Raw genomic sequence first — 54,089 nt, 5'->3', positions numbered from 1 at the left:
GGGCGACCTGACAAAGCTGCAGCTCGTCAGCGACATGGAGTTCCTGGGCCAGCGCTGGCTGATCATCCGGTCGGACATCCGGCCCTGGCGCACCTACGCCAAGATCATCGTCAGCCGCTACGACGCCCAGCCTGCGCAGGCGGTGCCGGACGAGCCGTAACCGGATCCTGAAGATGACGAACCTTGAACTGTACAAGCTGCTGCGCCCGGCGGTGGTCAAGGCCAGCGGCGTGCCCATGGCGATCATGGCCGGGCAGAACAAGGATTCCCCGGCCGGCAGCTACGCATCAATCCACGTGCGCACGGACATCAGAGAGCGCGGCATGGCGTTCAAGCGCAAGCGCCTGCTGCCCGACGGCGAGACCTTCGAGCACACCATCAAGAGCCAGCAGGAGGTGACCTGCGTGGTGGAGTTCTACCGGACCGGCGCCAAGGAATACGCCTCCAACTTGCTGCAGGCGGACAAGCGTGACGACATCATCTGGGACCTGTTCAAGGCCGGCCTGAGCATCATGGAGACCGGCCCTGTGCTGGATCTGACCGCACTGCAATCCGACCAGTATGAGGAGCGTGCCCGCGTGGATATCCGCCTGCGCATGGAGGTGTCGAACACCTACGAAATCAACCGAATCATGGAAGTGAGCGGCATGGTCCAGAGCGAGAGCGGATCGAACCTGCAGTCATTCGATGTCAAGGCATAACCCCATTTTTTGAGGCCAAATCATGAGCTATCCGGCAGACCGAATCATCCAGGTCAATGCGCGCATCAGCCCCGCCGGGCTGGGCTTTGCAAACTTCGGGTCCATCACCGTCTTTGCTGCTGCTGCAGACGTCACTGGCGCCCTGGTGAAGAACACCCGCAAGACGTACCTGGACATCCAGGAGGTCGCCGAGGACTTCCCCGACACCACCGAAACCTACAAGGCCGCCGCCGCGTGGCTGGGCGGCACGCCTAAGGGACGCGAGATCACCATCTGGATGACGGACGGTGACGACACCACGATTGCCGAGACGCTGAACAAGGCGCGTGACGCCTATTGGTGGTACTGGACGGCATTCACCGCGCCTGTGCTGGCCGTGCCCGCAAGCGTGAAAACCATCGCTGCTTGGTGCGAGCAAAACGCCAGCATGATGATCAACAACCAGACCGGCGCGGCTGTCATGAATCACACCGGGGATCGCGGAGGCTGTTTGGTTAAAGTAAAACAGGTTCCACAGTCGGCGCTGCAAGTTGCCGATAGTATCGCGCTTCGGCCTCAGCGGGCGGAATGTCGCCGATGGATTCGAGCAGGCGTTGGTGGTTGAACCACGAGACCCATTCCAGGGTCGCCAATTCCACGGCAGCCTTGGTTTTCCAGGGCGCGCGCCGATGAATCACTTCCGTTTTGTAGAGGCCGTTGATCGTTTCGGCCAGCGCATTGTCATAGGCGCTTCCGGTGCTGCCGACTGATGGATTGATTCCGGCCTCGCTCAATCGGTCGGAGTAGCGGATGGACACGTATTGGGATCCCCTATCGGAATGATGGACGAGCCTATCGGACTGCGTCGGTCTTCGGTCATAGACAGCCTGCTCCAGGGCATCCAAGACAAAGTCTGTCGTCATGCTGCTGGAGGCTCGCCAGCCGACGATACGCTTGGCATAGGCGTCAATGACAAAGGCCACGTATAACCATCCCTGCCAGGTTGAGACGTAGGTGAAATCTGCGACCCACAGTCGATTGGGCCGGTCGGCCTCGAAGCGCCGCTTCACCAGATCTCGTGGACAGGCAGCTGCGCTATCAGGGATCGTGGTGCGAACCCGTTTGCCGCGCCTGATCCCCTCGATGCCAAGGTGTCGCATCAGACGCTCCACGGTGCACCGCGCCACCATCACCCCTTCTCGATTCAACTGCTTCCAGACCTTGCGGGCTCCATAGACCCGAAAGTTCTGTTCCCACACACGCTGGATATTCACCATGAGTTGTTCATCCCTCTTGGCTCGCAGGCTTCGCAGTTCCGGATTCCGGCATCGGGCGGCATATCGCCGGTAGGCTGACGGGGCGACCTGCAACACCTTGCAGATCGGCTCGACCCCATACAGGCCCCGATGCTGGTCGATGTAGGCGTTTATTTCTTCAGTTCGCGGTCGAGCGCCGCCTGAGCGAAAAAAGCGCTGGCCGACTTGAGAATTTCATTGGCCCGGCGCAATTCCTTGACTTCACGTTCCAGAGCCTTGATGCGCTCTTGCTCTGCCTGCGGCACGCCGGCCCGCGTACCGGCCTCCACTTCCTGGATCTGAACCCACTTCAACAGGGTGTATGCCGAGCAGCCGATCTTGGGCGCAATGGACTGCACTGCTACCCACTGCGATGGATACTCGCCACGATGCTCCTGGACCAGCCGTACGGCGCGCTCACGAACTTCGGGGGAAAACTTGTTGTTCTTGCTCATGGCTCCATTCTCTCAAGAATCGAAGCCTCCTGAAAACCCGGTGTGATTCAGTCACGGACATCCGCGACCAGGACAAGGCCGATGACATCGCCAGCGAGCTGACGACACTGGGCTACCGGCATGTCTACACGGCCGCCCACGCAACCAACGCGCAGGCCGGCACCTACCTGGCCAAGCACTTCGCGGTTGTGAATTACAGCGCGGATCGCTCGACCATTACGGGTGAATTCAAGAAGTCCCCGGGCGTGGCCGCCGAAGACCTGAAGGGCTCTGCCATTGTGGCAATGGAGGCCAAGAACGCGACGTTCTACCCCATCGTCGAGTTGCAGGGCAGCCAGGACGTGGGCCGGTGGCTGAACACCAAGACGCACTCGACCTATGGCGAGTTCATCGATGATGTGGTCAACCTGGATGCGTTCATCAACACCTTGACTGTGCGCCTGTACAACGCGCTGGCCAACGTAACGACCAAGTTAGAGCAGACGCCGCGTGGCCAGGCCGTGCTGCTGGCTACGGCCCGCCAGGTGGGCGAGCAGTACATCGCCAACGGCTACCTGGGCCCGCGCAATTACGTCGACCCGGACGATGGCGAGGAAAAATACACCATCGGATTTGAGATCCTGACCAAGCCCGAAGACATCCTCGACCTGATCCCGGAAGACCGCAATAAGCGCTTGGCCGCGCCGATCCGCATGCGGCTGTTCCGGGCGGGGGCTATCCACAAAGCCATCGTCGACCTCGACGTCTACTGATCGGAGACCATGCAATGGCACTCGTCAATATCACCACCGAGAACACCGTCATCACGATCAACGGCCGCCAGATGCAGGACTGGGGCGAGGCGGAAAACCCCGTCATGGAGGAGCCCATCGACGCCAGCACCACGATCCGGCGCGGCATGGGCGGCAATGCCGTGCGCCTGGACCGCAAAAACCCGGGCCGGCGCGTCACGCTGAGCCTGAACCCGGGCGGCGCCGACGCAATGTACATGCAGGCCCTGTACGGCAGCAAGGCGAACATCACGTACACGCGCACCGTCATCGGCACGCTGGAAAACGCGGTGGGCGCGGAGGGCGCCATCGTGAACGACGGCGCAATCGGCCGGGCCGGCGGCGCGTCTATCACGGACGACGTGTTCATCATGGAATTCAACAGCTTCACGACACTGCGGGGCGGCGCATGAGCGAGACCGTCAAATCCTTCACCTTGAAGAGCGGGGCGTACAACGTCGTCCGGGCGTCTGCCGTGGCCCAGGACGAGCTGCTGAGCCTGCTCACGCAACCCCTGGTGCAGCGCCTGTCGGCGGCCGCACCCGGCAAGCCCGTGGACGAGGACGTGATTTTCTTCATGTTCCTGGCCATGCCGCACGCAGCCAAGGTCAAGATCGATGAGCTGATGCTGGATCGCGTGTTCAAGAAGGGCACGCAGCAGCAGGTCACGCTGGCCGACGCTGACGTCATGGACTGGAACCGGCTGCGCGCCCGCGCCCTGATCTGGAATCTCGAAGGTTTTTTTACCTTCTGGGCAGACGCAAGCGCAAGAGACGCGGCCAGCCAAGCACAAGCGCCGTCAACTGGTACCTGATGCGGCCCTGCGCCGGGGTGAACGGTATCTGCCCGCCGTTGTGTACCTGGGCGCAGCTCACCGACGGCACCTACAGCCTGGAAGACGTCGAGCGATTCAACCAGGCCATCGATGAGATGGTGCGGGCCCACCGAGAAGCGATCCGCGCCGCCACGCCGAAGAAGAGATAACCCATGCCCAGCGTCCTGAAAAACTTCCTGATTGGCGTGGGCCTCGACACCGAGGACTACGACAAGGGCGCCAAGCGCGTCGAGTCGAGCCTGGGACGCATGCGCTCTGTTGTCGGGATCACCGGCGCTGCCATCGCAGGCGCCTTCGCGGCGGTTGGTACGGCGGCGGTGGGGGCTGGCCAGCGGGTTGATCGGATGAGCCTGGAATTCGAGAAATTCCGCACGTCGCCGCAGTACATCTACGACTACGGCAACGCGATCCGTGCGCTGGGCGGCAGTGCTGACGAGGCAGCCGCAGCCATCAACGTGGCGGAGTCCTCGCTGGCGTCGTTCCGCCAGACAGGGCAGTTGCCTGGTCTCGATGACCTGGCCATGGCCGGCGTGGACGTCAATGCGCTCACCCAGGCCGACACCGGCCAGGACTTCCTGCGCGAACTGGCGCGCCAGATGCCGAACCTCACCAAGGAACAACAACTGCGTGTCCAGGAGACCTTAGGGCTGTCCAATGCCGTCATGCGCTCCCTGCGCGGCGGCGTGGGTGAGTTGGACCGGGCTGTGGCACGCGCCCACGACTTGGCCAGAAATTTCGAGAGCGCCACCGAGGCGGCCCGGGATTTCAACAAGGAACTGGCCGAATTCAACACGCGCATGGAGGGCATCGGCAATACGCTGGCCGAGAAAATCCTTCCCGGTTTTACCGGCGTGCTGCAGTCCATGGGCGGCTTCATAGACGAGCACAAGGAGCAGATCAACGCCGCATTGGGCGTCGCCGCTGACAACCCAGGGGCTACTACCTTGATGGCCGGCGGCGGAGCGGTCGCCACGGGCGGCGTGTTGGTGCGCGGGCTGATCCCTGGCGGCATTGGCGCCGTCGGCGCCCGCATCGCCAGACTGGGCGGATGGGGTGCAGCCGCCGGGGCCGGGCTGATCGCCGGCGACATGGCGATCAACGGCATGACAGACGAGCAGCGTGCCCGACTTTCCGAAGGCGGCCCGCTTGTCCCGTTCGGCCCGCAAGACGAGCCGTTCTTTCCTCTTGGAAACCCCAGCGCAACACCGGTCTACTCGGGCGGCGAAGTCAGCAATGCCGAGGCGGCGGCCATCAGCCCCAGCGTCGTGATGATTCGCGACCAGCGCGCGCAGGCTCAGAAGTCGGCTGCGCCGCAGCGTGTGGATGTGCAGAACCACATCGACATGAAGCTGGAGATCGAGGGCAGGGCTTTGGATAGCCGCATCACCGAGGTCGTGGAGCGCCGCGAGCGCAACACGGCCGACGACCTTTTGTCATCCGTAGACCGATGAGCATACTCAACATCCTGACGCGCCAGGCCCCGAAACTGGCGGGCTATCAGTTCGATGCCGTGCTAGAGGACTCGTTCGAGGCGTCCGTCGAACTGACCCGCTACCCGGTGGAATCCGGGGTCAAGGTGGCCGATCACAGGATCATTCAACCGGTCCAGTACTACATGGTCGGCTCCATCAGCAACAACCCGCTGAAGGTGTTCGACCTGGTTGGGCTGGCGGCCGGCGGCCTGTCGAATCTGGCCGGCAACAATCCCTACGTGGCGGCCGTCGCGGGCCTGTCGGCCGGCTTTCTGGCTGGCAGCCAGGACACCAGGGCATCCAGCACGCTGGAGTTCCTGCTGGAATTGCTGGCGGCCGGCCTGCCGTTCGATGTGGATGCTGTGGACATCCAGCTCAAGGATATGGTGATCACCCGCGTGTCGCGCGACCGCGACCCGGAGACCGAGGGCGGCCTGATCTTCGTGGCTGAGCTGCGGGAACTGATCCAACTGGACCGCCTGGCCGACAAGACGCAGCCCGGCCAGGACCAATTGGCCGACGGAGACCCGGCGAAGTCTGGCGCCGCCGCAGACGCAAACAGCGGGCAGCAGGTCGGCGAGGCGCCCAGCCCCGCCACGACTCACGCTGTCAACGTGACCGACGGTATTACCGAGGTACCGATGTGATCGAGATTGCACTGAGGGCGGGCAGCGCCAACGCGCACCAGCGGTTCACGCAGCGCCTGGGCGAGAACCTGTTGGAGTTCCGCGTCAATTTCCTGGCGTACCAAGAGGTGTCGCTGTGGACGCTGGACATCTACCGCGACGGCGCGCCTGTGGCGCTGGGCATGGGGCTGAACGCCGGCGCCGTGCTGACGGAAGGCTATAACCTGCCGGCCGACATCGGCCGCCTGATCTTCGTGGGCGCCGAGGCAACCCTGGATAACCTGGGCAAGGACAATCATCTGGTATGGCTACCGGCATAAGACAATACCTACGCTCATGGTCGATGTTGCTGAATGGCGAGCGCTTCATTGACGACCGAGAGGATCGGCAGTTTCGGGTCGTGTTCGACATCGTCGTGAACCCTGGCAACACGCTGGCTCTTGCCGACATTCAGCTCTATAACCTGGCGAAAACCACGGCGATACAGCAGCGCGACGACATCGTGTTCAGTGCCGGCTACCAGGACAAATACGATACGATTTTCACTGGGGTGATCACCAACACATTCAGGGAGCGCCACGGGCCAGACGTGGTGACGCGGCTCTTGTGCCGCTCCGGCATTGCCGCCACGGATCGCGGCACGATGTCGTCGAGCTATGGCCCAGGCGCCCGCGTCACGGATGTGTTGCGGGACGCTGCGCGGACATGGCCGCTCTACCTTGAGCTCGATCCGGCCCAGTTCACGGACAAGGACGTTTTCCCGACCGGCTACGAGGCTTATGGGGACGTTCAGGACATCCTCAACAAGCTGGCTGTCGCGTTCGATTTCCAGTGGGTGCAGGATCGAGGATCCCTGGTCATCACTCGGGGCGACAAGGCGCGCACCACGACGGTGTTCGACGTCAACCAGCACACCGGCATGGTCGGCATGCCGGAGGTCAACCGGGGGCCGCAGGGTATCGGCGTCAATGTCACGGCCCGGATCAACCCCTACATCCGCACGACCAGCAGGATCAAGGTGCAGTCGGAGTTCTCGACCTACAACACCGGAAACCTCTACATCGCGGAAATGGCAGGCGACGCCTCGGCCAACGGCGAGTACAACGTGTTTGCCATCCAGTACGTGGGCGACTCGCACGGCGAAGCCTGGGACATGCGCATCGACGCCATCCAGGCCGGAACGCGGGAGATCGCGCGCGCCAGTACGGGCGCCGGCCTGATCTGGGGCGCCAGGGTTTCGCAAGAGTTTCGCGCGAAGGTGCGTGAGATTGCCAGCCGCCAAGGCCTCGACCCGAACTGGTACATGGCGGTCATGGCGTTCGAAACCGGCCGCACATTCAGCCCGTCAGAGCCGAACAAGGCCGGCAGCGGCGCCGTCGGCCTGCTGCAATTCATGCCGGCCACTGCGAAGGGCTTGGGAACATCCACCCAGGCCTTGGTCAACATGAGCGCGGTCGAGCAGTTGGATTATGTCGAGGCTTATTTCAAGCCGTACGTTGGCCGGATCCGCAACCTGGGCGACATGTACATGGCCGTGCTGTGGCCAGATGGAATAGGGCGGTCAGATAGCTGGGTGATGTGGACGTCGCCCAGCATCTACTACACACAGAACGCTGGGCTGGATACGAACCACAATGGCACGATCACGCGCGGCGAGGCCGCCGGTCGCGTGCACACGGAATTCAAGATGGGCGAGGCGCACAAGGGTTAGCGCGCATCACAGTCATGAACTATTTTCATGTCGACCATGCCAAAACCTCGGCCCTCGTGCCCCGCATTAGAAATGATTGTTTTTCCTGGTGGCATGAGTCGCCATTCCCCAATTGCAGCTTCCGATATTTTTTTATCGTCTGAAAAAGAATATACCTTGTACCAATTCCTCGGCCTTTTCTGTGACAGATGGGGACTGAATAGATAATTTCTCACCCCGACGGTGGCGCACCTGTAGTGCGGGTCATCCGCGCTGCGCACTAAGTCATTGAAACTTTTTGCGTAGGTTATAGCCCTCAGGTCGGCCGCAGCATACATAGCGTCGAGGAAGACCTGCTTTTCCGTTATTCCGACGCACAGCTCATTTGAAATTAAATGAGAGTTTCCGTTTGGTCCCTGCACATATTTGACGGTGCAGGGTGCGCCGGTCTCGTCGCGATAGCTCGTTTGGTATCCGACGATGGCGGTCTTGTCTATGTTCGGATTGTTGGTGATGTCTACATCGATGGCTGCCGCAGGCGCAGCAAAAGACATCAACACGGCGATAAACACAAGCTTCATTTCCATATCATCACTCGATTATCGGGTTTACGGATGAACACAGGCCTATTCCGCACCGCCTTCCGCGAAATGATGAAAGGCGTGTGCACCAGTGTACCGGGCCACGTCCTGACGTTCGACCCCGGCCAGCAGCGCGCCCAGGTGCGGATTGGCGTGCAGACCGTGACCGCCGGCGGCGCCACGATCCAGCCGCCGCCCATCATCGACGTGCCGGTGCTGTTCCCGGGCGGCACGCAGTTTGCCGTCATCCACCAGATCGACCCCGGCGACGAAGGCCTGATCCTGTTTTCCCAGCGCTGCGTGGACGCCTGGAAGCAGACTGGCGGTGTCGCGCAGAACCCGCTGGCGCGCTTCCATGACACGCACGACGCCTTTTTCATCCCCGGCTTTCGGCCGCTGCCCACGCGCATCAGCGGGTTTGCGAATGACGGCATCCGCATGCAGTCGCGCGACGGCAGCCGGCACGTCTGGATCAAATCCAGCGGCGAGATCGTCGCGGACAACGGCGCGGCGCACGTGCAGATCACGCCGGCCGGGGCGGTCAACATCGAGAACAGCGCCGGCCACATCAGACTGCAGGCCGACGGCAAAGTCGTCATCAACGGCGCATGCGTCATCAATCCGGACGGCACCATCGAGGCGCCGAATATCACCTACGGCGGAATCAGCGCCAAGGACCACAAGCACGACGGCGTAGAGCCCGGCGGCGGCTCCACGGGAGGGCCTACAAATTGATGCAAGCACGACGACTGGACGAGTCTGGCGACCTGGTGACGCGCGGCACGATGTTCCTGGCCGGCCGCGAGGCTATCGCGCAGACCATCGTGACGCGGCTCAAGCTGTTCCTGGGCGAGTATTTCCGCGACGTGACCGACGGCACGCCCTGGTTTCAGCAGATCCTCGGCAAGCCCGAGAACTTGAACGCGGTCGAGGCCATCCTGCGCAACCGTATCGCCCGCACGCAGGGCGTCGTGCGCCTGCTGTCCTTTGCAATGCAGTACGACCTGGATGCGCGGGCGCTGTCCGTGCAGTCGCGGGTGCTGACGACCTACGGCGAGGCCGATGTGCAATTTTCGAGTTTGATGGTGTGACATGGCAGAACTGACCCCCGGCGGCTACAAACTCAAGACCCAGAATGTTTGGTTCGAGGAAGAGCGTGCCCTGTACCTGAATATCGATTCGGAATGGATGCTCGACCCGTCCACGCCGGACGGCCTGAAGATCGCGCACGACGCGGAAATTTTCTCGGCCCTTGATGAGGCGCTATATCGCGCCTGGGCCAGCAAGGATCCGGCCAAGGCGGTGGGCATAGACCTGGATGCCATCTCGTCGATCACCGGCACGTTCCGCAAGGCCGGCACGCCCTCGAATGTCGATCTGACGTTCACCGGCGTGCCGGGCTCCGTGATCCTGGCCGACAGCATCGTCGAGTCCGCCGACACCGGCCAACGCTGGTTGGTCGACCAGACGTTCACCGTCGGCCCCGGTGGCACGGCCGTCGTGCCGGCGCGCAGCGAAAAGACGGGCGCGATCCAGGCCGACCCCGGGACGATCACCAAGATCATCACGACCATTGCGGGTGTGTCGGCCGTCACGAACGCCGGGCCCGCCACGCCGGGCACCGAGATGGAGCGCGACTCCAACCTGCGCATCCGTCGTCGGCTGGCCGTGGGGCGCCCCGGGAACAACCAGGTCGATTCGCTGTACGGAGAACTGTCGAACACGCCGGGCGTGCGCCGCGTCAAGGTCTATGAGAACCCCACCGGCAGCGCGTCCGTCGATCCCGATCTGAACCCGCACGGACTGCCGGCGCACTCGCTGACGATCCTGGTGGACGGCGGCGTGGCTGCCGATGTGGCGATGGCGATTTACACGAAAAAGAACCCGGGGGTGCTGCTGAACGGCGACGGCACACCCGTGCAGGAGTGGGTAACATCGCCCACCATCGCCACGCATCGGCAGCTCATCACCTTCGGGCGGCCCGACTACGTGGATATCGTGGTGGCCGTGGACATCAAGGACGACGGCACGCTGCCCGATGACCTGGAAAGCCAGATCAAGGATGCCATCCTGGCGTTCGCCGCCGGCGAGTCGCCGTCCGGAGAAGATGGCTTCAAGACGACGGGCTTTGACATCGGCGAATCCGTGCCGATCTCGACGATGTACACGCCCATCAACCAGGTGATCGGCCGGTACGGAAATTCCTATGTCACCAGCCTGACGCTCGACGGCGCGGCCGCGAACAAGGCCATCGCCTACAACGAATTGTCGCGCTGGCTCGATTCGAACATCACGGTGACGACATCATGATCGAGCATGTCCCGCAGCGGGCCTATTCCCAGTACCGCAACCAGCCCAAATTCATGGACTGGCTGGCGATTGCCAGGCGCCTGGGCGGCTCGATCTATGACGCCGCCGTGGCCGTGCGCCAGTCCTACGACATCGACAGCGCCGAGGGCGAGCAGCTCGACGTGATCGGCCGCATCGTGGTGTTCCCGCGCGACTTCATCGGGCAGTTGACGATGACGACCGCCGAATTCGACCTGACGGACGGCGCCGAGTGCGGCGACGACAGCGCGATATTTTCCGAGGCTCGCGTCTCCGACGACAGGGCGATGGCCGACGGCCTGTACCGCTTGGCGATCAAAGCCAAGATCATGAAAAACACGGGCGACGCGACCATCGAAAGCATTATCGAGGAAATGGCGTTCCTGGTTGGGCCGAAGTTCCTGCGGATCAATGACCCCGGAGACATGCGGTTCTCCATCGAATTCGCGGGCGACCTGACTGAGCTTGAGCGGTGGGCGCTGTTCAACGCCAGCCTCGTGCAAATCCCCCAGGGCGTCCTGTTCATGGGGTTCCAGGAATTAACCAATCTCGCCGAATTCGATGACCAGGAAATGGAATTCGGCAATGACCAAGCGCAGTTTGCAGACCTTATAGGTGGATGACACATGGCACTCAATCTCGACGACCGCTACCCCGGCCGCGCCGGCGGAAAGACCCTCGATTACCCGCAGGGGAGTTTCAAGAATCGAACATCCCCGAACGCGCAAGACGGGACGTTTCTCGAACAAGACTGGGCCAACGATATGTTGGCCTTTTTTCAGGCCCTGATGTCCGATGCGGGAATGGTCGCGAACAACGTGGTGGATACCGCGCGGGCCTCGCAGTATTTCGATGCGCTGGTGAAGACGATCAGGGGCCAGGCCATCCCGGGCGCCACCTTCGCCGAGCTCGACGCCGCGACATCCGATCAGGGCCCCGCGATCTGCACGGACATGGGCGGCTACCTGTACAAGTGGGTCGAGACGGCGTATTTCTCGGGCTACCGGAATGTCCGTATCGGTGAGATGCCGGATAGCTTCGCAACGATCACCGAACCCTGGTGGATGCCAATGACGGGCGGGGTTTGGTCTGAGGCCGATCCGAAGCAACGGCGCTTGATTGCATGGTTTCGCGAACAGGGCCAGGTCATGGCCGCAATCGACTGGGCGAAAGGCTGGGGGCGCATTGCCGACCTGGGTGGGGGGGACTGGAAGGCGGTGGATGCGCAGGACGGTTTCAAACGCTGGGCCGGGACTGACCGCGACACTGCGAATCCGGCGGGTGAGTAAAAACAGCCTGAATTTCAGCGCCAAGGGCGTTATCACCTTGAGGCCACTCCGATGTGCTTTGGGCGGTGGGGGCGCGCGTTCCAGGGACGTGGCAAAAGGGGTCGCTTGCGGCATTCGATCCGAGCCGCGCAGACCTCCAGGCCGTGGGCTTGATTCCGGCCACGAGCGCATACGACAACACACCATCAGTCTTCGGGCTGGAGCCCGCCGACGCGGCGCTATACGCAAATGCTGCGCGCACGGCTGCGGCTGCAATTGCTGGTGCATCAGGAGTGGGCCAAGGGACTGTCCGGCCGCCGAACACCGCTACCGCCCCGCTGATCCTTGTTTGACCGTACGCCTGCGAATCCGGCGCCGACCGGCGCGTACAAGGGAGACACAATCAAATCGCACAGTCACATCGTCTACGGGCGGAATTTCTCGGCGTCCGGAGGCGCTACCAGGGAGTTGCAATCCGCTCCGCTCGGATCCGATGTCAATACGGCGCCGACAGGAACCGCTGAGACCGCTCCGGTACACACCCGCGTCTTGCCGGTCGTCCTGGTCTAGACGAGGATCACTGGCTGTGTGGCAACACTGGCTGCGCGCGTTTCCGAGCCGCCGATCATGACAGTTGATTCGACGTCTCCGATATTGCCCCCAAGCCCAAAGTAACTGTCCGCAGAGGACGACGGATAGCCTGCGGACAGTGCGGTTTTCGACGCCCAGGAATATGCGTTCCACGGGGCCGCATCGTTCTTCATGCGGACGCCGCGCGGATACGAGCAGGCGTCAGATAGATGATTTGATTGTTTTACTGATTATCATCGGTTGGCCATCATGTGAGGTTGTTTCCATAATTGTGGCCTTGTACGTGCCAGGCCCCGCCGGATTCGCAGTCACGCAGTCACTTTCATTTTTCAAACCCTTTTGCCCCGCACTGATGGGGCTGGAGTCGTTATGCAAACCGTCTATCAACTCGATGATCAGGGCCTGCTGCTGCACGAGCGCGAGGCGCCCACGAAGGGGCACCTACAGGTCATGGTCGCGCCGCCGGCGGTCCCGGCCGGGCACGTCGCGCGCTGGGTGACCGCGCTGCATCCGGTCGTCGATACCAAGACCTACGGTGACCAGGGTACGGGGTCCTGGGAGGTCATCGAGGACCACCGTAAAGACAAGTTGTGGCTGGCGCACGGCCGGCCCTATGTCCTGGACACCGACGCGGACGGCCAGTCCTACGACGGCCTGGGGCCGCTGCCCGAGTGGCTGCACACGGAAGAGCCGCCGGCGCCCGAGCCGACGCTCGAAGATGCGCAGGCTGCGCAGTTGCTGGTGATCAATGCCAGTTTCGAGACGGCCGCGCAGGCCCTGACCGCAGGCTACCCCGAGGCGGAACGCCTGACGTGGCCGATTCAGCAGTCCGAGGCCCTGGCCTGGGCAGCGGACAATGCCTCGCCCACGCCCTACCTGGACGGCCTGGCCGCCGCGCGCGGCATCACGCCTGAAGACATGCGGGCGCTGACGCTGGCCCAGGTCCAGGCGTTCCAAGCAGCGAGCCAGCAGCTGGTCGGCACGCGCCAGCGGCTGCGCGACGAGATCAATGCGGCCGCCACGGTCGCGGCTGTGCGTGCTGTTGTGTGGCCGTCAGGCGGCCAGGCGTAACTGCTCGGACTGCCAGCGGCCCAGCTTGCTGCGCATCAGTTCCTGCGCGAGGTCTCGGCCGCGCGGATGATAGTACCGGCCCAGCATCCGGGAATCCCGGTGCCCGGTCACCTTTTGCAGCTTGTGTGCTGGGAAAACCTCAGCCAATACGGACGTGGCTTCGTGCCGTAGGTCGTGCAGGCGCAGGCCGGCGAAGTAGGCCCGCACCGGCCGGCGTCCGTGATGTTTGCACAGGGCTTCGTACTGCCGGCGGGCTCGATCGCGGGCCCGGGCGAAGGCGCGGGTCATAGCACCGGCCGTCACACTGAAAATGCGACCACGCATGGGTCGACCGGCCAGCCAGCGGCGCAGGGCGTCCCGGGCAAAAGGGGAGAGCGGCACGTAGCGCGTGTCCCCGTTTTTGGTGTCCGTCAGCGTCACCACACCGTGCGTGAGGTCGATTTGCTCGCGGCGCAGCATCACGATCTCGGACCTGCGCATGCCGGTCTCCACGGCCAGGCGCAGGATTGTGGGCAGGGTTTCGGATCGGGTTGCTTTGATGATCCACTCCAGCTCCGACCGCGGGCATTCCGCCGGCGACAGGCCGTTGAGCCGGATCCGCGTGAATAGCCTGCGGTCCCGGGCGTCGTCCACGACCGGCCTGGTCACAAGTTGCACAGGGTTGGCCAGCCAGTGCAGGCCCCATTCTTTACGGGCCACGGTGTACAGGTGCGAGATGAGCGCCAGCCGGCGGTTCACAGTGCCCGGCTTTCGATCTTGCAGCCACTCGTCGCGCAGGCGCTGCAGGTCCAGCGCGGTGACCCGCGCCAGGTTGCGATTCGCCAGGCCCGTCTGCAGCCAGATGCGGGCGACGGACTGCTCTTGCGAGTGGCTTTTCTTCCGGGCCGACACTTCGGCCAGGTAGCGCTCCAGGGCCTGGGCGAGGGTAGGGAGGTTGCGCACCAAGCGCAAGCGGCGACGATCAGACATGGCAGTGACAAAAAGTCCGGTTGTAGGCCGGACGTCAGCATTTATCAACCACCCGCCCTGCGCGGGCATTTTTTCGTCCAAGGAACGACATGCAAATACCGGACATTCAAGAATCAACGATCTGGGCGGCTATCGCGGGGTTTGTCGGGGCGGCTTTTTCGCTCGGGGCTATCAAGGGTCTGACGCGGGGGCAAAAGGCCAAGTTGCTGGTTGCTGGCCCTGTAGTCGCCGGACTGTTTTCTGGCCCGATCATTGAGTGGATGAAGCTGCCGGTCGGGTGGGGCTGGGCGGTCGCGTTTCTCGTCGGGTTGCTGGGCTGGTCAGCGCTTGAGCAAATCCTGCTCGGGATCAGAAACGCGGACTGGTGGGCGCTGCTGTCCGATCTGATTCGTCGCCGCTTTGGAGGGTAGTGATTATGTGGGCATACATCTACGCAGGCGCGCAGCTGGTGATTGCTGTGGCTTGCTGCTGGGCGGTACTGTCGCCGCGCATCAATGACGGCGTCTGGGGCAAAGCGGCGCTGATCCTGATGCTGTTCGCCAGTCTGGGCTGCATCGCCTGGGCGATCCGCTGGCCCTGGGAAATACAGCGCCCCAGTGCACTGTTTTCCGTCGCCGTCGCTGGCATGTCCATCCGCTGCTACTGGCTCAAGACCTGGGCGCCGTCCGTGCGCCGGCACATCAAGCGGAGGATCGGCAAATGCAACTGACGCAGCACTTCACCCTGGCCGAATTCACGCGCTCGGACACCGCGCGCCGTCTGGGCATCGACAACACCCCGACGCGCCACCACCTGGCCAATCTGCACGTCCTGGCTGCGAAGCTTGAGGAGGTGAGGGCGCTATTCGGCAAGCCGATCATCATCACGTCCGGCTACCGGTCGTCGGCGCTGAACAAAGCTGTGGACGGCTCGGCCACGTCGTCGCATTGCGAGGGCTTGGCCGCCGACTTCCATGTGCCGGGCTTCGGCCCGGATCAGGCTGTGGCCCAGGCCATCGCGGATAGCGCGCTGGAGTTCGATCAGCTGATCTTTGAGCAGGCGCGAACGCACTGGATCCATCTGGGCGTCGGCGACCGCATGCGCCGTGAGGTGCTGTCCTGGCGCTCGGGCCGTGGGTATCAGCGCGGTATCGTGAGGATCGCATGATCGCCGAGCTCAAGGCTCTGGCCGGCTGGCGGGGCTACGCGGCGGCCGTGCTGGTGGGCGCACTGATTGCTGGGCCTGCGGCCTGGACGGTCCAGGGCTGGCGCCACGACGCCAAGGTCGCCGGCATGGAGCGCGACTGGGCGCAGCAAATCGCAGACGCCCAGGCGCTGGCCAGGGCCACGGAACAGGCCCGATGGGCCAAAAGGGAAGGGGTTATCAATGATGCCAAAACGCAGGCCGCCGTCGCGGCTGCTGATGCTGATCGTGCCCGTGCTGCTTCTGAGCGCCTGCGCCAGCAAGTCGCCCAGCTACAACGTCGCGCCCGAGACCCCGCCGCTGCCGGCGGAGGCCAGGACCAGTCAGGTGTCGATACCCTCGATCTGCTCGTCAGGTTGCTCAGCGGGATGGACGAAGCTGGTCGAGACGTCAGTGGATACGCTGACCGGCTCCGAGTGAGCGGGCTGGCGTGCGAGAGGGCCTACGAGTCGCTGCGCAAATGAAAACCGGCCTACGCTACGTAGGGCCGGTTGCCGAGGGAGATTTTGGTAGCAGAGGATCTTGGATAGAGATTGGATTAGCCTTCTGGCTCCGATTTAGGTGGTGGGGTCAGGAGTTGATCGGTAAGCTGACAACTCAATTTCGAATGTTCTCGCATGCTTTCCATCATGTCTTCCATGCTGGAAATAGGAGCACGCAAAACATCTTGGTTTCCAGGACCTGTTAGCAAGTTCTTTATCTCTGGTGGTATAGGCAAACTGCTGATGAGGTTCTCTGCAGTTTCGCTTCGCTCTTGCAGTTGCAGCATGGTTCTGTGCATTTGATCGAATACGGGAAGTATTTTATTGAGCTCTTTGTCTCGTACGTTAGATGCCTCTAGTCTTAAGTTCTCTCGACGGATTTGCTCTCTGCTTAGATCAAGAATTTCTTCGAGGATATCTTCGGTTGTTCGCGGATGACTAGTTGACTCATCATTATTTTTTGGAATTTGGTTGAGCTTTTCTTCCAGCCTAGGCCACCAAACCTCAAATGTTTCGTTCAAATCATGATCGGATAACTTATCATCGCCTAAGGCTTGATTTAGATTCTGGAGAGTGCGGAACATTCCAGGCCTGTCCAGGCAAAGAGACTGAAACTGAGCCAGAGGTCCACTAAGTTGGCTTGGAGCCATTTGATACAGCAAAGGACATACAAATGTCTGTTCCAGCGTCTTGGAGAGCGCCCCAGCCTCAAATACTAGCCAAGGATTTGACCAGTTATCGGGTGTGACGCAGATAACCCCAACCTTGGCATCGTTTAGCTGATTGGCGACATCTGGCAACCAGCGCGATCCTGGGGCGATGTCTTCGTCTGACATCCACGGCTTTAATGATTGGATAACACGCGGAAGCCAAGTGCGCAGTGCCTCAGCAATTTGTCGACTAGGCTGTCCCGACCAACTGATGAATACTTTCATTGCTTTCCCTTAGTACTTTTGTAGGGAAGAATAAATCATGTTTTCATTTCGTCGCAACTGAATTTTCTTGGCGGCCAGAGTTGGACCCTGACCCTCTATAGCTTCTTCCATGTGCGAAGTGAGCCTCACCCCTTTCGGACGTGAACATAGAGGAATTTTTACTAAAACCCTGTCCAAAACTCCAATCGCGCACACACAAAATCAAGTAGTTAGCAGCACCCGTGACCACTAAATCATTGGACATTTCTGTCCTCTGATTTCCTTATAAATCAATCCGATACATCACTTTTCCGACCAATTGGTCGAGTACGTGATTGTCGTTGCTCTGGTGGCCGTGGCCGCCATCGCGGTCTATCAGTTGTTCGGTCAGGTGATTCGCGCCCAGACGGCAGCCATGGCGCGCGAAATCGCGGGCGAAGACGGCTCCGAGCAATCCCGCATCGCCCAGACGGCCGCTGAAGCCGCCGCCGCCCAGACCGCCGCCAAATCCCTGAAGTCCTTCACCGGCAACGCGGCGGCGGGGCAGTGACATGGCCAGGGGAATCGTCCGGCGGCTTTCCGGAAATCAGCGTGGGCAAGTCCTGGTGCTGGGCATGGTGCTGGCCGCGGTGCTGAGCCTGGCCTGGATGCGGTATTTCGCGACCGGCCAGGTGCTGGCGGCCAAAGTCCGGCTGGTGCATGGCTTGGATGCCGCCGCCTACAGCGGCGCGCTGGCGCAGGCCCGGACCTTGAATTTCCTGGCCTATCTCAATCGCGCCCGCATGGCGCACCAGTTGGCCATGGCGCACCTGGTGACTCTGGGCAGTTGGGCGCATTACGCCGGCATGGAAGCGCGCCGCCTTGCCCAGGGCAATCCGCCCGCCCACCTGATCGGCCTGCTGTTCGGCGCCGATCATGGCCGCGCCTACCTGGCGGCGGCTGGCGCCGCGGGCCTGGAAGCCCAGGCGCGGGGGCAAGGAGCATTGGGCCGGGCTTATGCCACGCACGAACGCTTCGTGCATGAACTGTCGGCCGATCTGTCCGGCGCGCTGGCCCGGGATCTGCCCCGGGTGCGTCTGGAAACGATGCGGGCCGTGCTGGCCGCACACTATCCCGAGTACGGGCCTGACGAACTGCAGCCGGTCGTGACGGACGATGCCTGGCCCCGCCTGTTGCGCCGCCAGGCCCCGGATGCCGCTTTATTCGATTGGGCCCGGCGCCTGGCCGAACTCTACCCGTTTCTTGGCTCCCGGGATCATACGGCGCGCAATCCCTGGCCAGTCAGCGGCCGCTGTCCGCACTTGCGCCATGAACTGCGGCGGCGCGGGGGGACGGCGCTGGATGCCTCCGGCCGCTGGCGGGCGGGCGATACACAGTCTTTTCATGCGCTGCGCTCCAATCGTTGGATCGGTTGCTACCACCGCGAGTACGCCATGGGCTGGGCCTGGATGCCGGCGCGGTCCGGCCAGGCGATGGAGGCTGCGCACGTCGAGGATGCGCCGGAAGATTTCGCCGAACAGGATTTCTGGCGCTGGGTGCGGGCGGCGGCGCAATGGGATCTGGTGGGCGGCCGGGATAACCCCCTGGCCAATTCCTATGCCTTGCGGGATCGCCAGGCCTGGGATTCCCGTGGGCTGGGGGCTTATCTGGACGTTGCCGCCGATGCCGCGCCTGGCGCGGCTGCGAAGTTTGCCGTGCGCATGCGCTTGCCGGATGCCTCCGGGCGGCCAATTCATGCCCGCAGCGCCGCGGAAAGCCGGTTCGCCCGGCCCGGGCGGCGCGCGGATGGGCTGGATGAAACCCCCAGCCTGTTTCATCCCTATTGGCATGCGCGCCTGACCGACGGTTTGTCGGATGCGCCTGGAGCGCCCGATGGCCATTGACCGGAAACAAACCGGCCAGGCCCTTGCCGAAGCCCTGGCCGTATTGGGGGTGCTGGGCAGTTTGTGGGTGGGCATCGCATGGCTGGGACGCCTGCAGGATGTCGGCATGCAGTTGGCCCATGCCAGCCGCCGCGCCGCTTTTGCGCATGCTCACCAGGGCATGGCACCGGAAGCGCTGGGCTCTGGCGGGGACGGTCATCTCGATGCGCCTGGGCACCGCTGGAAAAGCCGTCGTGGAGCGGATTTTCTGGCGGATGGCACGCATTTGACGCTCGAATCGACGGGGTTTCCGGTTGGACCGCAGCCTGGCGATCCCGTAGCCGGCGCGGCGGCGCTGCGCAGGGAGTGGCGGTTGGGCGATCCCGCCGTCTGGCGGGCGGTTGCACAGGCTGCGACGGCCACAGGCTCGGCCGCGACGGGCGCAGTGCATGGTTTCGACCGCCTGGGTCTGAGCCTGCGTCGCCACACCGCCATCCTGAGCGGCGACGGCGCGGCAGCGGGCGATGCCGACGCTCAATTCATCCTGGCCGACAGCCCCCGAGGCTGGGGCAATGCCGCTGCGGCATCCCGGGCGGCGGGCCAGGCAGTTGCAAGCCGCCTTCGGGGGATCGATGCCGCCTGGGGCCGCGCCTTGCCCGATTGGGATTGGATTGGCCCATGGACGGGCAGCGTGCCGCGCCCGCATCTGCAAGCCTGGAGAAAGCCATGAGTCCGTTTCTGACGCCCACGCATCCGTCTTCAATGCTGCTGGCGGTTTTTCTGACGTGCGCCAGCCCGGCGTGTGGCGCCTCGGCGGCCTGGAATCCCGCCGGGGCCGAGATCTTGGCGGAATGGGCCTGGACCGGACCTCAGGTTTTCGATCTGCCAGGCGCACAGGTGCGGATGCATCGTTTCCAGGCTCCGGTGACGCCGGCCGACGCCGCCCGGAGCTTGACGCGCGCCGGCAACGACCGATTCAGCCGGTTGCAATTCTCGGGTTCCGTGCTGACGCTGTCGGGTGTTCACGAGGGACGGCACTGGCTGGCGCAGTTGCGGCCCGTGGGTCGCGGTGGCGCGGGCACGGTCGGGCTGTTGTCCAGCCTGGAGCCTGCGGCCCGGCAGAAGGCCGGCTTCGATCCGGCTCAATTCGCCCCGCCGGGCGCCCGGCCCATACTGCGCGCGTCCAGCCGCCTTGCCGAAGGCGCCGGCTTGCTGGCCAGTTATCTGTGTCCAGGCTCGTATCCGCGCGTGGCTGCCGCCGTGCGCGCCGCCTTGCAGGCTCGGCACTGGCAACCGGCGGCCGCCGTGGCCGGCGGTTTCGCTCACGGAGGGCAGGAGGACCCGTCGCGCGTGGTCTTCACGGCGGCCGGTGAGTGGGCGCAGCCTGGTGGGGACCGCCTGTCGGTCCATCTTCATCCTCGCGCCGATACCGTCGTGCTGACGTTCTGGCACCGCTCCAAGGAGCCCGCATGAGCTTCCCGTTTCCCCGGATTCCCCGTTCCGCCGTTCTGGCCGCGTTGGCCCTGGGGGCGGGCCTGCTGGCGGCAGGCGCCCTGGCCATGCATGTGCGCGAACGCGAACGGCAGATCGAGGCCCGGTCCCATCTGGAGATGGTCGAACGCATCGTGGCGGCCCGGGATCTTCCGGCCGGCACCCGGTTGACGCCGGATGCGCTGGCCGTGCGCCGGTTTCCAGCCCGTTGGGTGAACGGCGATACTTTGCCGCTCGATCGCCTGGGAGAACTCGATGGGCGGGTACTGGGTGCCGCCGTGCGCGCGGGCGACGCGCTGGCATTGGCGCATACCGTCCGTCCGCAGCCAGCCTTCTCGGCCCACCTGGCCCCGGGCCGGCGCGCCATTACGCTGCCGGTCGATCAGGTCAATGCGCTGTCCGGCCTGCTGCAGCCGGGCGACCTGATCGACCTGTATGTTTCTTTCGATCACAGGCGCAAGCGCTTGACGGCTCCTCTGCTCCAGGGGGTGCTGGTGCTGGCGACTGGCCGCGAAACCCGATCCACCGAAGCCGGTGCCGGGGAAACTTCCTATTCCACGGTGACGCTCGATGCCGCGCCTGAAGACGTCGTCAAGCTGGTTGCCGCCCGGCAGGCGGGCACGCTGACCGCAATTCTGCGTCATCCCGGGGATGCGCAGGCCGACCGTCGAGCCGCGCGGGGCGACCTGGCGTCCTTGTTGGGCGTGGGCGATCCGCCCCGGGCTCCGGCCCGCCGCGCCGTGATTCTGTATGGCAGCGCGGGTGCCCGCGCCTTGCCAGCCTGGGCCAGGTCTTCGGGACAGCCGCTTCCGTCCGGCAACGGCTGGTTCGATCTGCCAGGCGCCCAGGCCTTGGCCAGCGCCTGGATGCATGCCTTGGCGGAGCAGGCGGCCCCCCCGCAGGCCGAGGGAGAGGACAGCCCCGGTGCCGGGGTGCCGCCTGGGCCGGCCGTATGGCCGGATTGGGCGATTGCGGCGGGCGAAGGAGACGGCGGCGGAGAGATCGATCCTGCACAGCGCAGCGAGCGCCTGGAAGGAGAAACCCCATGAGCGCGCGCTGCCGCTTTGCCTTTGCCGGCCGTTGCGCCATGGCCGTCTGGGCCTCGGGCCTGATGGTTTCATCGGCCTTCGCCGTCCCTGGAACTGCTGAAACGCCGTTGGCGCTCCAGGCGGGTGAAGTCCGGGTCCTGGGCATTCCCGGCGTGGCACGGGTCGCCGTGGGCGACGGCAAGATCCTGAATGCCGTCAGCACCGATGATCGCGAAGTCATCGTGTTCGCCCGCAAGCCCGGCTTCAGTACGCTGCATGTCTGGACGGCGGATGGGCAGGCCTACCGTTATGCGGTGGAAGTCGCTCCCGAAGGCGCGCGCCAGCTCCAGGATGAATTGCGCGGCTTGCTGGAACGCATCCCGGGCGTGCGGGTGACGACTCTGGGCGACAAGCTGCTGGTCGAGGGCGATGACTTGTCCGATGCCGACCGTCAGCGCCTGACGGAATTGGGGCGCCGTTACCCGCAATTGCTGGATTTCACCGGCACCGTCGGTTGGGACCAGATGGTGCTGTTGGATGTGCAAGTCGTCGAAGTGCCCCGATCCCTGCTGCGCGAAGTCGGCCTGCGTTGGGCGGCTCAGGGAGCAGGTGGCGTCAATGCCGGCCTGGGTTGGGACGCAGGCTCCCGCCGTTATGCCGACCGGCCGGGGGAGACCGTGCTGCCCCTGGCATTCCCGTCGCCGCAGGCGGCGGGCTATTTCGGTATCAATGCGCTCTTGTCGGCGCAGATCAATCTGCTGGCCCAGGACGGGCGGGCCGCCGTGCTGGCCCAGCCCCAGCTTCTGGCGCGCAGCGGTGCGACCGCCGAGTTCCTGGCCGGAGGCGAAGTGCCCTACAGTACGGTGGACGGCAATGGAAACACCCAAACAGCCTTCAAGCCTTACGGCGTGTCGCTGCGCATCACGCCGTCCATCGAGCGCAGCGGTGCGGTGCGTTCGCGTCTCGAAGTCGAGGTCAGCGCCATCGATCCGTCGTTGTCGGTGCCGGGCGGCCCTTCCTTGAAGACCCGGCGCACGGCCACCGAGTTCAACGTGCGCGCCGGCCAGACCCTGGTGCTGGCCGGTTTCCTGTCGCGGGATACGGCCCGCAATGTGGACCGTCTGCCGGGTTTGGGCGATCTGCCGGTTCTAGGGGCGTTGTTCCGCTCCACGCGTTTCCAGCGCAACGAAACCGAGCTGGCTATCCTGGTGACACCGCAACTGGTGACGGCGGAGCATCCCGATCTGCGCCTGCGCGTGCGACGTGCGGGCGCCATCCTGGATCGGTCGTTTCCGGCCGCCCCTGTGCTGATGACCCCCGTTCGCCCGGGGCTTGAGCCGGCTGGGCGCGCGGTCCGGCCGGGCTGGGACCCGCGGGTGATCGGCCCGGATTCACAGTGGCAGGGCAGCATCGCCACGCCGGATCATCGCCCGGAAGGAGCCCGTCCGTGAACGCCGTCGATCTCGACTTGCATTTCGAGGACGGCCGCCGTCGGCACGAGCGGCACGCCTTGCCGTTGCTGATTGGCCGCGATGCCGCGTGCGGCCTGGCCTTGCGCGCCTGGCGGGTCGGGCGCCGGCATGCGCGCCTGCTGCAGCGCCAGGACGAAATCTGGATCGAAGACCTGGGATCCCTGTTCGGAACCACCGTCAACGGTGCGCGGATCGCCGTCCACGGCCCGATCGGGGCGCAGGACGAAATCGTGATCGGCCCGTGCCTGTTGCGCGTCCTGCCGGTCGAAGAAGCGGATGCCCCTCCTGATGGCGGGCCTCTGCTGCCGCAGGGCGGGGCGCAAAAGAGTGTCCCTGAACGGGGCGAAGAAGCGCGGGAGGAAGCAGGGGGCGGGGATGAGCCCTCCGGGCCTCCGGCGATGCCGCCCGCCCCGCCGGCGGAAGAGGCGGGCGTGGCGTGGGCCGATGGGCCGTCGCCCGACAACCAGGTTCTGCGGCGCCGCCTGCACGAGGGCCTGATCGCCGCGTTGCAACTGCGCCGCAGGGACATTGGCGCAATGAGCGATACCGCCTTGCGGACCGAGGCCGCCGACGTGCTGTCGAGGCTGATTGCCGCTGATGCGACGCTGCCTGCGGAGCAGGATCGGGAGGCATTGCTCCAGGAACTGGTGGACGAGGCCGTGGGCCTCGGGCCGCTTGAGCCGTTGCTGGCCGATCCGGGCATCACAGAGATCATGGTCAACCGCTATGATGAAATTTTCGTCGAGCGCGGGGGGCGCCTGGCGCGTGCCTCCGCCAGCTTCAGCGGCGAGCAGGCGGTGCTCGGCATCATCGACCGGATCGTCGCGCCGCTGGGACGGCGGATCGACGAAAGCGCGCCCATGGTCGATGCCCGCCTGCGGGACGGCTCGCGGGTGAATGCGGTGATCTCGCCGGTCGCCTTGCGCGGAGCCAGCCTGACGATCCGCAAGTTTCCCGCGCGGTGCCTGGATATGCCCGATCTGCTGGACGTCGGCGCCTTGGACGACGCCATGGCGCGGTTCCTGGTGCATTGTGTGCGCCATCGCAAGAATCTGATCGTCTCCGGAGGCACGGGTTCGGGCAAGACCAGCCTGCTGAACGTCCTGTCCAATGCCATCCCGGCCGGCGAACGCATCATCACGATCGAGGATGCCGCCGAACTGCGATTGAATCATGCCCATTTGGTCAACCTGGAGGCTCGTCCGCCCAATGCCGAGGGCCGGGGCCGCATCGAGATCCGCGATCTGGTGCGCAACGCCTTGCGCATGCGCCCGGATCGGATCGTGGTCGGTGAATGCCGGGGCGCAGAGGCCTTCGACATGCTGGCGGCCATGAACACCGGGCACGAAGGTTCGCTGACCACATTGCATGCCAATAGCCCGCGCGATGCCTTGGGGCGCCTGGAAACCATGATTCTGATGGCGGGCATGGATTTGCCGCTGGCTGCGATCCGCGAGCATATCGCCTCCAGCATCGATTTCATTGTCCAACTGATGCGCGCGGCCGACGGCCGGCGCCTGGTCAGCGCCATCGTCCAGGTGACAGGCCAGGAAAGCGGCCGCATCCAATTGCAGGATCTGTTTTTGGGCAAGGCGGGGCCGCCTGCCGAGTTCGTCGGCTGCGGCTTGCCGCCCGAAGGGTTCGAGGGAACGGCGGCTCCGGATCTTTCATGGTTCTCGGGGCGCACGATCCTTCAGGGCGGGGCGGCACTGGACGGGGATGCGGCCTGGCCGCCTCGCAATCCGCGGCGGGCGGCGCGCAGGCACGATACGCTTGCAGGAGACGCGTCATGATGATCCTGATTTTCGTATTGTTTGCCGGCAGCGTCTCGCTGATCGCCTGGTGGCTGCTCGAGCGCGCCCAAGGTGCCTGGATGCGCTACGAGGATCGGCTGCGCGACGAAACCCGGCGCACGCTGGATGCCTCTTTTCTGTTCCTGGATATGGCCCAGTTGCAGCCGGCCGCCGCCTGCCTCGGCCTGGTGGCGATGCTGGCCGCCGCCTGGCTGGCGGGCCGCTGGTGGGGCGTGTTGCCGGTGCTGGCGGGCCTGCTGTGCGCGCCGCCTTTGATCCTGCGCCATGTGCGTCTGCGCCGCGCGCGGCGCTTCGATTCCCAATTGCCCGAACTGGTCCAGGCCTTGGCCGGCGCTTTGCGCGCCGGGGCGGGGGTGCAGCCCGCCTTGCGGCACCTGGTGGCCCAGTCCAGTCCGCCGCTGTCCCAGGAATTCGGGCTGCTGCTGCGTGAACAGCGCCTGGGCCTGAGTTTTCAGGATGCCTTGCAGCAATTGCATGCCCGGGTGCAGACCGAATCCTGCGGCCTGGTCGTGTCCGCCTTGGGCGTTTCCGCACGGACGGGCGGCGGCCTGGCCGACACGCTGGAAAACATCGCCGGAACCTTAAGGGCGCGGCAGCACTGGCTGGGCCGGGTCGAGGCGTTGACTGCTCAAGGCCGGATGCAAAGCCGCATCATGGCCGGGTTGCCGGTGCTGCTGGCGCTGGTGCTTGCCCGGCTGGAGCCTGAAGCCATGGCCCTGCTGTGGCAGACCTGGTATGGCTGGTCCGTCATGATGGCGGTCCTGGTGCTGGAAGGCCTGGGCATTCTATGGATCCAGCGAGTGGTTGCCATCGAGGTGTAGCCCGTCTGCAGGAGTGAACACATCATGAACTGGTTCTGGATCGGCCTGTGTCTGGCCGCTTTGGCAGCTTGCCTGGGCTTGTGGGTGGTGGGCGGCCCCTGGGTTGCCGCGCGTGGCGAGGCGGGAATCCGGCCGCCGGCGTTCTGGTGGCCCTGGGTGCTGGCACTGGCGCCCTGGTGCGCGCCTTTCGTGACCTGGCGCATGCGCCGGGCGCTCCAGGTATGGGGGCCGCGTGCCGGTCTGGCCTCGCATTGGGAGGTCGAGCGTTGGCTGGCGGCCTGCGTGCTGGCGGGCGGCTGCGGCGCCGCATTGGCCGGCGCCGCGGCCTTGATGGGCAATGTTCCGGCACGGATCGGCATTGTGTCGGCGCTGGCGGGCGCCGGCCTGGGGTTCATCTGGCCGGATCGGATCCTGCGGCGCCGCGCCGCCGGCCGGCGGCTGCGGATGATGCGCGAATTGCCGTTCATGCTGGATTTGCTGACCTTGTGCGTGGAGGCCGGGCTCAGCCTGCCGGCAGCCTTGCATCAGGTCGCCGGCCATGCGCCTGAAGGTCCGCTGCGTCAGAGCCTGCGGGAAGCCGCCGCGCTGGAACGCACCGGCATGGAGCGGTCGCGCTGGTTGCAGCGCTGGGCCGAGCAGGCGGATGTGCCCGGCGTGCGCAACTTGGTGTCGGCGCTGGCGCAGGCCGATCGCCTGGGCATGAGCCTGGGGCCCTTGTTGCGGGCCCAGGCGGAGCGCCAGCGCAGCGAACGGTTTCTGCGCGCCGAGAAACTGGCGCTGGAGGCGCCCGTGCGGATGCTGTTTCCCATGGTGCTGTGCATCTTTCCTTGCACGTTCCTGGTCATCGGCTTTCCCGTGGCGGTCAAGCTGCTGGATGCGGGATTCTGATGCGGGCCGGCCCCTGTCGGCGCCTGGCCTGGCGCGGTCCCCGGGCGCCAGCGCCGTGGCTGGGCCTGGATCGGCCTTTGCGTTTGTATTGCGCGCGCTCTTTCGCCGCGCGGCTGCTTGGGCTGCGCCTGTGGCCGGATTGGGGGGTTCGCCCCAGGGGGCTGCTGCTGCCGGAGTGCCGCGCCGTGCACACACTGGGCCTGGCGCAATCCGTGGATTTGGTATTCCTGGATGCCGCCGGCCGTATCGTGGCGGCACGACGGCAGGCGGGCCCTGGCGGCTATGTGTTTTGCCGGCGCGCGCGGGCCGTGGTCGAATTGCCCGCCGGCTATTGCGCCCGGCCGGATTGGCGCGCTCAGGTCGAGGCGGCCGGGCGGGCCCGGAAGATTGTCGTGTAAATGGGGTAGAAGCTGCAATACAGCAGGGCGGTGACCACGACGTCCAGCGGCAGAGAGAGCCAGGCCAGCAGGCCGGTGGACGCCCCGGCGGCCGCCAGGCCGTCCAGCAGGCCGTGCAGGCCGAAGAACACGGCGGCCCAACTGGCGACATAGACGATGATCGCGTATTTGTTGCGCCAGCAGGCAACCATGGAATAGAACAGTGCCCGGCGCATCGGCAGGCCGTGCCAGCCGACCAGGGCCGGCGTATGCCAGAACAGGGCCGACAGCAGCACGTAAAACAGGCCGAAGACGATCATGGGGCCTTGTATGGCCTGGCTCAAGGCCGCGAAGTCGGGCTGCTCGGCGGTGCCCAGGGCATCGAGCATCGACGACAGGAAGGGCAGTACGGCGGCGAGGGCGGCGATGAAGGAGCACCCCAGGTAGGCCAGGCCCAGCCTCAATTGCGCGCCCGTGGCGCCCGGAGTCTGCAGCGGTTGCAGCCACAGGCCGGGCACGATGCGTACGCCTTCTTCCAGTTTGCGGCAGGCGCATAGGGTCAGGAAGGTCAACAGCGGCGTCAGCAGCACCAGCACCGTTTGTCCCAGCACCGGGATGAGGGCGCCGACGTTGATGAAGAAACTGGTGACGATGCTCCAGAACAGCATGGCCATGGGCTGGCGGCGAAACAGGAAATAACCCTGGAGGATCCAGGACCAGCCGGCGCTGGGAGGCAGGATGGCGGCTTGCAAAGGAGTCATGGGCGGGGCAGTGCGGGCGCGGGCTGTTCGGTTCGCAATCGCAGGATGCGCTCGAAGTGGCGCGGATCGTGCGGCTTGAGCGTTTGCGCCGGCCGGGGCAGATGGTAATCGTACAGGCGCGAGATCCAGAACCGCAGTGCCGCCGCGCGCAGCATGACCGGCCAGGCGGCACGCTCTTGCTCGGTAAAGGGGCGTACGGCGTGGTAGGCCTGCAGCCAGGCCTCCAGGCGCCGGCGCACGAAGGCGCCCGTTGCCCGGTGTATGCACCAGTCGTTGACGCTGACCGCGACGTCGAACAGCCAGGTATCGCAGCCCGCGAAGTAGAAATCGATGAAGCCGCCCATGTGGGGCGACTCGAAGGTGCCGTCGAACAGCACGTTGTCGCGAAAGAGATCGCAATGCGCGGGCCCGAAAGGCAGGCGCGCGGGCGTTCCCGCGGCGGCAAAGGCGATCTGTTCGTCCAGCGTGCCGCGCAGCAGGACAGACTGATCCGCATCCAGGAAGGGCGCCAGCGCGGGGGCGGTGGCTTGCCACCAGTCCAGGCCGCGCAGATTGGGCTGATGGATGGAAAAGTCCTGTGCGGCCAGATGGGCCCGGGCCAGGGTCTGGCCGGCCAGCGCGCAATGGGCCGGACCGGGCTCGGGCTCGTAGCCGCCCGACAGGCGCGTGACGATGGCGGCCGGCTTGCCGTTCAACTCGGTCAGGCGGGTGCCGTCGAGCAGGGTCTGGGGTTCGGGCACGGGGACGCCTCGTCCAGCCAGATGGTGCATTAGTTCGATATAGAACGGCAGTTGGGCCGCCGTCAGAACCTCGAACAGGGTCAGCACATAGGCGCCCCGCGTGGTGTCGAGGAAATAGTTGGTGTTTTCGATGCCGGCGGTGATGCCGCGCAGGGCGACGAGCTCGCCCAACTGGTAGCGTTGCAGTAGCGCGCGGGCGTCGTCTTCGGTGACAGGGGTGAATACGGCCATGGAAATACGCATGCGGCCGCAGAAGGCCGGGGTTCGGGTCGAGGATCGGTCAGCCGCGATTTTAGACGAAAAGCCGCATGCCCCTGCGGTCGGGCCGTGCGGCGCCGGCTAAAATGAAGGATTGCCCTGGAATGTCTTGCATGCCTCACCTTGCCCCCTGGCGCCTGTGCGTGGCGCCGATGATCGACGTCACGGACCGGCATTGCCGGTATTTTCATCGTCTGCTCTCGCCACGCGCTCGTCTGTACACCGAAATGATCACGACCGGCGCCCTGTTGCACGGCGACGTGGGCCGGCATCTGGATTTCGATCCGGCCGAGCACCCGGTCGCCCTGCAATTGGGCGGCAGCGAGCCGGAGGCCCTCGCACAAAGCGCCCGGCTGGGCGAACGCTGGGGCTACGACGAGATCAACCTGAATTGCGGCTGCCCGTCGGAACGGGTCCAGCGCGGCGCCTTCGGCGCCTGCCTGATGGCCGAACCGCGCCTGGTCGCCGATTGCGTTCGCGCCATGCAGGATGCCGTGTCGGTGCCGGTGACGGTCAAGCACCGCCTGGGCCTGGACTACGATGAATCCTATGACTTCGTGCGCGATTTCGTCGGCACTCTGCATGAGGCCGGTTGCAGGGTGTTCATTGTCCATGCGCGCAATGCGGTCCTGAAGGGGCTGTCGCCCAAGGACAACCGGGAAAAACCGCCGCTGCGCTATGCGGAGGCATTGCGTCTGAAGCAGGATTTTCCGGATGCGACGTTCGTATTGAACGGCGGGCTGGCCGAGGTCGAGCGCTGCCTGGACTGGATGGAACGCCTGGACGGCATCATGCTGGGCCGGGCCGCCTGGCATCATCCCGACATTCTGGCCGAACTGCATCGCCGCATGGCGCCGGACGAAGCGCTGCCCGAGCCCGGCGCCGTCCTGGATGCATGGATGGAGTATGTGAGCGTGCAGCATGCGCGCGGCGTGCCGCTGCATATCCTGGTGCGCGGCGCGCTGGGCTGGCGTACCGGCCGGCCCGGGGCGCGGCAATGGCGTCGCATGTTGTCGGACCCCGCCTTGCTGCGGGCCGAAGGCCCCGCAGTCTTGCGCCGCGCCTGGCAAGCGCTGGCCTGAGCGGCGGTTCGTCGTCTCTGGCGCAGGCGTGCCGGCGAAGCCTCAGGCCTTGCGGGCCGAATCGCCCGAGGGGTCGGAGGGCCAGTCGCGGATGTAGGCCTTGAGCATGTCGTTCTCGAATTGCTGTGCCTCGACGATGGCGCGCGCCATGTCGTAGAACGAGATCACGCCCATCAGGGTGGGGCCGTCCATCACTGGGATGTAGCGCGCGTGTTTGTCCAGCATCAGGCGCTGCACTTCATCGGCGTCGGTATTGGGCGTGACGCTGACCGGCGCGTCGTCCATGATGCTGCGCACCGTGTAATCACCGGCTTGGCCATCGTGGGTGTTCAGGTGATTGATGATCTCGCGGAAGGTCAGCATGCCGACGAGCTGGCCATGGTCCATGATGACCAGCGACCCGATGTCGAGCTGGCTCATGGTGGCGATGGCTTCGCGCACCAGCATGTCGGGCGTCCCGGTGTACAGCGTGTCCCCTTTCACGCGCAGGATTTCATTGACTTTCAGCATGTCGATTCCCAGTGGCGCCGTGGTCCGGCTCTTTGTTCAGTATTGTGCATCATCGTTCCGGTTTTCGGTAGCATCGCCTGCGAATAACGCATCCAGGACGGGGGGGTTCCCTTGCAGGGTGAGCGACAGGGCTTCAAGCGTGCCGGCCCGCAGTTCTGTTTGAGCGCGATCGATCAGCAGGCGGTCCACCAGCGGGCCGATATCGGCCCGGGCGGGATCGCAGGCCAGCACCCATTGATCGCCATCGGCCACCGGCACGGCGTAGCCCAGCTCGCGCAGGGCGCCGAGCATGTCGCGCAGGGCGTCGGGGTGGACCCGCAAGTGTTTTTCCAGGTAGCCCAGGCTGCGCCCCGGCGGCAGCGTGCTGCGCGCGCGCCACAGGATGCGCAGGATTTCCAGCGCGTCGACGGCCTGGGCGCCAATCTGGCGCTGCAGCGCCCAGCGATGCAGCCGCAGCGCCGGCAGCAGCGAGGCCACCGTGGCGCCCATCAGGACGACCAGCCAGGACAGGTAGATCCACAGCAAAAAGATCGGCAGGGTGGCAAAGGCCCCGTAGATCACCGTGTAAGAGGGAAAGCGCGTCAGGTAGGCGGTGAAACCGGCCTTCATGACTGTCAGCACCACGGCCGTGCCCAGGCCGCCGAGCGCGGCGTCGCGCCACAGCACGCGGCAATTGGGCACGAACATGAACAAGGCGGTGAAGCCCAGTACGGACATCAGGAAAGGCACTAGGTTGAGCAGCAGGCTCAGCCCTTCAGGCAGGTTGCCGATATAGCCGAGCGATTCGCGCGCGAGCACCGAACTGGCCCACAGGCTGGCGCCCACGAGGATCGGTCCCAGGGAAATGATCGCCCAGTACACCAGCAGCCGCTGGCGCATGGGGCGCTGGCGGGCGACGTTCCAGATTTCGTTGAAGGCCTCGTCGATGGTCATGATGAGCAGGATCGACGTCACGACCAGGAAGGCGCCCCCCACCGCCGTCAGTCCCGAAGCCTGGGCGGCGAACTGGTTCAGATAGCGCATGATGGTGTCTGACACCGAAGGCGGCAGCAGGCTTTCGCCGAGGAAGGTTTCCAGGGCCTTGTGGAATTCTGCGAACAGCGGGAAGGCGGTGAACAGCGCCAGCACCACGGCGAGCATCGGCACGATCGCCAGCACCGTGGTGAAGGTCAGGCTGGAGGCCACCCGCGTCAGTTTTCGGTGGCCGGCGAAGTCCAGCGTGAATCGCAGGATGTCCAGGATGCGAGTGCGGCGTTCGGCCAGAGACGGAGCAGGATTCTGAGAGATCGTCATGAGGCGGGCAGGAGGTTTCGAGTGATAATACCAGTATGGAAAGCATGGAAATCAAATTCAACCCGGGCCTGCACGGCCTGGCGTGCGTCTGCCTGTTCGGCCTGATCGTCCTGTGCGTGGGTTGGGAGCTTTGGTGGGCACCCCTGCGTCCGGGCGGCACGCTGATGGCCCTGAAGGCCGTGCCGTTGCTGTTCGCCGTCAGCGGCGTGCTGCGGCGCAGTCTCTATACCCTGCAGTGGGTGTCGATGCTCAGTCTGCTTTATCTGATGGAAGGCGCCGTGCGCGCCTGGTCCGACACGACGCCGGTGTCGGTCGCCTTGGCGGGCCTGGAAATCCTCCTGTCGCTGGGTCTGTATCTGGGGGCCATCCTGTATGTCCGCCCCGCCAAACGGGCGGCGCGCCGTGGTTGAGCACGCGTCCGTTCCTTCGGCGCTCGACGCTCTGGCGGCGGGCTGTTCGTTCGCGTCCCTGCCGCGCGGATTCTATGCCCAGGTGGCCCCCCGTCCTCTGCGTGCGCCCCGCCTGCTGCATGTCGGCGCGGATGCGGCGGCGCGGGTTGGTCTGGACGCCGCCGCGCTCGATTCGCCCGGTTTTCTCGCTTTGTGTTCCGGCAGCGGCCGGCTGGCCGGCATTGCGCCTCTGGCCACGGTCTACAGCGGCCATCAGTTCGGCGTCTGGGCAGGGCAATTGGGCGATGGGCGCGCGCATCTGCTGGGCGATGTCCAGACGCCGGACGGCACCCTGGAGATCCAGCTCAAGGGCTCGGGCCGCACGCCTTATTCGCGGATGGGCGACGGTTGGGCCGTGCTGCGTTCCAGTGTGCGCGAGTACCTGGCCAGCGAAGCCATGGCGAGCCTGGGCATTCCGACGACCCGGGCGCTGGCCCTGGTCGCATCCGACGATCCGGTGGTGCGCGAGACCGTCGAGACCGCTGCCATCGTCACCCGCCTGGCCCCCAGTTTCGTGCGTTTCGGCCATTTCGAACATTGGGGCCATTCGCACCATGAGCAGAAGGCTTTGCTGGATTATGTCGTCGGGCGCTGGTATCCCGAATGCCGGGTGGACGGCGGCGACGGGATGGACGCGCCGGCCACAGCCTGCCGGTTGCTGGCCGAAGTCACGCGCCGCACGGCGCGCCTGATCGCCCAGTGGCAGCTTGTGGGTTTTTGCCACGGCGTGATGAATACCGACAACATGTCCATCCTGGGCTTGACGCTGGATTACGGGCCGTACGGGTTCATGGATGCTTTCGAGGCCGATCACGTCTGCAATCACAGCGACACGGCAGGCCGCTACGCCTGGAACGCTCAGCCTGCGGTGGCGCGCTGGAATCTGTATCGCCTGGCGGGCAGCCTGCTGGTGCTGGGCTGCGAGGCGTCCGCTCTGGAGGCCTGCCTGGCGCCCTTCGAGGCCGAGTTCCTGGCGGCTTACCGAGCCGGTCTGGGGCGCAAGCTGGGGCTGTCCGAATGGCGGCCGGATGACGCGGCGCTCGAAGACGACTGGTGGGCCTTGCTGCAAACGCAGCGGGCCGACTTTACCTTGGCGTTCCGCCGCCTGTCGGATGCCGACCGCGATGCGGGGCCCTGGCTGTCCCTGTTCGCCGCCCCCGGCGCGGCGCGCGCCTGGCTGGACCGCTATCTGGCCCGGCGGGCCATGCAGGGCGGGGATGAGGCCGCACGCCGGGCGGGTATGGACCGGGCCAACCCCGTCTATGTTCTGCGCAATCATCTGGCGCAACGCGCCATCGAAGCTGCGCAGCAGGGTGATGCCTCGGAAATCGACCGTCTCTCGAATCTGTTGCGGGATCCGTATGCGGAGCGCCCCGGCTTCGAGTTCTACGCCCGCCCACCCGCCGCCGATGCGCCGGCGGTGGCGGTCAGTTGTTCGTCTTGATGGCGGGCCGCAGGGCGGGATAGTCCTCGACGAAGCGGGGTTGGCCGAACAACCAGCCTTGCGCGCGATGGATGCCCAGGACCGACAACCATCGCGCCTGGGTCTCGGTTTCGACGCCTTCGGCCGTGATCGAGAAACCCAGCGTGCCGGCCATCCGGCCGAGATGCCGGACGATTTCCCGGGCGGCGCGGGAATCGTCGAGGCATCGGGTCAGGCGGTGGTCGATCTTGATGCCATCCAGCGCCAGTTCGACCAGAGACTGGAGGTTGGCGTAGCCGGTGCCGAAATCGTCCAGATGCACCTGAATGCCCAGGGCGCGGATTGCCCGGATGACAGGATCGCAGCGTTCGGGTGCCAGCAGGCAGCGTTCGGTCAATTCCACGTTCAGGAGGGCGCCCCCCAGCGCCCGGGACAGATTCGAAAGCAGCTCGACGGACTCCGGGGTTTCCGCATGCGCCGCCGACAGATTGATAGAAAGGCGGACGGATCCCGGGATTCGTCGCGTGATGCAATCCTCGGCGGCCAGGAGGCAGACTTGTTTTGTAATGTCCCGGATCAGACCGATTTTCTCGGCCATGGGAATGAAGACGTCCGGCCCGACGAGTGTCCGGGGCCACCGGATCAGCGCTTCGACGCCGACGGTCCGACGATTGCGCAAGTCGACGATTGGTTGATAGGCCAGGCGGAATTCGCTCTGTGCCAGGGCTTGCCGCAAAGCGGTTTGTAGCGCTGGGCTAGGCGCTTGCGCGATGGCGTTCGGGTCGCAGCCTGTGCCTGGATCGTATGGGAAACCTCCGATTTCCTGTCCTGGTGCAATGTCTTCCATAGGGCATGGCCTTTGATTTTTCGATTCTAGTCAAATCGTTTTGTTACGGATAACATAGTCATTCGTTGAAAGAGATGGGAACGCAGCCGATCTGCATGGGTGGCATTTCGGTTCGCGGCATTCATGAATTCCTGTTTGCCTTAGGCAATCTAATGTCCGTACTTAAGTACGGAGTCAAGGAGTTCATGAGGTGATGCATTGAACATCGGTCGTGCCGCGAAACTCGCCGGCGTGAACGTGGAGACCATCCGCTACTACCAGCGTCGCGGCCTTGTCGCGGTTCCGGTAAAGCCCCTGGGGTCCCATCGACACTATTCTCAGGATGTCGTCGAAAGGATCCGCTTCATCAAGCAGGCTCAGGCCTGGGGCTTCTCGCTCGACGAAATCATCTTGTTGCTGCAGCCGCCGCAGGTCGTGCAGTGCGTGCAGGTGCAGGAATTGGTCCAGGAGAAAATCCAGGTTCTGCGCAGCCGGATGCGGGACTTGAGCAGAATGGTCCGGGGGCTGGAATCCCTGCTGGAGGAATGCCGGGGGCAGCCGAGCTGCGCTCAATGCCCGTTGAGGGCCTATGCGTGCTGCCGGACATTGAATATCCTGGTGCCGCCGGCCTAGGCCTGCCGGGTGCACCCGCCCGGTGGTGAAAGCGCCGGAAGACGGGGGCCGGGTCCCGGTCAAAGGATGCGATAATCAGCCCTCGGGAGGCTCGTTTTGTGCGTTCACCCCACCGTGCGGGCGGAACCGATGGTGCGTACTGTCGGTCAAGCTTCGATGGCCTAATTTCATAGAATTCCTCATGTCCGGAAACACCCTCGGTACCCTGTTTCGTGTCACCAATTTCGGCGAATCGCACGGCCCGGCCATCGGCGCCGTGGTTGACGGCTGCCCGCCGGGAATGGCGCTGTCCGAGGCCGACATCCAGGCCGAACTCGACCGGCGCCGCCCGGGCACTTCGCGCCATGTCACCCAGCGCCGCGAGCCCGACACGGTGGAGATCCTCTCGGGCGTGTTCGAAGGCGTGACCACCGGCACGCCCATCGGCCTGCTGATCCGCAACACCGATGCGCGCAGCAAGGACTACAGCAACATTGCCGATACCTTTCGCCCCGGCCATGCCGACTACGCCTACTGGAAGAAATACGGCGTGCGCGATCCCCGGGGCGGCGGACGCTCTTCGGCCCGCCTGACGGCCCCCACTGTGGCGGCCGGCGCAGTGGCGCGCAAATGGCTGATGCAGGAGTTCGGCGTGCGCATCCGCGGCTACATGAGCCAACTGGGCCCGATCCCGATTCCCTTCGAATCCTGGGACGCCGTGCCGGACAACCCCTTTTACGCGCCCAATGCCGGCATCGTCCCGGAACTCGAGGCCTTCATGGATCGCCTGCGTCATGACGGAGACTCCATCGGCGCGCGCATCGAGGTCACGGCCGATGGGTTGCCCGCCGGTTGGGGCGAACCCATCTATGACCGGCTGGACGCGGACATCGCCCATGCCATGATGGGGCTGAATGCCGTCAAGGGCGTATCGATCGGCTCGGGCTTCGATTGCGTTGCCATGCGCGGCTCGGAACACGGCGACGAACTCGGCCCCGACGGTTTCATGGGCAATCACGCGGGCGGCGTGCTGGGCGGGATTTCCTCCGGACAACCGCTGCGGGTGTCCCTGGCCATCAAGCCCACTTCCAGCATCCGTATCGAGCGCCGTTCCGTGAACCGGGCCAACGAGCCGGTCATGGTGCAGACGCTCGGACGCCACGATCCGTGCGTGGCGATCCGTGCCACGCCCATCGCCGAAGCCCTGCTGGCCATCGTGCTGATGGACCACGCCCTGCGCCACCGGGGGCAATGCGCCTGAGGCAGGCTATGAGGAAATGACCATGAACCGACTCGTCCGAAACCTGTGCGCGATGGGCATGGCCGTACTGCTGGCGGCCTGCGCCCAGGTGCAGACGACCCAATCCGGGCTGGTGGGAGTGAACCGCACCCAGACGATGTCCAGCCTGGTATCAGAAGCCGAGTTGAACCAGGAGGCCGCGGCCCAGTACCGCCAGATCCTGGCGCAGGCCAAGGCCCAGGGTGCCCTGGATCCCTCGGCGGCGCAGACGAAACGCGTCCAGGCGATTTCCCGCAAGCTCATCAATCAGGTCGGCGTCTTCCGCCCCGATGCGCTCAATTGGTCCTGGGAAATCCATGTGTTGAAATCCGGCGAAATCAATGCCTGGTGCATGCCGGGCGGCAAGATCGCGGTCTACACCGGGTTTCTCGACAAGATCCAGCCCACCGATGCCGAGTTGGCCGCCGTGCTGGGGCATGAAATCTCGCATGCCCTGCGAGAGCACGCCCGCGAACAGGTATCGCGCCAGATGGCGACCGGTATCGGGCTGTCGATCCTGTCGGCCGTCACCGGCAGCCAGGCCGTGGCCGATCTGGGTTCCTCGCTGACGCAGGTCATGTTCACCTTGCCCAACAGCCGCTCCAATGAGACCGAGGCCGACCGCATGGGGGTCGAACTGGCCGCCCGCGCCGGCTACGACCCGCGCGCCGCCATCACGTTGTGGCAGAAGATGGAGCGCGCCGGCGGCGGGGGCACGCCCGAGATCCTCTCCACCCATCCTTCGTCGCAAAGCCGGATCGCCGATCTGCGGCAGGCCGCCGCCATCGTGCTGCCGCTGTACCAGGGCAAGCGATAAATAAACCGTCGGGCGCGGCGCTTGCGCCGGCCTTTCGTTATGTCGCTCAGGCTGGTATCTGGTACCTCGGATACCAGGATAAGCATTGGCCTTGTCCGGCGAAATCACGCTGGCATAATGGGTTCATTGCGTCCGTTGAATGGCGGCGCCCATTCCATGATTTCGATTTTCGAGGCCAAGACCATGCCCCAAACCCTGTACGACAAGCTCTGGGACGCCCATGTGGTGCATCAGGGGCCTGACGGCACCTGTCTGCTGTACATCGACCGCCATCTCGTCCATGAAGTCACCAGTCCTCAGGCCTTCGAGGGCCTGGAGCTGGCCGGCCGGCGGCCCTGGCGGATTTCCGCCAACCTGGCCGTGGCCGACCATAACGTGCCCACCACGGCGCGCAACGAGGGGATCCAGGATCCGGTTTCTCGCCTGCAGGTCGAGACCCTGGACAAAAACTGCGAGGCCTGGGGCATCACCGAATTCCGCATGAACGACCACCGTCAGGGCATCGTCCACGTCATCGGGCCGGAACAGGGCGCGACCCTGCCGGGGATGACGGTGGTCTGCGGCGATTCGCATACCAGCACCCATGGCGCCATGGGTGCGCTGGCCTTTGGTATCGGCACCTCCGAAGTCGAGCACGTGCTGGCGACCCAGACGCTGCTGATGAAAAAGAGCCGCAGCATGCTGGTGCGCGTGGAAGGCGAACTGCCTTTCGGCTGCACGGCCAAAGACCTGATCCTGTATGTGATCGGGCGCATCGGCACGGCGGGCGGCACCGGCTACGCCATCGAATTCGGCGGCAGCGCCGTGCGCGCGCTGTCCATGGAAGGGCGCATGACCGTCTGCAACATGGCCATCGAGGCCGGCGCGCGTTCCGGCATGATCGCCGTGGATCAGACCACCATCGATTATTTCAAGGGCCGCCCCTACGCGCCGGAAGGCGCGCAATGGGACCAGGCCGTGGCTTACTGGCGCACGCTGCATTCCGACCCGGATGCGACCTTCGACCGTGTGGTCGAGATCGATGCGGCCGATATCGAGCCCCAGGTCAGTTGGGGCACCTCGCCTGAAATGGTGGCCGCGGTCGGCGCCCAGGTGCCGGACCCAGCGGCCGAGGCCGATACCGTGCGCCGCAAGGGCATGGAGCGGGCGCTGCAGTATATGGATCTGAAGGCGGGCACGCCGCTGGCCGAGATCGCCATCGATAAAGTCTTCATCGGTTCCTGCACCAATGCGCGCATCGAGGATCTGCGCGCCGCTGCGGCCGTGGCCAAAGGCCGCCGCGTGGCGCCCAACGTGCGCCTGGCCATGGTGGTGCCGGGCTCGGGGCTGGTCAAGGCCCAGGCCGAACACGAAGGCCTGGACCGTATCTTCCTGGATGCCGGCTTCGAATGGCGCGAACCGGGCTGTTCGATGTGCCTGGCCATGAACGCGGATCGGCTGGAACCCGGCGAACGCTGCGCTTCGACCTCGAACCGGAACTTCGAAGGCCGCCAGGGGCAGGGCGGACGCACCCATCTGGTCAGTCCCGCCATGGCCGCCGCCGCCGCCGTGGCCGGGCATTTCGTCGACGTACGCACTTTCCAATAGGATCCATCATGCAAGCCTTCTCCACGCACCGGGGCCTGGTCGCCCCCCTGGACCGGGAAAACGTCGATACCGACCTGATCATTCCCAAACAGTTTCTGAAATCCATCAAGCGCACCGGCTTCGGCCCGAACCTGTTCGATGAACTGCGCTATCTGGACCACGGCGAGCCCGGCATGGACAACAGCAAACGGCCGGTGAACCCGGACTTCGTGCTGAACAAGGCGCGCTACCAGGGCGCGTCGATTCTGCTGTGCCGCAAGAACTTCGGCTGCGGTTCCAGCCGGGAGCACGCGCCCTGGGCCTTGCAGCAGTTCGGTTTCCGGGCGCTCATCGCCCCGTCCTATGCGGACATCTTCTTCAACAATAGTTTCAAGAACGGCCTGCTGCCGATCACATTGCCCGAAGCGGTCGTGGCGCGCCTGTTCCAGGCCGTCGAAGCCGCCCCGGGCTACGCGCTGACCGTGGATCTGGCGGAGCAGCGGGTGACCGCGCCCGATGGCGAAACCTGGTCTTTCGAGGTCGATGCCTACCGCAAGGAATCCCTGCTCAAGGGCCTGGACGAGATCGGCCAGACCTTGCTTCACGCGGACCGGATCCGCGCTTTCGAGGCGCAACGCCTGGCGCAGCATCCCTGGCTGGTCCGCCAGAATCCCGGAAGCCTTTAGGCGGGTCTTTTCTTCAACCCGGGCGCCGTCTGTCGGCGGCGCCTTTTGCCTGGCCATGGGCGTGCGTAAGAACCCACGCACTCATGGCCGGGCTTTTGCCCATCGGAAATTTTCATGACTTCTCGCATTGCAGTCCTGCCGGGCGACGGCATCGGTCCGGAAATCGTTGAGCAGGCGGTGCGCGTATTGCGCGCGCTGGACCTGGACCTGGAACTGACCGAGGCGCCCGTGGGCGGCGCCGCCTATGCGGCCAAGGGCCATCCCTTGCCCGAAGACACTCTGGCGCTGGCCAAGCGCGCCGATGCCATTCTGTTCGGCGCCGTGGGCGACTGGAAATACGACAGCCTGGAACGCGCCCTGCGCCCGGAGCAGGCCGTGCTGGGCTTGCGCAAGGCGCTGGGGCTGTTCGCCAATCTGCGCCCGGCGATCCTGTATCCCGAGCTTGCCAACGCCTCGTCGCTCAAGCCCGAGGTGGTCGCCGGCCTGGACATCCTGATCGTGCGCGAGCTGACCGGCGACATCTATTTCGGCCAGCCGCGCGGGGTCCGCACGCTGGCCGACGGCCCGTTCGCCGGTGATCGCCAGGGCTATGACACCATGCACTACGCTGAAACGGAAATCCGCCGCATCGCCCATGTGGCCTTCCAGGCCGCCGCCAAGCGCCGGGGCCGGCTGTGCAGCGTGGACAAGGCCAACGTGCTGGAAACCTCGCAGTTCTGGCGCGACGTCATGATAGACGTGGCCCGCGAATATCCCCAGGTGGAACTGTCCCATATGTACGTGGACAATGCGGCCATGCAGTTGGTCAGAGAACCCAAGGCTTTCGACGTCGTGGTGACCGGCAATCTGTTTGGCGACATCCTGTCGGACGAGGCCGCCATGCTGACGGGCTCGATCGGCATGCTGCCGTCGGCCTCGCTGAATGCCAGCCGGCAGGGCTTGTACGAGCCCAGCCACGGCTCGGCGCCGGACATCGCCGGGCAGAACGTCGCCAATCCTTTGGCCACCATCCTGTCGGCCGCCATGATGTTGCGCTATTCCCTGGATTCAGCCTCTGCGGCCGACCGGATCGAGGCTGCCGTGCAATCCGTGCTGGCGCAGGGCCTGCGCACGGCCGACATCCATGAGGCCGGCACCACACGGGTTTCGACTTCGGAAATGGGCGATGCGGTGCTGAAGGCATTAAACTGAAGCATTAAACTAAGCATCCAATACTCACACTCACTACGGTTCAGGCAGGGATTTATGGCTCAGGCAGTTGGTTTGGTCGGTTGGCGCGGAATGGTCGGCTCGGTGCTCATGCAGCGCATGCGCGACGAAAAGGACTTCGATTTGTTCGAGCCGGTCTTCTTTTCCACCAGCAACGCAGGCGGCGCGGCGCCGTCCTGGGCGGCCGGCGCCGGCCCCCTGCAGGATGCGCACGACATCGACGCGTTGCGCAAGCTGCCGATCATCCTGACGGCGCAGGGCGGCGACTACACCTCGGCCGTCTATCCGAAGCTGCGCGCCGCCGGCTGGACGGGGCTGTGGATCGATGCCGCCAGCACGCTGCGCATGAAGGACGACGCCATCATCGTCCTGGATCCGGTCAACCGCCCGGTGATCGACGCCGCCCTGCAGCGCGGCGTGCGCGACTTCATCGGCGGCAATTGCACCGTCAGTTGCATGCTGATGGGCCTGGCGGGCCTGTTCAAGGCCGACATGGTCGAGTGGATGACCTCCATGACCTATCAGGCCGCTTCGGGCGGCGGCGCGCGTCACATGCGCGAATTGCTGATCCAGTTCGGCATCCTCAACCAGGCCGTGAGCGCGCAGCTTGCCGATCCCGCTTCGGCCATTCTCGACATCGACCGGGGCGTCCTGCAGGCCCAGCAGAACCCCGGCCTGCCGCGGGAAAACTTCGGCGTGCCCCTGGGCGGCAGCCTGATTCCCTGGATCGACAAAGATTTGGGCGATGGCATGTCGCGCGAGGAATGGAAGGGCGGCGCGGAAACCAACAAGATCCTGGGCCGGGGGCCGGGGTTCGGCACCGACCCCGTGCCGGTCGACGGCCTGTGCGTGCGGATCGGCGCCATGCGTTGCCACAGCCAGGCGCTGACCATCAAGCTGCGGCGCGACATTCCTCTGGATGAAATCAATGAGGCGGTGCGCACCGGCACCGAGTGGGCCCGCCTGGTGCCCAACGACCGCGACTCCTCCATGCAGGCATTGACACCCGTGGCCGTGACCGGCACGCTGGACATTCCCGTCGGCCGCCTGCGCAAGATGTCGATGGGGCCTCAATACCTGAGTGCTTTCACGGTGGGCGACCAGTTGCTGTGGGGCGCCGCCGAACCTCTGCGCCGCATGCTGCGCATCGCCCTGGGTGAACTCTGAATGAAAAAACACGCTGCCGTCCGCCGGATCCGAGACCTTTCAACCTCGATGCGGGTGACGCGCCGCAGACCGATGGGCCGCCTGGCCGCTGGCGTTGTGGCGCTGGCGTTCCTGGCGGGCGCGGCTGCCCAGGCTGCCACCTTCGGCCATGCGCGCCTGGCCTCTGGTGCCGGCGAGCCGCTGTTGATCCTGGTACCGGTATCCGGCCTGACCGAGGCCGACGTGCAGGCCCTGTCGGCCAAGCCTGCGCCGGCCGCCGACTGGGCCCGGGCGGGCCTGACGCCGCCTGTGCCGCTCGACAGCCTGTCGGTTTCCGTGGGCGCGGATGTCCGGCCCGATGGGCGCCGCATTCTGCGCGTCGGCTCGGGGCAGGCCTTTGCCGGCCCGTTGGCCGATCTGCTGCTCGATGTGCGCACGGCAACCGGTGAACAACGCTATCAGGTTTCCCTGATCGCGCCGGGGCCGTCGCGCGCCGCCGCTTCGCCCGCCGCGCAGTCCGCTGGCCAGGGCGGCGCCTCGGCAACCGCCGTCGGCGCGGCGCCCCACACCAGCGTCCGGCGCGTGCCCGCCGGCGCCATTTCCGTGCGTCCAGGCGATACGATGTTTGCCATCGGCCGCCGCCATGCGGTCGATGGCGTGTCCATCTATCAATTGATGCTGGCGCTGCAACGCGCCAACCCCCAGGCCTTCATCCACGACAACGTCAATCTGGTCCGCGCGGGCGCGTCTCTGGCCGTGCCGGACATCAACGACATGCTGTCGATCTCCGACGCCGAGGCGCGCCGCCAGTTCCAGGTGCAGGCCGCCGCCTTTGCGCAGATGCGCGGCCGCCTGGCGGGCGGCGCGTCCGCCGCCGACGCGCGTCCGGCCTCGGCGGGCGGAATCTCGCAAGACGACTCGCAGGCGGCCGCCTCGTCGGCGGGCGCGGCGGGCGACCGCCTGCGTCTGACTGAATCCGGTCGCGCTAGCGACGACGCGGCTGCCGACGCCCGCACCGCACGCGGCCATGCCCTCAAGGACGCCGAGGCCCGAGTCGATCAGCTCCAGGGCAATGTCCAGAATCTGAACCAGGCCCTGCAATCCCAGGGAGAGGCGGCGCGCAGCGCCGTGGTGCAAGGGGTCGAGGCCATCGGCGACTCGGTCCAGCAGATTGCCAGCGCCATCAGCGAAGCCAGCCAGGAAGCCGCCGCTCAGGCCGGCGATACGGGCGCGGCAGGCACGGCATCCGGATCCGCCGCGGCGGCCGGCGCCCATGGCGCCGGCAACACATCCGGCTCAGCCGGCGCCGCTGCCGCAAACGCGCCGGGGGGGCAGGCTTCCCGCGCGGGGGCGGCTGCCGCGTCCCCGGGCGCTTCCGCAGCCGCGGCAGGGGCTGGCACAGCGGCCCTTACCGGGGCGGCCGCCGCGCCGGCAGCCCAGGCGGCCGAACTGCAGCCTTCCGAGCACGCCCAGGAGCGGGTCTCGTGGCTTCAAGACCATTTGTTGGGCGTGATGACGGGGCTTCTGGCCCTGATCGTGCTCATCATCGCCTGGCTGTTGCGGCGAGCCAATGCCGCCCGGGACGAGGCCGACGCGGATCCCGGCGTGACGGAGTCCATGGTGCGCGAACGGCTCCAGGACATCGACCTGGATCTCGAACCGGGCGAATCCCGTCCGCCGCAGCGTTGAAGCGGTATAGGCGGGCGGCCATGCCGGCCCGGTGTCCGCATCGCTGCAACGCCATGCCTATCGGAAGCCGATCTTCATGGGACGTATCGCGCTTGGCCTGAGCTACGACGGCCGGGGCTGGCAAGGCTGGCAGACTCAGCCCGGCGGCCGCACGCTGCAGGATACGCTGGAGGCTGCGCTGCGCCGCTTCCTGGCGGCACCCGCCGTGGCCACAATCTGCGCCGGCCGTACCGACGCCGGCGTGCATGCGCTCCAGCAAGTCGTGCACCTGGACACCGCCGCCGCGCGGCGGGACGAATCCTGGGTGAGGGGGGTGAATGCCCTGCTGCCCGAAAGCGTGGCCGTGCAGTGGGCCTGCGCTGTTCCGGATGGATTTCATGCGCGGTTCGATGCCCGGACCCGCACGTATTTCTACGTCCTGCGCAGCGCTCCGATCCGTTCTCCCGTCCTGCACGGCCGGGTCGGCTGGGTGCACGATCCGCTTGACGAATCGGCCATGCGCGCCGCCGCCGCCCTGCTGACAGGCGAACACGATTTCAGCGCTTTTCGTTCATCCGGGTGCCAGGCGGCCAGTCCGGTGCGCACGCTGCAGGCCCTGGATATCCACCGGAGCGGGGGTTTTCTGATTTTCGAGTTTCGCGCCAACGCCTTTTTGCATCATATGGTGCGCAACCTCATGGGCGTGCTGGTCATGGTGGGTCGGGGCAGACGCGCGCCCGAGTGGGCGGCCGAATTGCTGCGCGACCGCGACCGGAAACGGGCCGCGCCCACGTTCATGCCCGACGGCCTGTACCTGGCCCATGCCGACTATCCGGGGGCGCAGTTGCCGCAGCGCACGGCCCGGGAAGCCTTGCGTCATCACCTGGGCATGCTTTGAATCATGCGTGGCGCCGGGCCTGCGCCCATGTGCACGGAACGCATGAATTCGCCGTCTATCCGGGCGATTCCCGAGGCGGTGCGCTTGACGCTTCGTATAGAATTGAGCGATTTGATTGCGAACGGGGCACACGTGCCGTTCCCCTTCATGGAAGCACGATGAAACCTCTCTTGACGATAGCCCGGTGGATCGACCAGTGGAACACCCTGGTGGGCCAGGCGGTGACCTGGCTGGTGCTGGTGGTGGCCCTGGTCAGTGCCGGCAATGCCGTGATGCGCAAGCTGTTCAGCCTCAGCTCCAACACGTGGCTTGAATTGCAGTGGTATCTGTTCGGGGCCATTTTCCTGCTGGCGGCGGGCTATACCTTTTTGCGCAACGAGCACGTGCGGGTGGACGTCCTGGCGCAAAAGCTTCCTGAGCGCGCCCAGGTCGGGATCGAAATCTTCGGCGTGCTGTTCTTCCTGATGCCGGCGGCCTGCCTGGTGTTCTGGCTGTCGATTCCGTTCTTCTGGGAATCCTGGATCACGCACGAGCTGTCCTCGAATACCGACGGCCTGATCCGCTGGCCGGCCAAGCTCCTGATCCCGGTCGGCTTCGCCTTCCTGATCCTGGCCGGGCTGTCGCATTTGATCAAGTGCGTCGGATTCCTGCGTGGCTTGTGTCCCAATCCGATGCGGGTTTCCAGCGGCAAGAGCGACGAAGAGGCATTGGTGGAAGACATCCTGGCCCAGCAGCGGCAGGCCGGCATCGAAGCAGGGCAGGGGCGCTGAGCATGGAATTTCTGATCGACAATCTCGCACCGATCATGTTCTTCAACCTGATCGTGTTCCTGCTGCTGGGCTTTCCGGTCGCTTTTTCCCTGGCCGCCACGGGGGTGCTCTACGGCCTGGTCGCCATCGAATTCAACCTGATGAGCCCGCTGCTGTTCCAGGCGCTGCCCCAGCGGATATTCGGCATTGTGGGCAACGATACCTTGCTGGCCGTGCCTTTCTTCACGTTCATGGGCCTCATCCTGGAGCGCTCGGGCATGGCCGAGGATCTCCTCGATACGGTCGGCCAGCTCTTCGGCCCGCTGCGCGGCGGGCTGGCCATTGCGGTGGTGTTCGTCGGCGCATTGCTGGCGGCGACCACCGGCGTGGTGTCGGCCTCGGTCATTTCCATGGGGCTGATTTCGCTGCCCATCATGCTGCGCTACGGCTATGACCGGCGCCTGGCCTCCGGTGTGATCGCCGCTTCGGGCACGCTGTCCCAGATCATCCCTCCGTCCCTGGTGCTGATCATCCTGGCCGACCAGCTCGGCCGCTCCATCGGCGACATGTACCGCGGCGCCATGCTGCCGGGCCTGCTGCTGGCCGGGACCTACATGGCGTACATCTTCCTGGTGGCCGTCGTGCGGCCCAGCCGCGTGCCGGCCTTGCCGCCCGAAGCGCGCGGCTTCGTCGATGAGCGCGGCCGGCGGGGCCTGAGGTCTCTGGCCATCCTGACCGCGATCGCGGCGGCGGCCGCCTACTGGGGATCGGATCATTATTTCCGCGCGCATACCGAAGTGCCGGTGGACGAGCGCGTCGTCATCGTCCTCCTGATCTGGGGCCTGGCCGCCCTGGTGATGGCGTTGGCCAACAAGTTCCTGCGCCTGAAACTGCTGTCGCCCCTGGCCGAGCGGGTCGTCTTCGTGATGATCCCGCCGCTGGCGCTGATCTTCCTGGTGTTGGGCACCATTTTCATCGGCGTGGCCACGCCCACCGAGGGCGGCGCGATGGGGGCCGTCGGCGCGCTGGTGATGGCGGTGTCGCGCGGCCGCTTCACCATGAAGCAATTGCGTCAGGCCATGGAAAGCACGGCCCGGCTGTCCTGCTTCGTGATCTTCATCCTGGTGGGCTCGACGATCTTCAGCCTCAGCTTTCGGGGCATCAACGGCGACATCTGGGTGGAGCAGTTGCTGCTGCACGTGCCGGGCGGCGAATTGGGCTTCCTGGTCGTGGTCAGCGTGATGACCTTCTTCCTGGCCTTTTTCCTGGATTTCTTCGAACTGGCCTTCATCATCGTGCCGCTGCTGGGGCCTGTGGCCGAGAAAATGGGTATCGACCTGATCTGGTTCGGGGTGCTCTTGGCGGTCAACATGCAGACCTCCTTCATCCATCCGCCGTTCGGTTTCGCCTTGTTCTACCTGCGGTCGGTCGCCCCCAAAGAGGACTACCACGACCGGGTCACGGGCGCCTTGATCCCCAAAGTGACCACGGCCCAGATCTACTGGGGCTCGATTCCCTTCATCGTCATCCAGATCCTGATGGTGGCGACAGTGCTGGCCTTCCCGGGCCTGGTGACCCACTACAAGAACGATGCGCCCACGGTCGATCCGGCCAGCATCACGTTCGGCCAGGACAGCGTTTATGGCCAGGACGGCTACGGCGCAAGCGACGCCGGCGCCGCTTTCCAATGAGCGCGCCGGACGCCGTCCCCGGTGCGCGCCGCACGCGCATCAAGATCTGCGGGCTGACCCGCCCGCAGGATATCGACGCAGCCGTGACGGCCGGCGTCGATGCGATCGGCCTGGTCTTTTATCCGCCCAGTCGCCGTCGCCTGGCCCTCGACCAGGCCGCCGCGCTGCGCGCCCGGGTGCCGGCCTTTGTCGGCGTCACGGCGCTGTTCGTCAATCCGGATGTCCAGTTGGTGCGCAGCGTGATCGACGCCGTGCATCCCGATCTGCTGCAATTTCACGGCGAGGAGCCGCCAGACTTCTGCGCGGGATTCGGCGTGCGCCACATGAAGGCTTTCCGGGTCGGCGCGCCGGGGCTCGATACGGCGGCCGGGCTGGCCCGTGCCTGCGTGAGCCATGGCCGGGCGGCCGGATGGCTGTTCGACAGCTACAGCGCCGGATACGGCGGCAGCGGCAGCAGCTTCGATACGGCCTTGCTGGCCGACGTGCCGCGCGGCGCCGGTGTGCCGGCCCTGGTCCTTTCCGGCGGCTTGACGGCGGAAACGGTGGGCGGGCAGATCGCCGCCCTGGAGCCGTTCGCCGTCGACGTCAGCAGCGGGGTGGAGTCGGCGCCGGGGATCAAGGATCCAGCCCGCATCCGGGCGTTCGTGCAAGCGGTGCGGGCCGCCGATGCGGCCCCGGGCGAATTTTCAGGCGGTGCGCCGGCGGGCTGAGTGGTTGGCGGCCAGGGCTGCTAGAGTGCAGGCTGCGCCGGACAGCAGATACACGCTGATTCCGCCCAGGCCATAGCGGTCCGAAACCCCCAGCGCGACCAGCGGCGCGAAAGCCGCGCCTACAAGCCAGGCCAGATCGGCGGTCAATGCGGCGCCCGTGTAGCGGCAAGCCGGCAGGAAATGGGCCGTGGCCGTGCCCGAAGACTGTCCGTAGGACAGGCCCAGCAGGACGAAACCGAGCAGGATGAAGACGTCCTGGCGCATCGCGCCGCCGCTCAGCAGCCAAGGCGAGGCGAGGGCAAAGGCGCCGATCAGCACGGCCACCAGACCGAGCGTATGGCGCCGGCCGATGCGATTGGCGAGATGTCCGGAATACAGCATGGCTCCCAGGGCGATCGCTGCGCCCACGAGCTGGATCGACAGCACTTGGGACACCGTTCTTTGGTGCTGCAGGACGAGCCAGGATAGCGGGAACAAGGTGACCAGGTGGAACAAGGCGTAGCTCGCCAGCGAGGCGAAGGCGCCGGTGACGATATGCCTGCCCTGGGTGCGGACCATCTCCAGCGTGCCGATCGGGCGCAGTTCGCGTTCTTCCAGCAGGCGCGAGAACTCATTGTCCATCACCAGCCGCAGGCGGGCGAACAGGCCCACGACGTTGATGGCGAAGGCCACGAAGAACGGGAAGCGCCAGCCCCAGCCGAGGAAATCAGCAGGCTCCAGACGGGTGTACAGGTACAGGAACAGGGCGCCGGCCGCGAAGAAGCCGATGGGCGCCGACAGTTGCCCCAGCATGGCATACCAGCCGCGCCGCCGGACGGGCGCATTCAAGGCCAGCAGCGAAGGCAAGCCATCCCAGGAGCCGCCCCAGGCGATGCCTTGCAGGCAGCGAAAAAGCGCCAGCAGGATGATGGCGTGTGCGCCCAGCGTTTCGTGGACAGGCAGGAAGGCGATGCCCGCCGTTGCCGTGCCCAGCAGAAACAGCGCCGCCGTCAGTTTTGCGCACCGCCCCCAGTGCTTCTGCACGCGCATGAAGAGCGCCGTGCCGAAGGGCCGGACGATGAAGGCCAGAGCGAAGATGGCAAAGGCGTACAGCGTGCCGGTCAGGGGATCCGCGAATGGAAAGAACACCTGGGGAAACACGATCGCCGATGCGATCCCGTAGGTGAAGAAGTCGAAGTGTTCCGACGTGCGGCCGATGATCACGCCAACGGCGATGTCGCCCGGGGAGACGGAAGGGTGGCCCTCGGCCTGGCGCGCGGCTCTGGCCTGGTCATCTTCCCGTGCGCGCGCTCCGGGCAAGCGGGTGCTGAGGGTATCTGCTGTCATCGAGTTCTCCTGGTGTGCGATGCGGGCCGCCGCGCGCAGCGGCCTCGCACATAGGATTCCATGCCGGCGAGGGGGTTCGCCATTGGACATTACCCGCAGTAACCATGTTGCTTGAAGGGGCATGAGTCAAAATGTCCAATTTTCACCTTGACCTTTCATATCTATAGTATCGGCCTCCGCTTGAATACACCTGAAATCGGCGCATAAGGCAATGAGGCACAACAAGGTTCTGAAAATAATGCTGGGCGTCGGCCCGGCTCTGCTGCTGGGCGGCTGTGACGCCGTGCTGCTGAATCCGTCGGGCGATGTGGCGCTGCAGCAGCGCAACCTGATCTACGCCGCGACCGGCCTGATGCTGATCGTCATTCTGCCGGTGATCGTCGCCACGATCCTGTTCGCCTGGCGTTACCGGGCGGCCAACCGCAAAGCGCGCTATGACGCCGATTGGGACCATTCCACTCGCCTGGAGCTGATGATCTGGTCGGTGCCGCTGCTGATCATCATCGTCCTGGGCAGCATCACCTGGGTCAGCACCCATCTGCTCGATCCCTATCGCCCGCTGAGCCGGATTTCGGCCGACAAGCCCCTGGCCGCCTCCATCGAACCGCTCACCGTCGAAGTCGTGGCGCTGGATTGGAAGTGGCTGTTCATCTATCCGGAATACGGCTTTGCCACCGTCAATGAACTGGCGGCGCCGGTGGACCGCCCGATCCGTTTCAAGATCACGGCGTCTTCGGTCATGAATTCCTTTTTCATCCCCGCCCTGGCCGGCCAGATCTACGCCATGCCCGGCATGCAGACGATGCTGCACGCGGTGATCAACGCGCCCGGCGAATATGGCGGCATGTCCGCGAACTATAGCGGCGCGGGCTTTTCCGGCATGCATTTCCGCTTTCATGGCCTGGATCAGTCCGGATTCGAGGCCTGGGTGGAGAAGAATCGCGCCGCTGCGGGCGTTCTGGACCGCGCGGCTTATCTTGAACTGGAGAAACCCAGCGAGAACGATCCAGTGCGCCGCTGGGGGGGTATTGATCCCGACTTGTACCGCCTGATCCTGAATCGCTGCGTGCGGCCCGGCTCGACCTGCATGAGCGATCTCATGCCGCCTATGGAGAAGTAAAGATGGATTTGCGAACCTGGATCCTGGGCAGGCTCAGCCTGGAAGCCATTCCCTACCACGAGCCCATCCTGGTGGCCACTTTCATCGGGGTGGCCGTGACCGGACTGGCCGTCCTGGCCCTGATGACACGCTACCGTCTCTGGGGGCCTTTGTGGCGCGACTGGATCGTCAGCATCGATCACAAGAAAATCGGCATCATGTACATGGTGCTGGGGGTCGTGATGCTGCTGCGCGGTTTCGCCGACGCCGCCATGATGCGCCTGCAGCAGGCGGTGTCTTTCGGCGACGCGCTGGGCTACCTGCCGCCGCATCACTACGACCAGATATTCACGGCGCATGGCGTGATCATGATTTTCTTCGTGGCCATGCCGTTCATCACCGGTCTGATGAACTACATTGTGCCGCTGCAGATCGGCGCGCGCGACGTCGCCTTCCCGTTCCTGAACAACTTCAGCTTCTGGATGACCACGGGCGGCGCCGTCCTGGTGATGATGTCCTTGTTCGTGGGCGAGTTCGCCCGCACCGGCTGGCTGGCCTACCCGCCGCTCTCGGGCCTGGACTTCAGCCCCGACGTGGGGGTGGACTACTACATCTGGGCCTTGCAGGTTGCGGGGGTGGGCACGCTGCTGTCGGGGATCAACCTGGCGGTCACCATCATCAAGATGCGCGCGCCGGGCATGAAGCTCATGAAGATGCCGGTCTTCACCTGGACCGCCCTGTGCACCAACATCCTGATCATCATCACTTTCCCGGTGTTGACGGCCACGCTTGCACTGCTCGGCATGGACCGTTACCTGGGAACCCAGTTCTTCACGAACGACCTGGGCGGCAACCCGATGATGTACGTGAACCTGATCTGGATATGGGGCCACCCCGAAGTCTATATCCTGATCCTGCCGCTTTTCGGCGTGTTCTCGGAGATCACTTCCACGTACTGCGGCAAACGCCTGTTCGGCTATACCTCCATGGTGTATGCGACCATCGTGATCACGGTCCTGTCCTACCTGGTCTGGCTGCATCATTTCTTTACCATGGGATCGGGCGCCAGCGTGAATTCCTTCTTTGGCATCACGACGATGATCATCTCGATCCCCACGGGGGCGAAGATCTTCAACTGGCTGTTCACCATGTACCGGGGCCGCATCCGCTTCGAGCTGCCGATGATGTGGACGGTGGCTTTCATGATCACTTTTGTGATCGGCGGCATGACGGGCGTGCTGCTGGCCGTGCCGCCGGCCGATTTCGTGCTGCACAACAGCCTGTTCCTGATCGCGCACTTCCATAACGTCATCATCGGCGGAGTGGTGTTCGGTCTGTTCGCCGCGATCAATTACTGGTTTCCGAAGGCCTTCGGCTTCCGCCTGAATGTGTTCTGGGGGAAGTGTTCGTTCTGGTGCTGGGTCGTGGGCTTCTGGGTCGCCTTCATGCCGCTCTACATCCTGGGCCTGATGGGCGTGACCCGCCGCCTGAGCCATTTCGAGGATCCCTCGCTGCAGATCTGGTTCCAGATCGCTGCCGTCGGGGCCTTCCTGATCGCGCTGGGCATTGCCTTCTTCCTGGTGCAGCTCTATGTCAGTTGGCGCGATCGCGAAACCTTGCGCGACCATACCGGCGATCCCTGGGACGGCCGCACGCTGGAATGGTCGACCTCGTCCCCGCCGCCGGATTACAACTTCGCCTTCACGCCGCGCATCCATGAGCGCGATGCCTGGTGGCACATGAAGCAGGCGGGCTACCGCCGGCCCGAAAGCGGCTTCGTCGACATCCACATGCCGAAGAACACTGCCGCCGGCTTTACGCTGGCCGTGCTGAGCTCGATCCTTGGCTTCGCCCTGATCTGGCACATGTGGGCGTTGACGATCGCTTCTTTCGCCCTCCTGATCGCCGCCGCCATAGGCCACACCTTCAACTACCGCCGCGATACCCACGTCAGCGCTTCGGACGTGGCGCACGCGGAGGAAGCCCGTACTCTGCAGTTGGCCCGCCATGTCTGATACCTCCATCCTGCACGCCCCCGCCGCCGACGATGCCCGCTTCATCGTCCGGGAACCCCTTCATCCGGAAAACGGCACGCTGCTCGGCTTCTGGATCTATCTGATGAGCGATTGCCTGATCTTCGCCTGCCTGTTCGCCGTGTACGGCGTGCAGGGCAGGGCGTATGCGGGCGGCCCGACCGGCGCCGATCTGTTCGATCTGCCGCTGGTGGCGGTGAATACGGCCATGCTGCTGTTCTCGTCGATCACCTATGGCTTCGCGATGCTGGAGTCGCAGCGAGGCCGGCTGCGGGGGACGCTGGCCTGGCTGGTCGTGACCGGGCTGTTCGGGCTGGCCTTTCTGGGGCTGGAACTGTATGAATTCCACCACCTGATCGAGCACGGGGCAGGCCCCTGGCGCAGCGCCTTCCTGTCGTCCTTCTTCGCGCTGGTCGGCACCCACGGCCTGCACGTGACCTTCGGAGTCGTGTGGCTGGTCACGCTGCTGTGTCAGCTTGGCCGCCACGGCCTGATTCCCGAGAACCGCCGCCGGCTGATGTGCCTGTCGATGTTCTGGCACTTTCTGGACGTGATCTGGATCGGCGTCTTCACCTTTGTCTACCTGATGGGAGTGCTGCCATGAGCCACGATCACGCCACGCCCGGGCACCAAGCGGACCTCGCCGGGGAGGGCGGCCATGCCCCCGGCACGTTCAAGGGCTACATGACCGGCTTCATCCTGTCGGTGATCCTGACCGTGATCCCGTTCTGGCTGGTCATGGACGGCGTGCTGGCGAGTTCCAGCGCGACCGCTCTTGCGATCCTGCTGATCGGCGCCGCGCAAATGGTCGTGCATATGGTGTATTTCCTGCACATGAGCCCGCGCTCCGAAGGAGGCTGGACATTGCTGGCGCTGATTTTCACCATCATCATCGTGGCCATCGCTTTAGCGGGGTCGCTATGGGTGATGTACCATTTGAACGTCAATATGATGCCGGAGCATTTGCACGACATGTCGTCGATGTAGTCTCCGGGCGGACGCGGGCACGCTTCGGCCGGCCGCGTCCGCCGCTTTCCGGGTCCGCCTCCTTTCTCCCCTCCCGTGCCTCAACGCCCCTCACGCCCGCTGCCCACCGGATGGCTCGTCCTCTGGACCGTCCTTCTCGCGGTGGCGCTGGGCGGCTTCATGGCGCTGGGCACCTGGCAGGTCCACCGGATGTACTGGAAGCATGCGCTCATCGCCCGGGTCGACGGCTTCCAGCATGCACCGCCCACCCCCGCGCCGGGGGCTGAGGCCTGGTCCGGCTTGAGGGGCGAGCTCGACGAGTACCGGCGAGTCGCGCTGCAGGGGGTCTTGCTGAATCACGAAATCCTGGTCCAGGCCAACACCCGTCTTGGCGCCGGCTTCTGGGTCATGACGCCGCTGCGCCGGGACGACGGCAGCATCGTCTTCATCAACCGCGGTTTCGTCGATGCCGCGCACCGCGATCCCGGCCGCCGGGGCGAAACCCCGCCGGCAGGCCCGATCCGGATCGAAGGCCTGCTGCGTTTTTCGCAGCCGGGCGGCGGTTTCCTTCGAAGCAATGCGCCGGCCGAAGGCCGCTGGTATTCGCGCGACGTGGCCGCCATGGCGCAGTTTCTGGGCTTGCAACCGGTTGCGCCATATTTCGTCGACCAATCCGCGAACGGCGCGGCCGACATCCATGCGCCGGCGCCGCGCCGGTGGCCCGTGCCCGGCTTGACGGTCGTGCATTTTCGCGATGCGCACCTCAGCTACGCATTGACCTGGTACGCCCTGGCGGCCATGACGGCGGCGGCCATGGTTTATGGCGCGCGCCAGGAATGGCGGCGCCGCGCCAAGGGGGCGATATGATTGAGCGGCCGCCGGCATTTGCGGACGGCATGCACGTGGCGGGCCGGCAGAACCTGCGTCTGCTGATCCAACTGCGCTGGATCGCAGTGCTCGGCCAGGTGCTGGCCATCGTCGTAGCCGTGGACGGATTTTCCCTGGCGCTCCCGTTGTTCAACATGGCGCTGGTGGTGGGGCTGTTGATCGTCTACAACCTCTTCAGCCAGTTGCGCCTGAAGTGGCATTTTCCCGTGAGCCAGATCGAGTTGTTTCTGGCGCTGCTCGTCGACGTCATGGCGCTGACCGCCCAGCTTTATTTGAGCGGCGGCGCCACCAATCCCTTCATTTTTCTCTACCTGCTGCAGGTGGCGCTGGCGGCCGTCCTGCTGCAAAGGCGCACGACCTGGATGATGGCGGGCGTGACCTCGGCCGCGTTCGCCGGGCTGGTGCTGACGCACCATCATGGCTATACCCTGCCCCTGGATCT

General features: G+C 65.1%; 61 protein-coding genes and 1 other annotated feature (2 of these 62 only partly in view). Of the genes, 51 read left to right on the top strand and 10 right to left on the bottom strand.

What is annotated here, in order from left to right:
* The 3 genes in view from ABRZ00_RS12750 to ABRZ00_RS12740 are tightly spaced (at most 22 nt apart) and all read left to right on the top strand, a layout consistent with a single transcriptional unit that may run on beyond the window.
* Positions 1-160: the 3' portion of a hypothetical protein gene (locus ABRZ00_RS12750; protein ID WP_368647725.1), read on the top strand. The gene continues 233 nt to the left of window position 1, outside the view; 160 of the gene's 393 nt are visible here — the last part of the coding sequence; its start codon lies beyond the left edge, outside the window; its stop codon occupies positions 158-160.
* A gap of 13 nt (positions 161-173) precedes the next feature.
* Positions 174-701, top strand: coding sequence for a hypothetical protein (locus ABRZ00_RS12745; protein ID WP_368647724.1), 528 nt, complete (start codon positions 174-176; stop codon positions 699-701).
* 22 nt (positions 702-723) lie between these two features.
* The gene (locus tag ABRZ00_RS12740; RefSeq protein WP_368647723.1) at positions 724-1,305 is read left to right on the top strand and encodes a hypothetical protein; all 582 of its coding nucleotides are present in this window, start codon (positions 724-726) and stop codon (positions 1,303-1,305) included.
* Here the strand turns inward: ABRZ00_RS12740 and ABRZ00_RS12735 are convergent.
* Positions 1,196-2,430 (bottom strand): IS3 family transposase gene (locus ABRZ00_RS12735; RefSeq protein WP_343839197.1). Its coding sequence is split into 2 segments (ribosomal slippage): positions 1,196-2,151 and positions 2,151-2,430, totalling 1,236 coding nucleotides; the frame shifts between segments, so codons are not numbered across the junction. The two genes, ABRZ00_RS12740 and ABRZ00_RS12735, sit on opposite strands and share 110 nt — an antisense overlap.
* Positions 2,036-2,152, bottom strand: a sequence feature (AL1L pseudoknot). Its footprint overlaps the gene before it by 117 nt.
* Between ABRZ00_RS12735 and ABRZ00_RS12730 the strand changes: the two genes are divergently transcribed.
* The 7 genes from ABRZ00_RS12730 to ABRZ00_RS12700 all read left to right on the top strand — a co-directional run bounded on the left by ABRZ00_RS12730 (position 2,349) and on the right by ABRZ00_RS12700 (position 7,844).
* The gene (locus ABRZ00_RS12730; protein WP_368647722.1) at positions 2,349-3,182 is read left to right on the top strand and encodes a DUF3383 family protein; all 834 of its coding nucleotides are present in this window, start codon (positions 2,349-2,351) and stop codon (positions 3,180-3,182) included. The two genes, ABRZ00_RS12735 and ABRZ00_RS12730, sit on opposite strands and share 82 nt — an antisense overlap.
* Positions 3,183-3,196: 14 nt before the next feature.
* The gene (locus ABRZ00_RS12725; RefSeq protein ID WP_368647721.1) at positions 3,197-3,613 is read left to right on the top strand and encodes a hypothetical protein; all 417 of its coding nucleotides are present in this window, start codon (positions 3,197-3,199) and stop codon (positions 3,611-3,613) included.
* A complete protein-coding gene (locus ABRZ00_RS12720) occupies positions 3,610-4,014 on the top strand; it encodes a hypothetical protein (protein ID WP_368647720.1) in 405 nt (134 codons plus the stop codon). The genes ABRZ00_RS12725 and ABRZ00_RS12720 overlap by 4 nt, the downstream gene beginning before the upstream one ends.
* A 173-nt stretch (positions 4,015-4,187) precedes the next feature.
* The gene (locus ABRZ00_RS12715) at positions 4,188-5,486 is read left to right on the top strand and encodes a hypothetical protein (protein ID WP_368647719.1); all 1,299 of its coding nucleotides are present in this window, start codon (positions 4,188-4,190) and stop codon (positions 5,484-5,486) included.
* A complete protein-coding gene (locus ABRZ00_RS12710; RefSeq protein ID WP_368647718.1) occupies positions 5,483-6,154 on the top strand; it encodes a phage baseplate protein in 672 nt (223 codons plus the stop codon). Before ABRZ00_RS12715 ends, ABRZ00_RS12710 begins: the two co-directional genes overlap by 4 nt.
* On the top strand, positions 6,151-6,453 hold the full coding sequence (locus ABRZ00_RS12705; protein ID WP_368647717.1) for a hypothetical protein: 303 nt from the start codon (positions 6,151-6,153) through the stop codon (positions 6,451-6,453). Before ABRZ00_RS12710 ends, ABRZ00_RS12705 begins: the two co-directional genes overlap by 4 nt.
* 23 nt (positions 6,454-6,476) lie before the next feature.
* Positions 6,477-7,844 (top strand): transglycosylase SLT domain-containing protein, encoded by a 1,368-nt coding sequence (locus ABRZ00_RS12700; protein ID WP_368647716.1) that lies wholly within the window; start codon positions 6,477-6,479, stop codon positions 7,842-7,844.
* On the opposite strand, the gene ABRZ00_RS12695 is transcribed toward ABRZ00_RS12700, so the two are convergent.
* Positions 7,841-8,410 (bottom strand): hypothetical protein, encoded by a 570-nt coding sequence (locus ABRZ00_RS12695; protein WP_368647715.1) that lies wholly within the window; start codon positions 8,408-8,410, stop codon positions 7,841-7,843. The two genes, ABRZ00_RS12700 and ABRZ00_RS12695, sit on opposite strands and share 4 nt — an antisense overlap.
* Positions 8,411-8,437: 27 nt before the next feature.
* Here ABRZ00_RS12695 and ABRZ00_RS12690 point away from each other — a divergent pair, with 27 nt between their 5' ends.
* The 6 genes from ABRZ00_RS12690 (at position 8,438) to ABRZ00_RS12665 (ending at position 13,662) form a co-directional block, all read left to right on the top strand.
* Positions 8,438-9,139 carry a Gp138 family membrane-puncturing spike protein gene (locus tag ABRZ00_RS12690; protein ID WP_368647714.1) on the top strand — a complete coding sequence of 234 codons (702 nt, stop codon included), beginning with the start codon at positions 8,438-8,440 and terminating at the stop codon, positions 9,137-9,139.
* Positions 9,139-9,495, top strand: coding sequence for a hypothetical protein (locus tag ABRZ00_RS12685; protein WP_368647713.1), 357 nt, complete (start codon positions 9,139-9,141; stop codon positions 9,493-9,495). Before ABRZ00_RS12690 ends, ABRZ00_RS12685 begins: the two co-directional genes overlap by 1 nt.
* Position 9,496: 1 nt before the next feature.
* Entirely contained in the window at positions 9,497-10,714 is a 1,218-nt protein-coding gene (locus ABRZ00_RS12680) for a baseplate J/gp47 family protein (protein ID WP_368647712.1), read from the top strand.
* Positions 10,711-11,355, top strand: coding sequence for a DUF2612 domain-containing protein (locus ABRZ00_RS12675; RefSeq protein ID WP_368647711.1), 645 nt, complete (start codon positions 10,711-10,713; stop codon positions 11,353-11,355). Before ABRZ00_RS12680 ends, ABRZ00_RS12675 begins: the two co-directional genes overlap by 4 nt.
* A gap of 3 nt (positions 11,356-11,358) precedes the next feature.
* On the top strand, positions 11,359-12,021 hold the full coding sequence (locus ABRZ00_RS12670) for a hypothetical protein (protein WP_368647710.1): 663 nt from the start codon (positions 11,359-11,361) through the stop codon (positions 12,019-12,021).
* Positions 12,022-12,960: 939 nt separating this feature from the next.
* Positions 12,961-13,662 (top strand): hypothetical protein, encoded by a 702-nt coding sequence (locus ABRZ00_RS12665; protein WP_368647709.1) that lies wholly within the window; start codon positions 12,961-12,963, stop codon positions 13,660-13,662.
* Here ABRZ00_RS12665 and ABRZ00_RS12660 read toward each other — a convergent pair.
* A complete protein-coding gene (locus tag ABRZ00_RS12660) occupies positions 13,645-14,631 on the bottom strand; it encodes a tyrosine-type recombinase/integrase (RefSeq protein ID WP_368647708.1) in 987 nt (328 codons plus the stop codon). The two genes, ABRZ00_RS12665 and ABRZ00_RS12660, sit on opposite strands and share 18 nt — an antisense overlap.
* Positions 14,632-14,720: 89 nt before the next feature.
* Here ABRZ00_RS12660 and ABRZ00_RS12655 point away from each other — a divergent pair, with 89 nt between their 5' ends.
* From ABRZ00_RS12655 to ABRZ00_RS12640, 4 genes are read left to right on the top strand one after another with little or no spacing between them, the layout of a single operon-like run.
* A complete protein-coding gene (locus tag ABRZ00_RS12655; protein ID WP_368647707.1) occupies positions 14,721-15,041 on the top strand; it encodes a hypothetical protein in 321 nt (106 codons plus the stop codon).
* Between the two features lie 5 nt (positions 15,042-15,046).
* Positions 15,047-15,340 carry a hypothetical protein gene (locus tag ABRZ00_RS12650; protein WP_368647706.1) on the top strand — a complete coding sequence of 98 codons (294 nt, stop codon included), beginning with the start codon at positions 15,047-15,049 and terminating at the stop codon, positions 15,338-15,340.
* Complete coding sequence (locus ABRZ00_RS12645) at positions 15,331-15,777, top strand: D-Ala-D-Ala carboxypeptidase family metallohydrolase (RefSeq protein WP_368647705.1); 447 nt, start codon at positions 15,331-15,333, stop codon at positions 15,775-15,777. Before ABRZ00_RS12650 ends, ABRZ00_RS12645 begins: the two co-directional genes overlap by 10 nt.
* Positions 15,774-16,277 (top strand): DUF2514 family protein, encoded by a 504-nt coding sequence (locus ABRZ00_RS12640; RefSeq protein ID WP_368647704.1) that lies wholly within the window; start codon positions 15,774-15,776, stop codon positions 16,275-16,277. The genes ABRZ00_RS12645 and ABRZ00_RS12640 overlap by 4 nt, the downstream gene beginning before the upstream one ends.
* 74 nt (positions 16,278-16,351) lie before the next feature.
* On the opposite strand, the gene ABRZ00_RS12635 is transcribed toward ABRZ00_RS12640, so the two are convergent.
* On the bottom strand, positions 16,352-17,230 hold the full coding sequence (locus tag ABRZ00_RS12635; protein ID WP_368647703.1) for a toll/interleukin-1 receptor domain-containing protein: 879 nt from the start codon (positions 17,228-17,230) through the stop codon (positions 16,352-16,354).
* A 268-nt stretch (positions 17,231-17,498) separates the two neighbouring features.
* Between ABRZ00_RS12635 and ABRZ00_RS12630 the strand changes: the two genes are divergently transcribed.
* The 10 genes from ABRZ00_RS12630 (at position 17,499) to ABRZ00_RS12585 (ending at position 26,983) form a co-directional block, all read left to right on the top strand.
* On the top strand, positions 17,499-17,759 hold the full coding sequence (locus tag ABRZ00_RS12630) for a hypothetical protein (RefSeq protein WP_368647901.1): 261 nt from the start codon (positions 17,499-17,501) through the stop codon (positions 17,757-17,759).
* 1 nt (position 17,760) lies between these two features.
* Entirely contained in the window at positions 17,761-19,092 is a 1,332-nt protein-coding gene (locus ABRZ00_RS12625) for a hypothetical protein (protein ID WP_368641789.1), read from the top strand.
* On the top strand, positions 19,082-19,801 hold the full coding sequence (locus tag ABRZ00_RS12620) for a hypothetical protein (RefSeq protein ID WP_368641790.1): 720 nt from the start codon (positions 19,082-19,084) through the stop codon (positions 19,799-19,801). Before ABRZ00_RS12625 ends, ABRZ00_RS12620 begins: the two co-directional genes overlap by 11 nt.
* A complete protein-coding gene (locus ABRZ00_RS12615; RefSeq protein ID WP_368641791.1) occupies positions 19,798-20,544 on the top strand; it encodes a hypothetical protein in 747 nt (248 codons plus the stop codon). The genes ABRZ00_RS12620 and ABRZ00_RS12615 overlap by 4 nt, the downstream gene beginning before the upstream one ends.
* Positions 20,541-21,611: a Flp pilus assembly protein CpaB gene (gene cpaB / locus ABRZ00_RS12610; protein WP_368641792.1), complete on the top strand. Its 1,071-nt coding sequence runs from the start codon at positions 20,541-20,543 to the stop codon at positions 21,609-21,611. Before ABRZ00_RS12615 ends, cpaB begins: the two co-directional genes overlap by 4 nt.
* A complete protein-coding gene (locus ABRZ00_RS12605; RefSeq protein WP_368641793.1) occupies positions 21,608-23,041 on the top strand; it encodes a type II and III secretion system protein family protein in 1,434 nt (477 codons plus the stop codon). Before cpaB ends, ABRZ00_RS12605 begins: the two co-directional genes overlap by 4 nt.
* Entirely contained in the window at positions 23,038-24,855 is a 1,818-nt protein-coding gene (locus tag ABRZ00_RS12600; RefSeq protein ID WP_368641794.1) for an ATPase, T2SS/T4P/T4SS family, read from the top strand. The genes ABRZ00_RS12605 and ABRZ00_RS12600 overlap by 4 nt, the downstream gene beginning before the upstream one ends.
* Positions 24,852-25,697: a type II secretion system F family protein gene (locus ABRZ00_RS12595; protein ID WP_368641795.1), complete on the top strand. Its 846-nt coding sequence runs from the start codon at positions 24,852-24,854 to the stop codon at positions 25,695-25,697. Before ABRZ00_RS12600 ends, ABRZ00_RS12595 begins: the two co-directional genes overlap by 4 nt.
* Positions 25,698-25,721: 24 nt before the next feature.
* Positions 25,722-26,585 (top strand): type II secretion system F family protein, encoded by an 864-nt coding sequence (locus tag ABRZ00_RS12590; protein WP_343835253.1) that lies wholly within the window; start codon positions 25,722-25,724, stop codon positions 26,583-26,585.
* A gap of 77 nt (positions 26,586-26,662) precedes the next feature.
* Positions 26,663-26,983 carry a DUF192 domain-containing protein gene (locus ABRZ00_RS12585; protein ID WP_368641796.1) on the top strand — a complete coding sequence of 107 codons (321 nt, stop codon included), beginning with the start codon at positions 26,663-26,665 and terminating at the stop codon, positions 26,981-26,983.
* Here the strand turns inward: ABRZ00_RS12585 and ABRZ00_RS12580 are convergent.
* Positions 26,941-27,723, bottom strand: coding sequence for a BPSS1780 family membrane protein (locus ABRZ00_RS12580; RefSeq protein WP_368641797.1), 783 nt, complete (start codon positions 27,721-27,723; stop codon positions 26,941-26,943). The genes ABRZ00_RS12585 and ABRZ00_RS12580 overlap by 43 nt on opposite strands.
* Positions 27,720-28,694: a homoserine kinase gene (locus tag ABRZ00_RS12575; RefSeq protein WP_368641798.1), complete on the bottom strand. Its 975-nt coding sequence runs from the start codon at positions 28,692-28,694 to the stop codon at positions 27,720-27,722. The genes ABRZ00_RS12580 and ABRZ00_RS12575 overlap by 4 nt, the downstream gene beginning before the upstream one ends.
* 140 nt (positions 28,695-28,834) lie before the next feature.
* On the opposite strand from ABRZ00_RS12575, the gene dusA reads away from it, so the two are divergent.
* Entirely contained in the window at positions 28,835-29,803 is a 969-nt protein-coding gene (gene dusA / locus ABRZ00_RS12570; protein ID WP_368641799.1) for a tRNA dihydrouridine(20/20a) synthase DusA, read from the top strand.
* Between the two features lie 42 nt (positions 29,804-29,845).
* Here the strand turns inward: dusA and ABRZ00_RS12565 are convergent, their stop codons facing one another.
* Together ABRZ00_RS12565 and ABRZ00_RS12560 are read right to left on the bottom strand one after the other, a co-directional pair.
* Entirely contained in the window at positions 29,846-30,313 is a 468-nt protein-coding gene (locus tag ABRZ00_RS12565; protein WP_368641800.1) for a CBS domain-containing protein, read from the bottom strand.
* A 36-nt stretch (positions 30,314-30,349) separates the two neighbouring features.
* Positions 30,350-31,606: a YihY family inner membrane protein gene (locus tag ABRZ00_RS12560; protein WP_343835245.1), complete on the bottom strand. Its 1,257-nt coding sequence runs from the start codon at positions 31,604-31,606 to the stop codon at positions 30,350-30,352.
* A gap of 44 nt (positions 31,607-31,650) precedes the next feature.
* Between ABRZ00_RS12560 and ABRZ00_RS12555 the strand changes: the two genes are divergently transcribed.
* Together ABRZ00_RS12555 and ABRZ00_RS12550 are read left to right on the top strand one after the other, a co-directional pair.
* Positions 31,651-32,016, top strand: a complete 366-nt coding sequence (locus ABRZ00_RS12555) for a DUF2069 domain-containing protein (RefSeq protein ID WP_368641801.1) — start codon at positions 31,651-31,653, stop codon at positions 32,014-32,016.
* Positions 31,979-33,499, top strand: coding sequence for a YdiU family protein (locus ABRZ00_RS12550; protein ID WP_368641802.1), 1,521 nt, complete (start codon positions 31,979-31,981; stop codon positions 33,497-33,499). The genes ABRZ00_RS12555 and ABRZ00_RS12550 overlap by 38 nt, the downstream gene beginning before the upstream one ends.
* Here the strand turns inward: ABRZ00_RS12550 and ABRZ00_RS12545 are convergent.
* Entirely contained in the window at positions 33,483-34,214 is a 732-nt protein-coding gene (locus ABRZ00_RS12545; protein WP_368641803.1) for an EAL domain-containing protein, read from the bottom strand. The genes ABRZ00_RS12550 and ABRZ00_RS12545 overlap by 17 nt on opposite strands.
* Positions 34,215-34,523: 309 nt before the next feature.
* Here ABRZ00_RS12545 and ABRZ00_RS12540 point away from each other — a divergent pair, with 309 nt between their 5' ends.
* From ABRZ00_RS12540 to ABRZ00_RS12485, 12 genes are all read left to right on the top strand, one after another.
* Positions 34,524-34,937 (top strand): MerR family transcriptional regulator, encoded by a 414-nt coding sequence (locus tag ABRZ00_RS12540; RefSeq protein WP_343835240.1) that lies wholly within the window; start codon positions 34,524-34,526, stop codon positions 34,935-34,937.
* A gap of 181 nt (positions 34,938-35,118) precedes the next feature.
* Positions 35,119-36,177, top strand: a complete 1,059-nt coding sequence (gene aroC / locus ABRZ00_RS12535) for a chorismate synthase (RefSeq protein WP_343835238.1) — start codon at positions 35,119-35,121, stop codon at positions 36,175-36,177.
* 16 nt (positions 36,178-36,193) lie between these two features.
* Positions 36,194-37,012, top strand: coding sequence for a M48 family metallopeptidase (locus tag ABRZ00_RS12530; protein WP_368641804.1), 819 nt, complete (start codon positions 36,194-36,196; stop codon positions 37,010-37,012).
* Between the two features lie 183 nt (positions 37,013-37,195).
* Positions 37,196-38,599, top strand: a complete 1,404-nt coding sequence (gene leuC, locus ABRZ00_RS12525; protein WP_368642837.1) for a 3-isopropylmalate dehydratase large subunit — start codon at positions 37,196-37,198, stop codon at positions 38,597-38,599.
* 8 nt (positions 38,600-38,607) lie between these two features.
* Positions 38,608-39,264, top strand: coding sequence for a 3-isopropylmalate dehydratase small subunit (gene leuD, locus ABRZ00_RS12520; RefSeq protein ID WP_368641805.1), 657 nt, complete (start codon positions 38,608-38,610; stop codon positions 39,262-39,264).
* A 114-nt stretch (positions 39,265-39,378) separates the two neighbouring features.
* Positions 39,379-40,455, top strand: coding sequence for a 3-isopropylmalate dehydrogenase (gene leuB, locus ABRZ00_RS12515; protein ID WP_368644323.1), 1,077 nt, complete (start codon positions 39,379-39,381; stop codon positions 40,453-40,455).
* Positions 40,456-40,509: 54 nt separating this feature from the next.
* Entirely contained in the window at positions 40,510-41,640 is a 1,131-nt protein-coding gene (asd, locus tag ABRZ00_RS12510; RefSeq protein WP_343835231.1) for an aspartate-semialdehyde dehydrogenase, read from the top strand.
* Complete coding sequence (locus tag ABRZ00_RS12505) at positions 41,641-43,308, top strand: FimV family protein (RefSeq protein ID WP_368644322.1); 1,668 nt, start codon at positions 41,641-41,643, stop codon at positions 43,306-43,308.
* Between the two features lie 76 nt (positions 43,309-43,384).
* Positions 43,385-44,185, top strand: coding sequence for a tRNA pseudouridine(38-40) synthase TruA (truA, locus tag ABRZ00_RS12500; protein WP_368644321.1), 801 nt, complete (start codon positions 43,385-43,387; stop codon positions 44,183-44,185).
* Positions 44,186-44,343: 158 nt separating this feature from the next.
* Positions 44,344-44,955, top strand: a complete 612-nt coding sequence (locus tag ABRZ00_RS12495; RefSeq protein WP_343835227.1) for a TRAP transporter small permease subunit — start codon at positions 44,344-44,346, stop codon at positions 44,953-44,955.
* Positions 44,956-44,957: 2 nt separating this feature from the next.
* Positions 44,958-46,625 (top strand): TRAP transporter large permease subunit, encoded by a 1,668-nt coding sequence (locus ABRZ00_RS12490; protein WP_368644320.1) that lies wholly within the window; start codon positions 44,958-44,960, stop codon positions 46,623-46,625.
* On the top strand, positions 46,622-47,335 hold the full coding sequence (locus ABRZ00_RS12485) for an N-(5'-phosphoribosyl)anthranilate isomerase (protein WP_368641810.1): 714 nt from the start codon (positions 46,622-46,624) through the stop codon (positions 47,333-47,335). Before ABRZ00_RS12490 ends, ABRZ00_RS12485 begins: the two co-directional genes overlap by 4 nt.
* On the opposite strand, the gene ABRZ00_RS12480 is transcribed toward ABRZ00_RS12485, so the two are convergent.
* A complete protein-coding gene (locus ABRZ00_RS12480) occupies positions 47,312-48,661 on the bottom strand; it encodes an MFS transporter (RefSeq protein WP_368644319.1) in 1,350 nt (449 codons plus the stop codon). The two genes, ABRZ00_RS12485 and ABRZ00_RS12480, sit on opposite strands and share 24 nt — an antisense overlap.
* A gap of 211 nt (positions 48,662-48,872) precedes the next feature.
* Here ABRZ00_RS12480 and cyoA point away from each other — a divergent pair, with 211 nt between their 5' ends.
* The 6 genes from cyoA to ABRZ00_RS12450 form a co-directional block, all read left to right on the top strand.
* The gene (gene cyoA, locus ABRZ00_RS12475; protein ID WP_368644318.1) at positions 48,873-49,781 is read left to right on the top strand and encodes a ubiquinol oxidase subunit II; all 909 of its coding nucleotides are present in this window, start codon (positions 48,873-48,875) and stop codon (positions 49,779-49,781) included.
* Between the two features lie 2 nt (positions 49,782-49,783).
* Complete coding sequence (cyoB, locus tag ABRZ00_RS12470) at positions 49,784-51,775, top strand: cytochrome o ubiquinol oxidase subunit I (RefSeq protein ID WP_368644317.1); 1,992 nt, start codon at positions 49,784-49,786, stop codon at positions 51,773-51,775.
* The gene (gene cyoC / locus ABRZ00_RS12465) at positions 51,768-52,397 is read left to right on the top strand and encodes a cytochrome o ubiquinol oxidase subunit III (protein WP_368644316.1); all 630 of its coding nucleotides are present in this window, start codon (positions 51,768-51,770) and stop codon (positions 52,395-52,397) included. Before cyoB ends, cyoC begins: the two co-directional genes overlap by 8 nt.
* Complete coding sequence (gene cyoD, locus ABRZ00_RS12460; protein WP_368641815.1) at positions 52,394-52,780, top strand: cytochrome o ubiquinol oxidase subunit IV; 387 nt, start codon at positions 52,394-52,396, stop codon at positions 52,778-52,780. Before cyoC ends, cyoD begins: the two co-directional genes overlap by 4 nt.
* Before the next feature lie 75 nt (positions 52,781-52,855).
* Entirely contained in the window at positions 52,856-53,626 is a 771-nt protein-coding gene (locus tag ABRZ00_RS12455) for an SURF1 family protein (protein WP_368644315.1), read from the top strand.
* On the top strand, positions 53,623-54,089 hold the beginning of the coding sequence (locus tag ABRZ00_RS12450) for an ATP-binding protein (protein WP_368644314.1). It continues 847 nt past the right edge of the window; 467 of the gene's 1,314 nt are visible here — the first part of the coding sequence; it begins with the start codon at positions 53,623-53,625; its stop codon lies beyond the right edge, outside the window. The genes ABRZ00_RS12455 and ABRZ00_RS12450 overlap by 4 nt, the downstream gene beginning before the upstream one ends.

Origin of the sequence: Castellaniella ginsengisoli (genome assembly GCF_040955415.1) — a bacterium.
Taxonomy (GTDB): domain Bacteria; phylum Pseudomonadota; class Gammaproteobacteria; order Burkholderiales; family Burkholderiaceae_B; genus Castellaniella; species Castellaniella ginsengisoli.
Note: the sequence above shows the minus strand (reverse complement) of the source record. Positions and strands in the feature narration are given on the sequence as shown.

Bases quoted from the DNA above. Each gene is read 5' to 3' on its own strand.
- ABRZ00_RS12595 (WP_368641795.1), top strand. From the start codon at position 24,852: ATGATGATCCTGATTTTCGTATTGTTTGCCGGCAGCGTCTCGCTGATC.
- ABRZ00_RS12550 (WP_368641802.1), top strand. From the start codon at position 31,979: ATGTCCGCCCCGCCAAACGGGCGGCGCGCCGTGGTTGAGCACGCGTCC.
- ABRZ00_RS12680 (WP_368647712.1), top strand. From the start codon at position 9,497: ATGGCAGAACTGACCCCCGGCGGCTACAAACTCAAGACCCAGAATGTT.
- ABRZ00_RS12745 (WP_368647724.1), top strand. From the start codon at position 174: ATGACGAACCTTGAACTGTACAAGCTGCTGCGCCCGGCGGTGGTCAAG.
- cyoA (WP_368644318.1), top strand. From the start codon at position 48,873: ATGAGGCACAACAAGGTTCTGAAAATAATGCTGGGCGTCGGCCCGGCT.
- ABRZ00_RS12625 (WP_368641789.1), top strand. From the start codon at position 17,761: ATGGCCAGGGGAATCGTCCGGCGGCTTTCCGGAAATCAGCGTGGGCAA.
- cpaB (WP_368641792.1), top strand. From the start codon at position 20,541: ATGAGCTTCCCGTTTCCCCGGATTCCCCGTTCCGCCGTTCTGGCCGCG.
- aroC (WP_343835238.1), top strand. From the start codon at position 35,119: ATGTCCGGAAACACCCTCGGTACCCTGTTTCGTGTCACCAATTTCGGC.
- cyoD (WP_368641815.1), top strand. From the start codon at position 52,394: ATGAGCCACGATCACGCCACGCCCGGGCACCAAGCGGACCTCGCCGGG.
- ABRZ00_RS12650 (WP_368647706.1), top strand. From the start codon at position 15,047: ATGTGGGCATACATCTACGCAGGCGCGCAGCTGGTGATTGCTGTGGCT.
- truA (WP_368644321.1), top strand. From the start codon at position 43,385: ATGGGACGTATCGCGCTTGGCCTGAGCTACGACGGCCGGGGCTGGCAA.
- ABRZ00_RS12560 (WP_343835245.1), bottom strand. From the start codon at position 31,606: ATGACGATCTCTCAGAATCCTGCTCCGTCTCTGGCCGAACGCCGCACT.
- ABRZ00_RS12505 (WP_368644322.1), top strand. From the start codon at position 41,641: ATGAAAAAACACGCTGCCGTCCGCCGGATCCGAGACCTTTCAACCTCG.
- asd (WP_343835231.1), top strand. From the start codon at position 40,510: ATGGCTCAGGCAGTTGGTTTGGTCGGTTGGCGCGGAATGGTCGGCTCG.
- ABRZ00_RS12700 (WP_368647716.1), top strand. From the start codon at position 6,477: ATGTTGCTGAATGGCGAGCGCTTCATTGACGACCGAGAGGATCGGCAG.
- ABRZ00_RS12740 (WP_368647723.1), top strand. From the start codon at position 724: ATGAGCTATCCGGCAGACCGAATCATCCAGGTCAATGCGCGCATCAGC.
- ABRZ00_RS12665 (WP_368647709.1), top strand. From the start codon at position 12,961: ATGCAAACCGTCTATCAACTCGATGATCAGGGCCTGCTGCTGCACGAG.
- ABRZ00_RS12580 (WP_368641797.1), bottom strand. From the start codon at position 27,723: ATGACTCCTTTGCAAGCCGCCATCCTGCCTCCCAGCGCCGGCTGGTCC.
- ABRZ00_RS12565 (WP_368641800.1), bottom strand. From the start codon at position 30,313: ATGCTGAAAGTCAATGAAATCCTGCGCGTGAAAGGGGACACGCTGTAC.
- ABRZ00_RS12645 (WP_368647705.1), top strand. From the start codon at position 15,331: ATGCAACTGACGCAGCACTTCACCCTGGCCGAATTCACGCGCTCGGAC.
- leuB (WP_368644323.1), top strand. From the start codon at position 39,379: ATGACTTCTCGCATTGCAGTCCTGCCGGGCGACGGCATCGGTCCGGAA.
- cyoC (WP_368644316.1), top strand. From the start codon at position 51,768: ATGTCTGATACCTCCATCCTGCACGCCCCCGCCGCCGACGATGCCCGC.
- ABRZ00_RS12615 (WP_368641791.1), top strand. From the start codon at position 19,798: ATGAGTCCGTTTCTGACGCCCACGCATCCGTCTTCAATGCTGCTGGCG.
- leuC (WP_368642837.1), top strand. From the start codon at position 37,196: ATGCCCCAAACCCTGTACGACAAGCTCTGGGACGCCCATGTGGTGCAT.
- ABRZ00_RS12635 (WP_368647703.1), bottom strand. From the start codon at position 17,230: ATGAAAGTATTCATCAGTTGGTCGGGACAGCCTAGTCGACAAATTGCT.
- ABRZ00_RS12720 (WP_368647720.1), top strand. From the start codon at position 3,610: ATGAGCGAGACCGTCAAATCCTTCACCTTGAAGAGCGGGGCGTACAAC.
- ABRZ00_RS12620 (WP_368641790.1), top strand. From the start codon at position 19,082: ATGGCCATTGACCGGAAACAAACCGGCCAGGCCCTTGCCGAAGCCCTG.
- ABRZ00_RS12660 (WP_368647708.1), bottom strand. From the start codon at position 14,631: ATGTCTGATCGTCGCCGCTTGCGCTTGGTGCGCAACCTCCCTACCCTC.
- ABRZ00_RS12655 (WP_368647707.1), top strand. From the start codon at position 14,721: ATGCAAATACCGGACATTCAAGAATCAACGATCTGGGCGGCTATCGCG.
- ABRZ00_RS12575 (WP_368641798.1), bottom strand. From the start codon at position 28,694: ATGGCCGTATTCACCCCTGTCACCGAAGACGACGCCCGCGCGCTACTG.
- leuD (WP_368641805.1), top strand. From the start codon at position 38,608: ATGCAAGCCTTCTCCACGCACCGGGGCCTGGTCGCCCCCCTGGACCGG.
- ABRZ00_RS12690 (WP_368647714.1), top strand. From the start codon at position 8,438: ATGAACACAGGCCTATTCCGCACCGCCTTCCGCGAAATGATGAAAGGC.
- ABRZ00_RS12485 (WP_368641810.1), top strand. From the start codon at position 46,622: ATGAGCGCGCCGGACGCCGTCCCCGGTGCGCGCCGCACGCGCATCAAG.
- ABRZ00_RS12695 (WP_368647715.1), bottom strand. From the start codon at position 8,410: ATGGAAATGAAGCTTGTGTTTATCGCCGTGTTGATGTCTTTTGCTGCG.
- ABRZ00_RS12670 (WP_368647710.1), top strand. From the start codon at position 11,359: ATGGCACTCAATCTCGACGACCGCTACCCCGGCCGCGCCGGCGGAAAG.
- ABRZ00_RS12480 (WP_368644319.1), bottom strand. From the start codon at position 48,661: ATGACAGCAGATACCCTCAGCACCCGCTTGCCCGGAGCGCGCGCACGG.
- ABRZ00_RS12710 (WP_368647718.1), top strand. From the start codon at position 5,483: ATGAGCATACTCAACATCCTGACGCGCCAGGCCCCGAAACTGGCGGGC.
- ABRZ00_RS12495 (WP_343835227.1), top strand. From the start codon at position 44,344: ATGAAACCTCTCTTGACGATAGCCCGGTGGATCGACCAGTGGAACACC.
- ABRZ00_RS12555 (WP_368641801.1), top strand. From the start codon at position 31,651: ATGGAAATCAAATTCAACCCGGGCCTGCACGGCCTGGCGTGCGTCTGC.
- ABRZ00_RS12640 (WP_368647704.1), top strand. From the start codon at position 15,774: ATGATCGCCGAGCTCAAGGCTCTGGCCGGCTGGCGGGGCTACGCGGCG.
- ABRZ00_RS12685 (WP_368647713.1), top strand. From the start codon at position 9,139: ATGCAAGCACGACGACTGGACGAGTCTGGCGACCTGGTGACGCGCGGC.
- cyoB (WP_368644317.1), top strand. From the start codon at position 49,784: ATGGATTTGCGAACCTGGATCCTGGGCAGGCTCAGCCTGGAAGCCATT.
- ABRZ00_RS12675 (WP_368647711.1), top strand. From the start codon at position 10,711: ATGATCGAGCATGTCCCGCAGCGGGCCTATTCCCAGTACCGCAACCAG.
- dusA (WP_368641799.1), top strand. From the start codon at position 28,835: ATGCCTCACCTTGCCCCCTGGCGCCTGTGCGTGGCGCCGATGATCGAC.
- ABRZ00_RS12530 (WP_368641804.1), top strand. From the start codon at position 36,194: ATGACCATGAACCGACTCGTCCGAAACCTGTGCGCGATGGGCATGGCC.
- ABRZ00_RS12730 (WP_368647722.1), top strand. From the start codon at position 2,349: ATGGATACTCGCCACGATGCTCCTGGACCAGCCGTACGGCGCGCTCAC.
- ABRZ00_RS12715 (WP_368647719.1), top strand. From the start codon at position 4,188: ATGCCCAGCGTCCTGAAAAACTTCCTGATTGGCGTGGGCCTCGACACC.
- ABRZ00_RS12490 (WP_368644320.1), top strand. From the start codon at position 44,958: ATGGAATTTCTGATCGACAATCTCGCACCGATCATGTTCTTCAACCTG.
- ABRZ00_RS12725 (WP_368647721.1), top strand. From the start codon at position 3,197: ATGGCACTCGTCAATATCACCACCGAGAACACCGTCATCACGATCAAC.
- ABRZ00_RS12590 (WP_343835253.1), top strand. From the start codon at position 25,722: ATGAACTGGTTCTGGATCGGCCTGTGTCTGGCCGCTTTGGCAGCTTGC.
- ABRZ00_RS12605 (WP_368641793.1), top strand. From the start codon at position 21,608: ATGAGCGCGCGCTGCCGCTTTGCCTTTGCCGGCCGTTGCGCCATGGCC.